Origin of the sequence: Clostridium sp. AF37-5, from assembly GCF_003477605.1 — a bacterium.
GTDB lineage: Bacteria > Bacillota > Clostridia > Lachnospirales > Lachnospiraceae > Eubacterium_F.
The window spans coordinates 1-57,671 of record NZ_QUDR01000006.1 but is presented as its reverse complement, the minus strand read 5'-3'; the positions used below and the strand labels follow the sequence as shown (position 1 = coordinate 57,671).

49 protein-coding genes, 1 tRNA gene and 1 other RNA gene (1 of these 51 running past the window's edge) are annotated in these 57,671 nt (G+C 42.7%); 9 read left to right on the top strand and 42 right to left on the bottom strand.

Features of this window, described 5'->3' with window-relative positions; translation table 11 throughout:
* The 4 genes from DW019_RS05580 to DW019_RS05565 form a co-directional block, all read right to left on the bottom strand.
* On the bottom strand, positions 1–157 hold the 5' end (the start) of the coding sequence (locus DW019_RS05580) for a cytidylate kinase-like family protein (RefSeq protein WP_022377585.1). 455 nt of this gene lie to the left of the window's left edge; 157 of the gene's 612 nt are visible here — the first part of the coding sequence; the start codon lies at positions 155–157; its stop codon lies beyond the left edge, outside the window.
* A 107-nt stretch (positions 158–264) separates the two neighbouring features.
* Positions 265–981 carry an N-acetylmuramoyl-L-alanine amidase gene (locus DW019_RS05575; protein WP_118442770.1) on the bottom strand — a complete coding sequence of 239 codons (717 nt, stop codon included), beginning with the start codon at positions 979–981 and terminating at the stop codon, positions 265–267.
* A gap of 198 nt (positions 982–1,179) precedes the next feature.
* Positions 1,180–1,262 (bottom strand) — tRNA-Leu (locus DW019_RS05570).
* A gap of 80 nt (positions 1,263–1,342) precedes the next feature.
* Positions 1,343–2,935 (bottom strand): Ig-like domain-containing protein, encoded by a 1,593-nt coding sequence (locus tag DW019_RS05565; RefSeq protein ID WP_118442769.1) that lies wholly within the window; start codon positions 2,933–2,935, stop codon positions 1,343–1,345.
* A gap of 163 nt (positions 2,936–3,098) precedes the next feature.
* On the opposite strand from DW019_RS05565, the gene thyX reads away from it, so the two are divergent.
* Entirely contained in the window at positions 3,099–3,740 is a 642-nt protein-coding gene (gene thyX, locus DW019_RS05560; RefSeq protein WP_022377582.1) for an FAD-dependent thymidylate synthase, read from the top strand.
* A 403-nt stretch (positions 3,741–4,143) separates the two neighbouring features.
* Here the strand turns inward: thyX and DW019_RS05555 are convergent, their stop codons facing one another.
* From DW019_RS05555 to DW019_RS05510, 10 genes are all read right to left on the bottom strand, one after another.
* Entirely contained in the window at positions 4,144–4,623 is a 480-nt protein-coding gene (locus tag DW019_RS05555; protein WP_118442768.1) for a hypothetical protein, read from the bottom strand.
* Between the two features lie 54 nt (positions 4,624–4,677).
* Complete coding sequence (gene radA / locus DW019_RS05550) at positions 4,678–6,069, bottom strand: DNA repair protein RadA (protein WP_117478829.1); 1,392 nt, start codon at positions 6,067–6,069, stop codon at positions 4,678–4,680.
* A gap of 97 nt (positions 6,070–6,166) precedes the next feature.
* Complete coding sequence (locus DW019_RS05545) at positions 6,167–6,580, bottom strand: hypothetical protein (RefSeq protein WP_022377579.1); 414 nt, start codon at positions 6,578–6,580, stop codon at positions 6,167–6,169.
* 115 nt (positions 6,581–6,695) lie between these two features.
* Positions 6,696–9,176 carry an ATP-dependent Clp protease ATP-binding subunit gene (locus DW019_RS05540; RefSeq protein ID WP_118442767.1) on the bottom strand — a complete coding sequence of 827 codons (2,481 nt, stop codon included), beginning with the start codon at positions 9,174–9,176 and terminating at the stop codon, positions 6,696–6,698.
* Positions 9,173–9,565 (bottom strand): GntR family transcriptional regulator, encoded by a 393-nt coding sequence (locus DW019_RS05535; RefSeq protein ID WP_022377577.1) that lies wholly within the window; start codon positions 9,563–9,565, stop codon positions 9,173–9,175. The genes DW019_RS05540 and DW019_RS05535 overlap by 4 nt, the downstream gene beginning before the upstream one ends.
* A gap of 46 nt (positions 9,566–9,611) precedes the next feature.
* A complete protein-coding gene (locus DW019_RS05530; RefSeq protein WP_118442766.1) occupies positions 9,612–10,895 on the bottom strand; it encodes a cadherin-like beta sandwich domain-containing protein in 1,284 nt (427 codons plus the stop codon).
* 29 nt (positions 10,896–10,924) lie between these two features.
* Positions 10,925–12,814, bottom strand: coding sequence for an SH3 domain-containing protein (locus DW019_RS05525; RefSeq protein WP_182431052.1), 1,890 nt, complete (start codon positions 12,812–12,814; stop codon positions 10,925–10,927).
* A 14-nt stretch (positions 12,815–12,828) separates the two neighbouring features.
* Complete coding sequence (locus DW019_RS05520; RefSeq protein WP_118442764.1) at positions 12,829–13,572, bottom strand: class I SAM-dependent methyltransferase; 744 nt, start codon at positions 13,570–13,572, stop codon at positions 12,829–12,831.
* A 12-nt stretch (positions 13,573–13,584) separates the two neighbouring features.
* Positions 13,585–17,136 carry a helicase-exonuclease AddAB subunit AddA gene (addA, locus tag DW019_RS05515; RefSeq protein ID WP_182431051.1) on the bottom strand — a complete coding sequence of 1,184 codons (3,552 nt, stop codon included), beginning with the start codon at positions 17,134–17,136 and terminating at the stop codon, positions 13,585–13,587.
* Entirely contained in the window at positions 17,123–20,521 is a 3,399-nt protein-coding gene (locus DW019_RS05510; RefSeq protein WP_182431050.1) for a PD-(D/E)XK nuclease family protein, read from the bottom strand. The genes addA and DW019_RS05510 overlap by 14 nt, the downstream gene beginning before the upstream one ends.
* Positions 20,522–20,622: 101 nt before the next feature.
* On the opposite strand from DW019_RS05510, the gene DW019_RS05505 reads away from it, so the two are divergent.
* Positions 20,623–21,066 (top strand): hypothetical protein, encoded by a 444-nt coding sequence (locus DW019_RS05505; RefSeq protein ID WP_022377571.1) that lies wholly within the window; start codon positions 20,623–20,625, stop codon positions 21,064–21,066.
* On the opposite strand, the gene DW019_RS05500 is transcribed toward DW019_RS05505, so the two are convergent.
* The 4 genes from DW019_RS05500 to DW019_RS05485 form a co-directional block, all read right to left on the bottom strand.
* Complete coding sequence (locus DW019_RS05500) at positions 21,037–22,974, bottom strand: NAD(+) synthase (protein WP_117478830.1); 1,938 nt, start codon at positions 22,972–22,974, stop codon at positions 21,037–21,039. The two genes, DW019_RS05505 and DW019_RS05500, sit on opposite strands and share 30 nt — an antisense overlap.
* A 68-nt stretch (positions 22,975–23,042) precedes the next feature.
* Positions 23,043–23,247: non-coding RNA, 6S RNA (ssrS, locus tag DW019_RS05495), on the bottom strand.
* 44 nt (positions 23,248–23,291) lie between these two features.
* A complete protein-coding gene (locus DW019_RS05490; RefSeq protein WP_118442761.1) occupies positions 23,292–24,749 on the bottom strand; it encodes a HAMP domain-containing sensor histidine kinase in 1,458 nt (485 codons plus the stop codon).
* A 9-nt stretch (positions 24,750–24,758) separates the two neighbouring features.
* Complete coding sequence (locus DW019_RS05485; RefSeq protein WP_118442760.1) at positions 24,759–25,448, bottom strand: response regulator transcription factor; 690 nt, start codon at positions 25,446–25,448, stop codon at positions 24,759–24,761.
* A 157-nt stretch (positions 25,449–25,605) separates the two neighbouring features.
* On the opposite strand from DW019_RS05485, the gene DW019_RS05480 reads away from it, so the two are divergent.
* A complete protein-coding gene (locus DW019_RS05480) occupies positions 25,606–26,286 on the top strand; it encodes an Ig-like domain-containing protein (RefSeq protein WP_182431049.1) in 681 nt (226 codons plus the stop codon).
* Between the two features lie 21 nt (positions 26,287–26,307).
* On the opposite strand, the gene rnfB is transcribed toward DW019_RS05480, so the two are convergent.
* From rnfB to DW019_RS05430, 10 genes are all read right to left on the bottom strand, one after another.
* A complete protein-coding gene (gene rnfB / locus DW019_RS05475; RefSeq protein ID WP_118442758.1) occupies positions 26,308–27,102 on the bottom strand; it encodes an RnfABCDGE type electron transport complex subunit B in 795 nt (264 codons plus the stop codon).
* Between the two features lie 17 nt (positions 27,103–27,119).
* Entirely contained in the window at positions 27,120–27,695 is a 576-nt protein-coding gene (locus DW019_RS05470) for an RnfABCDGE type electron transport complex subunit A (protein WP_022377565.1), read from the bottom strand.
* Entirely contained in the window at positions 27,692–28,339 is a 648-nt protein-coding gene (locus DW019_RS05465) for an electron transport complex subunit E (RefSeq protein ID WP_117478778.1), read from the bottom strand. Before DW019_RS05465 ends, DW019_RS05470 begins: the two co-directional genes overlap by 4 nt.
* Positions 28,332–28,985, bottom strand: coding sequence for an FMN-binding protein (locus DW019_RS05460; RefSeq protein WP_118442757.1), 654 nt, complete (start codon positions 28,983–28,985; stop codon positions 28,332–28,334). Before DW019_RS05460 ends, DW019_RS05465 begins: the two co-directional genes overlap by 8 nt.
* On the bottom strand, positions 28,978–29,967 hold the full coding sequence (locus DW019_RS05455; RefSeq protein ID WP_117478780.1) for an RnfABCDGE type electron transport complex subunit D: 990 nt from the start codon (positions 29,965–29,967) through the stop codon (positions 28,978–28,980). Before DW019_RS05455 ends, DW019_RS05460 begins: the two co-directional genes overlap by 8 nt.
* 51 nt (positions 29,968–30,018) lie before the next feature.
* The gene (rsxC, locus tag DW019_RS05450; RefSeq protein WP_022377561.1) at positions 30,019–31,341 is read right to left on the bottom strand and encodes an electron transport complex subunit RsxC; all 1,323 of its coding nucleotides are present in this window, start codon (positions 31,339–31,341) and stop codon (positions 30,019–30,021) included.
* A gap of 174 nt (positions 31,342–31,515) precedes the next feature.
* Positions 31,516–31,821, bottom strand: a complete 306-nt coding sequence (gene spoIIID / locus DW019_RS05445) for a sporulation transcriptional regulator SpoIIID (protein ID WP_022377560.1) — start codon at positions 31,819–31,821, stop codon at positions 31,516–31,518.
* A gap of 79 nt (positions 31,822–31,900) precedes the next feature.
* Complete coding sequence (locus tag DW019_RS05440) at positions 31,901–34,555, bottom strand: endo-1,4-beta-xylanase (RefSeq protein ID WP_118442756.1); 2,655 nt, start codon at positions 34,553–34,555, stop codon at positions 31,901–31,903.
* A 109-nt stretch (positions 34,556–34,664) separates the two neighbouring features.
* Positions 34,665–36,314, bottom strand: a complete 1,650-nt coding sequence (locus DW019_RS05435; RefSeq protein ID WP_118442755.1) for a Na/Pi cotransporter family protein — start codon at positions 36,312–36,314, stop codon at positions 34,665–34,667.
* Between the two features lie 181 nt (positions 36,315–36,495).
* On the bottom strand, positions 36,496–37,458 hold the full coding sequence (locus DW019_RS05430; RefSeq protein ID WP_118442754.1) for an L-lactate dehydrogenase: 963 nt from the start codon (positions 37,456–37,458) through the stop codon (positions 36,496–36,498).
* A gap of 194 nt (positions 37,459–37,652) precedes the next feature.
* Between DW019_RS05430 and DW019_RS14980 the strand changes: the two genes are divergently transcribed.
* A complete protein-coding gene (locus DW019_RS14980; protein ID WP_022377555.1) occupies positions 37,653–37,805 on the top strand; it encodes a hypothetical protein in 153 nt (50 codons plus the stop codon).
* Between the two features lie 12 nt (positions 37,806–37,817).
* Here the strand turns inward: DW019_RS14980 and DW019_RS05425 are convergent, their stop codons facing one another.
* Both DW019_RS05425 and DW019_RS05420 read right to left on the bottom strand, forming a co-directional pair.
* Entirely contained in the window at positions 37,818–39,365 is a 1,548-nt protein-coding gene (locus DW019_RS05425) for a M56 family metallopeptidase (protein WP_118442753.1), read from the bottom strand.
* A gap of 14 nt (positions 39,366–39,379) precedes the next feature.
* Positions 39,380–39,745 carry a BlaI/MecI/CopY family transcriptional regulator gene (locus DW019_RS05420; RefSeq protein ID WP_117478785.1) on the bottom strand — a complete coding sequence of 122 codons (366 nt, stop codon included), beginning with the start codon at positions 39,743–39,745 and terminating at the stop codon, positions 39,380–39,382.
* Between the two features lie 177 nt (positions 39,746–39,922).
* On the opposite strand from DW019_RS05420, the gene DW019_RS05415 reads away from it, so the two are divergent.
* Entirely contained in the window at positions 39,923–40,411 is a 489-nt protein-coding gene (locus DW019_RS05415) for a DUF2752 domain-containing protein (RefSeq protein ID WP_243024104.1), read from the top strand.
* Here the strand turns inward: DW019_RS05415 and DW019_RS05410 are convergent.
* The 7 genes from DW019_RS05410 to DW019_RS05380 all read right to left on the bottom strand — a co-directional run bounded on the left by DW019_RS05410 (position 40,393) and on the right by DW019_RS05380 (position 45,409).
* Complete coding sequence (locus DW019_RS05410; RefSeq protein ID WP_117478786.1) at positions 40,393–40,689, bottom strand: Txe/YoeB family addiction module toxin; 297 nt, start codon at positions 40,687–40,689, stop codon at positions 40,393–40,395. The genes DW019_RS05415 and DW019_RS05410 overlap by 19 nt on opposite strands.
* A 4-nt stretch (positions 40,690–40,693) precedes the next feature.
* Positions 40,694–40,942 (bottom strand): type II toxin-antitoxin system Phd/YefM family antitoxin, encoded by a 249-nt coding sequence (locus DW019_RS05405; RefSeq protein WP_117478787.1) that lies wholly within the window; start codon positions 40,940–40,942, stop codon positions 40,694–40,696.
* 199 nt (positions 40,943–41,141) lie between these two features.
* A complete protein-coding gene (locus DW019_RS05400) occupies positions 41,142–41,495 on the bottom strand; it encodes a DUF4190 domain-containing protein (protein WP_117478788.1) in 354 nt (117 codons plus the stop codon).
* 28 nt (positions 41,496–41,523) lie between these two features.
* Positions 41,524–41,805, bottom strand: a complete 282-nt coding sequence (locus tag DW019_RS05395) for a DUF4190 domain-containing protein (protein ID WP_117478789.1) — start codon at positions 41,803–41,805, stop codon at positions 41,524–41,526.
* Positions 41,806–41,862: 57 nt separating this feature from the next.
* The gene (locus DW019_RS05390) at positions 41,863–43,398 is read right to left on the bottom strand and encodes a glycosyl hydrolase (protein ID WP_117478790.1); all 1,536 of its coding nucleotides are present in this window, start codon (positions 43,396–43,398) and stop codon (positions 41,863–41,865) included.
* A 167-nt stretch (positions 43,399–43,565) separates the two neighbouring features.
* Positions 43,566–44,228 carry a metallophosphoesterase family protein gene (locus DW019_RS05385; RefSeq protein ID WP_117478791.1) on the bottom strand — a complete coding sequence of 221 codons (663 nt, stop codon included), beginning with the start codon at positions 44,226–44,228 and terminating at the stop codon, positions 43,566–43,568.
* A 155-nt stretch (positions 44,229–44,383) separates the two neighbouring features.
* Positions 44,384–45,409 carry a branched-chain amino acid aminotransferase gene (locus tag DW019_RS05380; RefSeq protein ID WP_117478792.1) on the bottom strand — a complete coding sequence of 342 codons (1,026 nt, stop codon included), beginning with the start codon at positions 45,407–45,409 and terminating at the stop codon, positions 44,384–44,386.
* An 853-nt stretch (positions 45,410–46,262) separates the two neighbouring features.
* Between DW019_RS05380 and DW019_RS05370 the strand changes: the two genes are divergently transcribed.
* The 4 genes from DW019_RS05370 to DW019_RS05350 all read left to right on the top strand — a co-directional run bounded on the left by DW019_RS05370 (position 46,263) and on the right by DW019_RS05350 (position 50,047).
* Complete coding sequence (locus DW019_RS05370; RefSeq protein ID WP_118442751.1) at positions 46,263–46,952, top strand: hypothetical protein; 690 nt, start codon at positions 46,263–46,265, stop codon at positions 46,950–46,952.
* 108 nt (positions 46,953–47,060) lie between these two features.
* Positions 47,061–47,726: a hypothetical protein gene (locus tag DW019_RS05365; RefSeq protein WP_117478795.1), complete on the top strand. Its 666-nt coding sequence runs from the start codon at positions 47,061–47,063 to the stop codon at positions 47,724–47,726.
* A 553-nt stretch (positions 47,727–48,279) separates the two neighbouring features.
* Entirely contained in the window at positions 48,280–48,897 is a 618-nt protein-coding gene (locus DW019_RS05355; RefSeq protein WP_118442749.1) for a GDSL-type esterase/lipase family protein, read from the top strand.
* Positions 48,898–48,910: 13 nt separating this feature from the next.
* A complete protein-coding gene (locus tag DW019_RS05350) occupies positions 48,911–50,047 on the top strand; it encodes a nucleotidyltransferase family protein (protein ID WP_118442748.1) in 1,137 nt (378 codons plus the stop codon).
* On the opposite strand, the gene malQ is transcribed toward DW019_RS05350, so the two are convergent.
* The 5 genes from malQ to DW019_RS05325 form a co-directional block, all read right to left on the bottom strand.
* Positions 50,013–51,530, bottom strand: coding sequence for a 4-alpha-glucanotransferase (gene malQ / locus DW019_RS05345; protein ID WP_117478799.1), 1,518 nt, complete (start codon positions 51,528–51,530; stop codon positions 50,013–50,015). The genes DW019_RS05350 and malQ overlap by 35 nt on opposite strands.
* Positions 51,531–51,560: 30 nt before the next feature.
* Positions 51,561–52,538, bottom strand: a complete 978-nt coding sequence (locus DW019_RS05340) for a peptidylprolyl isomerase (protein ID WP_182431048.1) — start codon at positions 52,536–52,538, stop codon at positions 51,561–51,563.
* 11 nt (positions 52,539–52,549) lie between these two features.
* Complete coding sequence (mfd, locus tag DW019_RS05335; RefSeq protein ID WP_347474404.1) at positions 52,550–56,065, bottom strand: transcription-repair coupling factor; 3,516 nt, start codon at positions 56,063–56,065, stop codon at positions 52,550–52,552.
* Positions 56,066–56,068: 3 nt separating this feature from the next.
* Positions 56,069–56,644 (bottom strand): aminoacyl-tRNA hydrolase, encoded by a 576-nt coding sequence (pth, locus tag DW019_RS05330; RefSeq protein WP_022377541.1) that lies wholly within the window; start codon positions 56,642–56,644, stop codon positions 56,069–56,071.
* 96 nt (positions 56,645–56,740) lie between these two features.
* The gene (locus tag DW019_RS05325) at positions 56,741–57,229 is read right to left on the bottom strand and encodes a zinc-ribbon domain-containing protein (RefSeq protein WP_118442746.1); all 489 of its coding nucleotides are present in this window, start codon (positions 57,227–57,229) and stop codon (positions 56,741–56,743) included.
* Positions 57,230–57,671: the final 442 nt, after the last annotated feature.

Here is a 57,671-nt window from a genome sequence, read left to right as displayed (position 1 = left end):
CGCGCTCAAAAGCCGCCTCTGCAAAACCGGTGTCTTTTGCCGCACGAGAAATGATTTCATTATCATAAAATGGAATTCCATAAGCCTCTGCTAACTTCTTTCCGATTTCTCTTCCCCCACTGCCAAACTGTCTTGTAATCGTAATTATTTTATTCATGATAATCCCCGCCTTTCTGTTAAAAAGAACTCTTTTTTATACTTTCTATTTTACCATTTTAGCAGAGATTCGCAAGCGGTTTTTGTGCTTTAGGGACTTATATTCTGTTAAAAAAAGTTATCAATTCCGTCCGCAATTCCCTTGACAATCTTCTTCTGATAAGAAGCTTTTGCCATCTTTCTATCCTCGCTTGGATTACTCATAAAGCCCATTTCCACAATTGTAACCGGAACTTTACACCAGTTGATGCCTGTCATGCTGTTCGTGTACATAACACCACGGTTCTTTGCTCCTGTCGTTTTACACATTGCTTTTAAAACCTTTTTGGAGAGTTTCTGGCTTGCCTTACGGTTTGCTTTTGTCATGTAACGGTTATTAGACGCCGGTGCTATCGTCAGTGCCCCTTTGACACTCGAACTTCCCGCACTGTTTGCGTGAATTCGGATAAAAGCGCCCGCTTTGTATTTGTTCGCTACTTTAGCACGCTGCACATTTGACATACGGACATTATTTTTTGTACGCACCATGATTACTTTATAGCCACGATTTACCAATTCTTTCTGTAACTTTTTAGCCACCTGAAGATTCAATTTATATTCCGGCAGATGTGTCACACAGCCACTCGCTCCTCCGGTCACCTTTGCCTTTCTCTGACTTGAGCCAGGTCCAATCGGCTCCGTTGCACTCATCGCACGAGTCTGGTGTCCTGCATCAATTACAATCACTTTCTGTTTTTCTTCTGCCTGTGCTGTCTTTGCTGCTCCCGTCGCACAAAGGGATAACAAAAGCACTGCTGACAAACACATAGAAATAATTCGTTTCATCCTGTTCCTCCTATTTTGCTGCTTATCCATTTTCTTAATTTTTTTCGTGATACAAAAGCCTTGTACCACATAAAAAAGTGTATCATATCACGCCTTATCTGTAAAGAAACATCGACAGCGTATTACGCCACTCATTTTCCTTAAAACAAGAAAATGCTGTACAGACGATTTCATCGTCTATACAGCATCTATATGACATGCGGAGTATGGGACTTGAACCCACACGCCCTACGAGCACATGATCCTTAGTCATGCCTGTCTGCCAATTCCAGCAACTCCGCATTTTCGCCGACAACCACTGCCAGCGAATAATATATTACCAAAAAACAAAACCAATGTCAATCATTTTCTGAAATAATTTTTATTTGAAAGCATATTGCATAAAAGTGTAAAAGGCACGATCCCAGCACCTGTCATCATGACCGGTTCCTTTTACTTCCAAAAACATATTATTTAATCCAAGCAAATCACACTGATTAACAAATCTTCTTGCACTGTCATCCATCATATGATCCTGCTGTCCGGTGATAAAGAAGCACAACTTAATCTGACTGTTCAGACGATTGGCATCTTCTTGTGTCGTTACAATCGTCTGCTTGGTTGAAGCAAATGGTCCAGCCGAGAAGAATCCCATATACTGGAACAAATCCGGATGTTTTAACCCCAGTTCAATGGCTTCTCCACAGCCCATAGACAGCCCGCACACGCCGGTATGAGCAGCGCCCTTTTTTACCGGATAATTTTTTTCCATATACGGAAGCAAATCATAAATCACTTCATATTCGAACAAATAACAGTTACTCCACGAATTCTGAACAACCGGATTAGGCTCTGTATTTGGATATGTTTTACTTTTATCATAGTTAATGTTGCCATTCGGAAATACTACAATACACTCTTCCGCCTCTTTCGTATCATACAAATAGTCCATAATATTGTTTGCATGACATCCGGCTCCGGCTGAAGTCTTTCTTCCGCAAGTCCAATAATCCTCATTTTGTCCGCCACCATGCAGACAGAACAACAAATTATATGTCTTCTTTTTAGGATCATAATCCGGTGGAAAATAAATCTTGGCATGCCCTTCGCCGCTTTCACGGTATTGGGAAGGATATGTAAAATCCGATACCTCGCCATGTGCAATATCTTCTTTATAGAAATTATAACCATCCTCCGCAACAAATTCATCCGTTACACAAAGTTTATAAGTTTCTTTTTTTGTATCATCTGCCTTTGATGTCAAAATGAGAGTACACTTTCCAATGTGCAGAGGTTTTATCTTTCCTCTTGCATCAATAATTGCTACATAACTATTCGACGTAGAAACATTATAATCCGTAATGACTCCCTCCGACGGTTTTACTTCTTTCTTCACATCAAGGGTGCTTCCAAGTTCTACCGTATAATCCGCCTTATATGTAATTTCTACCGGCGTAGGCGATGGTGTTTTCGTTGCGCGCGGTGTTCCTTTAGGCGCAGCACTTGGTGTTGCAGTCGGATCAGTTATTACCGGCTTTGCTGTTGCCGTTGGTGCAGGCTGCTGTGTATTTGCTGCCGGTGCAGATGGTTGTATCTGCTTATTGATTGTCTTCTTTTTTGCTACAACCCTCACTTTACAAACTGCCTTTTTCTTTTTTCCTTTGTATTTAACAGTCGCAGTAATCGAAGCCTTTCCGGGCTTTTTCGCTTTAACAAGTCCCGTTTTATTTACTGACACCACCGAGCGCTTTGACGATGAAAAAGAAACTTTCGCCTTTGCCGGTTTCTTTTTCGCTTTCAATCGAAATCTTTGTCCGGTCTTTAGCGATAGTCTTTTTTTATTAAGCGTCACGCTAATTTTTTTTGCTACAGCTTTTGATGATGCCATGCTGCTTTGGAACGGACTGGCTGCTGTACTTACCAAAAGTGCGATAAGTACTGCTTTCGCTGTCATTTCTTTGTTTCTGCTTTTCATTCCAACATTTCCCCTTTACATATAATTTTGCATTAATTTATTTTAATACCTGATAATATTTTATCTATAATTAAGAACCCGGTCAATGTATTATGCTTGCAAAAAACTGACACATACTATATACTTAGCCTTAAGAAATTGATGAACAGAATGGAGAAGAATCATGAATGTAACAAAACCCAGTGTAGAAATTATTGATATGAAAGATTACGATGAAATGATTCGTAAAATAGAGAAAATCGGACGTGTATGCTACAAGAGCGAGGGAAATATTACGGAAGAGTCCGCGGAACGTTTTATCCGCAATATTTTGAAAAGAGGACATGAATCTGTCATCGAACATGAGGCTGTTACAGTCCGTATGATTTGTGACCGCGGTATTACCCATGAAATTGTACGCCACCGCATTGCCAGCTACAGCCAGGAAAGCACACGTTACTGTAACTACTCCGGTGACAAATTCGGCAACGAAATTACTGTTATCGATATCGCCGGTGGATTTTCTTATGATTTAAACAACGAAACTGATTTACAGAAATACGAAGCATGGATGCGTGCCATGGAAAATGCAGAGAAATCTTACTTTGAGCTGATTGAACTGGGTGCCACACCACAGGAAGCCCGTTCGGTACTTCCAAACAGTTTAAAGACAGAAATCGTCGTGACAATGAATCTTCGCTCCTGGCGTAACTTCTTCCGTCTGCGTTGTGACTCTCATGCACATCCGCAGATGCGCGAAGTAGCAAATATTGCCCTCGACTTATTCAAAAAAAGACTCCCTATCTTCTTCGATGATATTGACTAATATTATGAGGAGGGGCCCGCGAAGCGGGAGGAGTCCTGATAATTAATATTATGAGGAGGGGCCCGCGAAGCGGGAGGAGCCCTGATAATTAATATTATGAGGAGGGACCCGCGCAGCGGGAGGAGCCCTGATAATTAATATTATGAGGAGGGACCCGCGCAGCGGGAGGAGTCCACAAGTTTAGAACCGACCAAAAAACAACGCTTTCCCATCAATTGAAGGAAAAGCGTTGTTTTATTTGCGTTTGTTTCCATTACTATTTTATTTTTTGCAACTCTTTTTGACTGATTTCGTGCATAGCGTTGCATTTCAGGAGGTTCTTAGAAGAATTTTCTCTTAAATATGCAACTCTTTTTGACTTTTAAGACAAATAACGTTGTCTCACTGAAAGAATCCACAGATTTTACGATGCCAGCCAAACCGAACCAACAAACACTGCTGCCATAATCACGACACTGCAAACCGTTGCCAAAAACGACATTACAATCTTCTTGGCAGCACCGTCTACTTCTACCGACTGCAAAAGGGCAAAGTTTAATGCCCACGAAAAACCTGTGCAGGCACAGGTAACAGTAACCATCGTGGTAAACTGTGAGAAATCACCATCGAGAAGAACAATTCCAAGGTCCATTACGCAAATAAAAGCAAGGACAAAGAACAACAAATTGATATTTTTATCTGTCCACTTCGAAAACAGCGCATTGACAAGGCACAAACCTCCGGCGGTCATCAAGGTAAACGGAATCTGAGAAAGTCCCTCTACCGGATGAGAAAACCAGTTCATGACAAAACCAACGAGGAAAAACACCAAACCAATGATGCATTTTTTCCCATTGCCAAGCCAGTTGTTTACAAGTGTCCATAATTCTTTAAGTTGTTTCATTTCTTTTATCCTTCCTTTGTCTAATCATATTTTACACAAGCTGCACACACAATTCTATAAACCTGCGCAGTCTAACAGTTCTCTCACGTGCCTAACGCCAATAAGTTTAATTTTTTGGGTATCAAGATTGCCCGCTTTTTCAATAGAGACACGGTTACTCTCCGGCAGCACACACACCGTGTAGCCCGTTTTGATTGCCTCTGTTACACGACGCTCCGCCTGTGATACCGCACGCACCTCACCAACCAGTCCGACCTCACCAAACAAAAGCATGCCGCCTGGTAGACTCCGGTTATGATAACTCGACAAAAGTGCCGCCACAAGTGCAAGGTCTAACGCCGGTTCAACAACTCTCATGCCGCCGGCTACATTTACATAGGCATCGCAGTCTGCCATCCGCACCCCCATTCGCTTTTCCAGTACCGCCATCAAAAGATTCACACGGTTATAATCTGTCCCTACCGCCGTACGCCTTGGCATCGGGAAGCTGGTCTGGCAGACGAGAGCCTGAACCTCCAGAAGAAATGGCCGGCTGCCTTCCATCGTACAGGCAACCACAGAACCGGCTTCATTTGGGAGACGTCCCTGCATCAGATATTCCGAAGGATTTGGCACCTCCACTAAGCCCTGATTCTGCATTTCAAAAACACCGACTTCGTTTGTCGAACCAAAACGGTTTTTGACACCCCGGAGCATCCGGTACATCGCCGTTTTATCACCCTCGAAATAAAGCACCGTATCCACCATATGCTCTAACATTCTCGGACCAGCCACATTTCCTTCTTTCGTCACATGACCGACAATAAAAATCGTAATATTTTGACTTTTTGCCAGCTGCAAAAGTATCGAAGTAATTTCGCGCACCTGGCTTACACTGCCGGGTGCCGCATCCACACTTTCCTCAAAAACGGTTTGAATCGAATCTACAATCAACACCTCCGGCTTCACCTCATCCACCGCCTGTAAAATGGTACCGATACATGTCTCTGAAAACAAATACAAATCATCCGTAAATTTGCCAATCCGCTCGGCACGTAGTTTAATCTGTCTTGCCGATTCCTCACCGGAGACATAAAGCACTTTCGTACCTTCAGCGGACACCAGACGGCACATCTGCAAAAGCAGAGTGGATTTTCCGATTCCCGGATCACCACCTACCAAAATCAAAGAGCCGGGCACAATACCACCGCCTAAAACCCGGTCCAATTCTTTCATACCGGTCGGTCGTCTGCACTCTTTCTGCGTCTCAATCTCATTCATTTTAGCAGGCTTTGCTGCCATCGGCACAGAGCGGCGTCCGCCACTTAAAGAAGTTCTTCCCCGCTTGCCATTAGCAGGTGCTTCCACCATCGTATTCCACTCATGGCATGCCGGGCACTGCCCAACCCACTTTGAGGACTCACAACCACATTCCTTACAAAAAAATACTGTCTTTTCTTTCGCCATAGTCACCTTTCCCACGATATAATGTGCAGAAGCACCGGCAAATTCTTGCCGGTGCCCAAAAATCACTTCATTTCCTTTTCCGAGGTATCCATACTTATCAGCACTTTACAATCTTAACACTGGATTTCGCGCCTTCGTTCAAAGATAAACTCGCATTAAGTTTACCTCCGACATTCGTCGGGATTCTTCCAGCCGACACACCATCAACAACCAATTTATACTCGGTCGATGGCTCCATCTCAAGCGTGAAACTGATATCGCTTGGTGCTTCCACTTCAAACTCAACCACATCCGGATTACCCTTAAACTTTGTTACTGTAGAACCCGGTACCGATTCATACACTAACGTACCATTCTTCTCCAATTTGGTAATTTCCTTAAAAGTCTTGATTTTGTAGGTTGCACCCTCGAATGCAAAATCCGATTTTTTCGTCTTCGTATCCAGCAAATAATTGCCAAAACTTAACGTCCCATCCGCATCTTTGCGAATCAATTCTTCTACTACGCCCATCTTGTGATTCCTCCTTCGTTCACTCGTTGACGCCTTTTCATTGCAGCATCTTTTTTATACTTCAAGTATACAATATTTCGACTTATTTTGCCATTACTTTTTTGTGATTTTTTCTTCACTTTTTCTCATCCGCAAAAGTCTTCTTTTTTACTACAATTTTCTTCTTCGTTCCTTCACAAGAAAGCGAAACATCCACCGTATCTCCGATAGAAATATCTCCCATAAGCACAGCCTCTGCCAAAACGTCCTCAAGTTCGGTCTGCAAAGCACGGCGGATTGGTCTTGCGCCATAATCTTTATCAAAGCCTTTATCGGAAATAAAATCAACCACATCGTCTGCTATGCAAAGTTCCATATCCATCTGGTTTTTCACTCGTTTTGCAAACTGCTTTAACATAATCTTTGTAATATCTTTTATATTTTCCTTATTAAGGGCATGGAAAACAATCATTTCGTCCACACGGTTAATGAACTCCGGCTTGAAAATATGTTTCACTTCTTCCATCACGCCTTCCTTCATTTTCTGGTATTCCTCCTCGCTCGTCTTCGCCTGTCCAAAGCCAAGTGTTTTTGGAGAAATAATCCGGTTTGCGCCGGCATTTGATGTCATAATGATAATCGTATTTTTAAAATCCACCTTTTTGCCGTGGGCGTCCGTAATGTGACCATCCTCTAACACCTGCAAAAGCATATTAAAGACATCCGGATGTGCCTTTTCAATTTCGTCAAACAAAAGAACCGAATACGGCTTTCTGCGAACCTTTTCGCTGAGCTGTCCGCCCTCTTCATAACCAACATATCCCGGAGGTGAACCAATCATTTTCGACACGCTCTGTTTCTCCATGTACTCCGACATGTCAACGCGAATCATATCTTTTTCCGAACCAAACACAGCTTCTGCCAAAGCCTTGCTAAGTTCTGTTTTTCCGACACCTGTAGGTCCTAAGAATAAAAATGAACCAATCGGACGTTTCGGGTCTTTTAAGCCCACGCGCCCCCTGCGAATTGCACGAGCCACAGCCTTAACAGCATCATTTTGTCCAACGACACGCTCATGCAAAATGGCATCCAGTTTTTTGAGTCTCTCTTTTTCCGCTTCCTCCATCTGCTCTACCGGAATGTGTGTCCACTTGGCAACCACCTGAGCAATGTGAGATGGCAGAATTTTATCTTTTTTCTGTCGCTGTTCCTGTTTTAATTCTTCTTCTTTTTCTATTTTCTTTTCTAACTTCTTTTCCGCAGCAAGCAGCTCTCTCACGCGCTCTAAGTCACCGGCAATCAAGGCCTGCTCTTTCTGCTCATACAAATCTTCCCGCTCTTTTTCATATTCCTGTGTGCGGTCAGACTGTGCATAAACAGTCTGCAAATGGAATTTCGCAGATGCCTCATCAATCAAATCAATCGCCTTATCCGGCAGATAACGGTCATTCAGATAGCGCTCCGACAACTGAACTGCTGCCTCAATGGCTGCATCTGTAATTTCCACTTTGTGAAATTCCTCATAGCGGCTTCTAAGCCCCTTTAACATGCTAATCGTCTGAACAGCGGATGGTTCTTCAATGACAACCGGCTGGAAACGGCGTTCTAAGGCAGCATCTTTTTCAATATGCTTACGGTACTCTTCTCTCGTTGTCGCACCTATCACCTGAATCTCACCACGCGCCATCGCCGGTTTCAGAATATTTGATGCGTCAATTGCTCCTTCTGCGCCGCCGGCACCAATAACGGTATGCAGTTCGTCGATAAAAAGTAAAATATTTCCTGCCGCTTTCGTCTCGCGAAGAGCACGTTTAATCCGCTCCTCAAATTCGCCACGGTATTTCGAACCGGCAACCATGCCGGACAAATCCAATGTAAGAATTCTTTTTTGTTCCAATGTATCCGGCACCGCACCATCCACAATACGGGATGCCAGTCCTTCCACAATTGCTGTCTTACCAACACCCGGCTCGCCAATCAAACACGGATTATTTTTCATGCGCCGGCTGAGAATTCCAATCACACTCTCAATCTCATCGTCACGATTTAATACCGGATCCAGTTTTCCGTCCTTTGCATACTGCGTCAAATCTCTGGCATACTGGTCTAATGTCGGAGTACCCGAATTTTTCTTGTTGCGGGAACGGCTGGCAATCAGTTCATTTTTTGCCTGTACCATATCACCGCCGGTCGTGAGAATAATGTCTGTATAAAGCTTCTGAATGGGCGCACCTGACGCCAGCAAAATCTTATATGCCACACATGACGTGTCTTTTAAAATTGCTAACAGCATATGCTCGGTTCCGGTCTCTTTTAACTGCATTTTCCCGGCTTCCTCTGCCGCCGCCAGTAAAAGTGCCTCCAGTTTCGGCGAAGTCTCACCCCGCAAAGGCTCTATTTCGACAACATCCGACATACCGCAGTATTCACGAACTTCTATATCTATCCGCTCTTTGTCCATGCCATTTTCTTTTAACACTCTTGCTGCCACACCGGGTGCCGCACTAAGCCCAAACAAAAGATGTTCGCTTCCGACAATCCTCTGTCCCATACGAATGGCAAATTTAGCAGCTTTATTCAACGCTTTTTCTGCTTCCGTAGTAAACTGTCTACTCATAATGATTCTCCATTTCGATATCCTTCATATTGGTTATAAATTTCGTCCACTAACTTGTGTACATCTTCACGCGATACATTTTTACAAATCGCCTGTGCTAAAATCAAATCCATTGTCTGCGCCAGTTCCATGCGTGCTTTAATTTCATCCACATCAACCGCCACAATTGCACCGTGACGCCTATCAAGCTGCAGATATCCTTCTTGTCTGAGCATCGCATATGCCTTATTTACCGTGTGCATATTAATCCCAACCGTCTCTGCCATATCACGGACGGAGGGAAGATTTTCCCCTTCTCTTAACTCTGCCTTAACAATCGCATAAACAATCTGATTTCTAAGCTGGAGATACAATGCTTCATCACTGTTAAAATCAATGGATATATACATTTTTTATTTCCTCCTTTGTTCTATCCGCAGTATAACAGATAGCCTCTTAAAAATCAAGTTCCTTCCCTTTTTTATCCCGGCGCTTCATCGCCATCTTAAGCATGGCAATCAAAAGGCTCAATACCGTAACAATCAAAACAATAATCACTGCCATAAGGACTGTCGTGGAAATCGGAAATGAACCACTGTCATCTGCCGTTTCGCCCTTATTCACACGTTCTACCATCGTTCCGGTATATTTCTGAATCGTCTGCTCCGTACGGTCATACTGGTAAAGTGCCGCATCCCCGCCTTTTGGCTTCAGATACAAAAGCAGATAATTGTTATCCAAATCATGTTCCATCGTAAAAGCCGGCAAAGTAACACCGGAAAGCACAACGGACGATTGAATATATCCTTCCGGCACCCGCTCTAAATCATCGGGATTTGCAACCTCAAATTCATAAGAATTTTTGATAATCTTTTTATCCCCTTTCTGCTCGACCACAAATCCAACGGACTGCGTTGTATCTGCCTCATCTTCCCGGCTCTCGGTCTCTTCCTTTGTTTCTTTCGTAACCATCACTTTATATTCTCTCACACTGCCATCTTCCGCCGTCACAACAAACGATACATCATTATTTCCCTCAGAAAGATTCTCGCCGCCACGCACCGAAACCCTCGCTTTCTCATCCTGAAGCGCATACGAATAATACAAAGAATCCGAATTCGCATCTACCATCGCCTCATAAGCCGTAACTTCCGGCGAAAACTCCGGCGTCATCGAAACAGCGTCAAGTTTCAGCGTTTTCAGACGATTTTCTTTGGATTTTACCGGCGGTGCCGTCACTACCGGAACATTTGTTGCCTTCGGTGTAGTTTGTACCTCAGTATTTCCCGTCTTTTTCTTCTTTTTCACAACCGAAACCGCCACCTGGTTACTCCACATGGAAAATTTTTCGCCGCTTGCATTTGTCACCGATATATCTCCGTCTGCCCGGATTATCGTGGTTCCTTTTTTCTTTGCCTTGAATTGCAGGGAAAAGGTCTTTTTCGGCACTTCGACCGTATTTCCCGTGGAGGCAATTTCCAGCATGCCATTTCCGCCGCTTACCTTTTTGCCACCGGAAAGAAAAGTTAAAATCGAATCATCATAGGAAAGACGGAATGAAACATCCGCAAAGGACTCGGTAGATGCCACCTGACATACTACCGTCACCTGACTTCCCTTGCTTACCGTCTCTGACAGTGCCGATAACTGCAGCGAACCGCTCGCCGCCTTTGCCGTAACCGGCAGGCAAAATGCCATCATAAGTATCAAAATAATTCCTGCTGTCATTCTTTTTTTCATCGTATCGTCCCTTCCCTTTCTTGTCCTTTTTATTTTGGCATTGGGCTGTTTGCCGCCGGCATATTTTCATAAACCGGAATTGAAAATACCAATGGAGATTTGTCCATCATACCGGCATATGCCTTTTTCGTCTTAATCGATTCTTCATACGCCGCTTCCACATTTGTCATGTACTGATGGGAATAGCGTTTATAACTTGTCACGTTAAATTTTTCAAGATAACACGTATTTTGTCCCTTGGCAATATAGCCGGAACTTATGTACTGTGCGCCGCCGACAATCGAACGGTATGGGTCGGTCCAAGGTCTTAAATAAGTACCCGCCTTTTTATCACTCGCCCACTTCAGTCCGTTTAACACCGGTGTACTGCTGCTGGTCGCACCAATATTATAAAAATTATAAATCCCCGGATAAGAGGACACCGTACCGGTAACTGCCGTACTCGTTGTTGTCGCACTTGTCACGACTTCCTGTTTGACACGGCTGGCCAGATGATAAGGACTTGCCTTGCTAATCTTCGCTGCCTCCATGAATGCAGTCACATAATACATCGTTTTCGCCGCACCGGTGTTGACATCCGTATAGGAAAACTTCTTGTTGTAAAATGGTGTGTTGGACAAAATTGTATTGACACCGGATTTTGTCTGGTACTGCGACTGATATTCCAGTAACTCAAACATGTAAATACTTCGATCATTTAAATAGTTTCTGGGATCCATAAAATATGCCACCGCAGCTTTCGATGCAGCAACCCATGTGCTTCCGTCAAATACCTTCCACTTGCCGGTAGATGCATCGTATGCATCTTTTTCGGTTGACTTCCATGCCTTTGCTCTCGCATTGGAAATCAGGTTCACACCCGTTTTCGATTCCTCCGTTACAGCCGTATTCCAGTCAAGGCCGGTTTTATAGGCTTTAAACTGCCAATACGGATATGCCGAATGAAGTGCACGTAAACTCTGTTTATACGATTCCGGAAATCCCTCGTTTTTCATTGCCTGCTCAAACTGCGCATCGCTCATGGCAACTACCGCAACTTTTTTCGTCACCGGTTTCTTTGCAAGTTTTACATATTTCGCATTGGAATATCCGGTATAGGTCTTTCCCTTGTAGTTAAAACGCAGTTTATACCATCTGGTACTCTTTACTGCCACATCACTTACAATCGTAACTGCCGCTTTCTTGGCAATGGATACTTTTTTCCCGCCTACCTTTTTATATGCTGAACCGGTTCCTTTCTTTTTACGGATATTTGCCGCCTTTTTCACATTGAAAATCTGTGCATATATACCTTTTCCCGCTGTCAGTTTCACATATTTATTCTGCAGATATGCCTTTCTTGTTTTCTTTTTATATGTAAAAGAAACATGGAACCATTTTTTCCCTTTCAACGTCTTTTCACCAATTACTTTTATTTTCTTGCCCTTTGCAAGCGACATTTTTTTCTTGCCAACCTTATAAACACTCTTTCCATTTGCTTTGTAAAGCTTGGATTTTTTCAGCACCTTTGCACCCACTGAAACCGGCTGGTAGGATGTCTCATAGCGATAGGTAATCGTTGGTTCTGATGTAGATGCCGGTGTTACTGTCGGTGCAGGTACCGCAGTCGACGCCTGTTCAATCGCAATATAATTGGAACTGACAAAGCCTGTCAAAGTCGTGTTATCCTTTACAAAACTAACCTGATACCAGCCTGACAATTTCTCCAAAATAGTCACTTTATCTTCTTTCGCCAACAAAACATTGGCATTGTTATACTGTAAAATATCATAGGAAGTACCTGCCCCCGTGCGTACATTCAATGACGATGCCGTCACAATTCCCGTCTGGTTTGCCGCCAGTGAATTACCGCTGTGAAAAAACACCAGTCCACATAAAATTGTCATTCCTAAAATGGTGTAAAAGACTTTCCGGTTCATCGAATCTCTCCTTCTCATGCTTGTACAATTACATAAATGCGCTCACTGGTTTCATTTGGCATCTGTTTCATATCTTCATCCAGAAAAGAAACCAACGCAAGCCCATTTTTCTCAATCAGTCGTTTTAATGTGTCCATATCATAGGCACGCTGGTAATGCGCTTCCTCCGTGCGCTCATACAGTTCGGAATCTGCCTGTTTTCTAAAAATTGTGAGCATATATTCGTTAATATTCTGATCTTCATAAAAATAATTTTCCCAGATATAACTGACTTCCTCATCCTGCTCAACCCATGTCTGGTTGCCGATGATGTTTCGGTAACAGTACGCCGTCTTCAAATCGAAAATGAAATAACCGCCCGGTTTAACATACGTTTTCACCCGGCTAAAAAGTTTATTCATTTCCTCCTCATGAAGCAGATAATTCACGGAATCGCACACACTGAGCATCGCATCTACCGGGCCGTCCAATTCCATTTCTTCCATGTCCTGATGCAGATACAAAATATCGGAACCGCTCTCTTCCTGCTTCTGCTTCGCAATCGCAAGCATATCCACCGATTTATCCAGACCAATCATGTCATATCCGGCAGCCGCAAATTTCTCCGTCATTACGCCGGTACCGCATCCCAGTTCACAGATTCTTCCGTTCAAAACGCCCTTCTCATGCAAATACTGCAAAAGATTTTCAAACCATGTCTCATAGGGAATATGATTCATCATATGGTCATATACATTAGCAAATCCTTCATACATCATCTCAATATCCTCCTAACATTCAATTGTCTCACTCAGTGAGAAAGAATACAACAGGCATTTTACCACCTTTTTTCCTGTCATTTTTTCCAGTGCATCCCGGTATAACTCCATCTGTCTCCGATAACGCGATATAAGCACTTTTTCATCCCCGGGCTTAAGCGAATCGGTTTTGTAATCCATGAGCACAATTCCGTCATCGGTCTCATAATATCCATCAATGATTCCCTGAACCAAAACTGTCTCATCTTCCCCGCGTTCATCAAACAAATCACGTGCCGGATACCCCATAACAAACGGCTGCTCTCTGTAAAGACGCCCTTCCTTCTGTGCTTGTCGCATTTTTCTTCCTAACGTCGAGTCAAAAAAAGCTGACAGCCGTCTATAATTTAACACCTCGGTATCACTTTCGCAAAGTCTGCCGGTCTCAACTAACCGTTTTACTTCTTTACGAATCTGCGCCTCATCTTCCGTATTTACAAATTCAATTACCGCCATCACCTGATGCCAGATTGTTCCGTATAAAGCACCTCGGTTTGCCGATTTTTCTTTTGTCTCTGTCTGCATAAATGCAGGAACCGGCTTTTCTTCCTCCTTCTCCTCATGTGTTAGAATGGTAAAATCTTCCATGTCCAGTTCTTCCATCGACTGAATTTTCAAATCGGATACCGACACTTTTACCGGCAGTGGTTCCGGCTCCGGCTCATCCGCCGCATCCATCCATTCATACATCTCCTGTAAAGGTTTATCATAGCAGATGGTTGTGTCAAAATTATAAAGAGCCTGCTCCTTTACCGTCTCTTGTACCATACCATGTTCCACCTGTAAAATCAAATCATCCGTCTCGACTTCTACCAGATGAAATAAATCCGTCCGGATATGTACCGCCGGCAAGACCATATTGAAAAAGGTCTTTATTTTCTGCCTGTTTTCCCCGGTTACCGCCGCTGAATCCGTATTCTTTGCACATCCCAATAAAATCAATTTTTCCTTTGCACGCGTCATCGCAACATAAAGTTTACGCATCGCTTCGCCAAGTTCATCCTGGGCGTTTACGTATTTGAGATAATGGGTATAAATCGTTTTCTTCTTTGTCCTTTTTTCATTATCCACAACCGGCATTACCATCGCAATATCCGGATGAATCGTAAGGATGCTTTTATCCGGAACATGAATTGCGTGCCCCATGCCGCCGATTATGCAGATTGGAAATTCAAGTCCCTTACTTTTATGAATTGTCATAATCCGCACAACATTTTCTTCTTCTCCTGAGAGATTTACTTCGCCCATCTCCTCGGTCTGCTGTGAAATTTTTTCCAGATAACGAACAAACGAATACAATCCGTGATAGGTCGTCCCATCAAATTCCCAGGCAATCGCCATCAAACTGTCCATATTCGCATTTCGCTGCACACCATTTGGCATTAGGCGGACCGCCTCGTAAATTCCTGTATGGTCATAAATATCCTGCACAATTTCCCCGACGGCCGCATAAGACGCCTTCTTCCTAAAATATGAAAGTGTCTCGAGAAAGTGCTGCAATTTCTCATACAAAGCATCACTCTTGTCATAGGTTAAAATGGCATCATACAAATCTGCCGTGCGATTTTCCATGCGGATAACAGCAAGTTCATCTTCAGTCAGGGAAAACATTGGTCCAAGTAACACTGCTGCCAAAGGAATATCCTGATGCGGATTGTCAATCACCTGAAGCATGGAAACCATAAGACCGATTTCTCTCGTATCAAAAAATCCTCTCTTTTTCTCCATCACTGCCGGAATTTCATAATCCTTCAGTGCATCGAAATACGCCTGTCCCTGTGAATTTGTCTGGACGATGATGACAACATCCCCATACTCAGCCTTTCGGTACCCTTCTTTATCCTTCACATAAAGCGGCGTTTCCCCCGATACCATTTCCTGAATTTTCAGTGCTGCAAGTGTGCCCTCCGCCTCCATATTCTGCTTTCCTAAAATCGCATAGACGTCCACATTTTTCGCAATTTTTTTTTCTGTATTTTCAAAATCACTTCCCAAATGCAGTTTGGCTTCATCGTCGTATTCCACACCGCCGATATCGGTATGCATCATACGGGAAAATACTTCATTCGTACTCTCTAACACAATTTCTCTGCTTCGGAAGTTCTTCTGCAAATCAATTCTGCGGTATAACGTTCCCTCTTTTTTATTGTAGGATAAAAGTTTTTCGGCAAACAATTCAGGACGTGCGCCACGGAACCGGTAAATACTCTGTTTGGCATCTCCTACCATAAAAATATTCGGCATTTCACCGGCAAGCCCATCTCTCGAAACTGCATGAAGAATCGTATCCTGCACATAGTTACTATCCTGGTACTCATCAATCATAATTTCAACAAATTCATTCGCCAGTTCCTTCGCTGCATCCGTTCGGACATATGCGCCGCTCTCCTCATCCTTTTGTAAAAGAATCGAAATCGTCAACTGCTCTAAGTCATTAAAGTCGAGAATCCCCCGCTCCCTTTTTTCTGCCACAAACAGTTCATGCAGCCTTCTGGTCAGGCGGAATAACGCCTTCATCTTCCGGCTCGTATCCTTTAAATCATTAAGATGTTCCTCTGCCTCTTTATCAAAATACTGTTCTTTCCATTCCACCATGCGTTTTTCAGCATCCTTGCAGCTTAAACGAACGGCTTCTTTATTTGCCTTTTCCTCTTCCGTCAGGCCTCTTGGTGCACGGATTGTAAGTTTTGGAAGTCTGCCAAAATAAGCACGATACTTTTCATATCCTGAGTTCTCCGGCAAATCCGACAAAAATGCCAGCATCTCATCCAGATAAGGCTCATAAAAAAGCGGCTGGTTTGGTCCATGGCAAATATCTTTCAGTGCCTTGTATTCCTTAAGTATTCCCTGAAGAAATGTTTTCGTGGAAGCCAGTAAATTTTTTATAAATCTTGAATTTTCCCATTCGTCCACCGTCTTGACATCATAAAATGCCTCCATCTCATCCAGAAATCGGAGCGGAAACGGCTGCCCCATCATTTGATTATAAATTCTTCCAACCAGATTTCCCAGTTCATCATCACGGCGGTTAAACTCACTCATCCCCGCCAGTTCCAGAAAATCTTCTTCACCCTTTCCATACTCCTCCTCTAACAATTCATCCAAAACATCCTGCATAAGAAGTCTTGTCTCTGCCTCGGTTCCCATGCGGAAAGCCGGGTCAAGACCAATCCGGTGAAAATACCGCTTTACGATTTCACTGCAAAAACTATGTACGGTAGAAATGTGTGCAAGCGAAAGACGCCCCTCCTGCCGCAGCAAATGTTCATTTGACGGGTCTTCTGCCAGTGCTTCTTCAATACGTTCGCGCAGGCGGTCTTTCATCTGGGCTGCCGCGAGTTTCGTAAATGTCACGACAACAAACTGATCCACATTTACCGGGTCTTTTTTGTCCGTAATCCGCTTAAAAATGCGCTCCACTAACACGGCTGTCTTACCGGAACCGGCGGCCGCCGAAACCAAAATATTGCAGCCTCTCATATCAATAATCTGTTGCTGGTCTTTTGTCCAATTAATCGTCCCCATACAATGCCTCCCATACTTCGTCATCACTCATTTTTTTCATTTCACGCACACCATCTTTTTTCGACTCATGCCCGCACACACTTCCATACGGGCAATAGGTGCATCCATCGTTATCTTCATACACATATGGTATAGCTTCGATTTTACCGTCTAGAATAGCTTTTCCACATTCTTTCATTTTTTCCTTTGTGTGAGCAATCAATGTTTCAAAGTCCTTTGTGGAAAGTGTTCCGGAATTTTTTTTCAAAAGTCCTTTTTTGTCAACAGCCACCGGAACCACACCGGATTTTTGTCCGGGTATGAGCTCACCGCCATTTACTACCGACTTGTCAAGATGCCCGATAATTTCCGGCTCCTCATTCACATACCCTTTGCACTTCATGCTGTCGAGAACACGTTTTTCGTATTCTTCTTCGCTCTCCGGCTTCCAATCCAAATTTTTCTCTTTAATGGCATAGTAAAGCATCGCCGCAGGAACCGCCTCTTTGCCCTTATGCTCCTTTTCAACCATTTCTTTTGCCGCCTCCAGATAGGTCAAAAGCTGCATCTGCAATCCATAGTATACCTTTGCTAACAACAAATCCTGTGAGTCACTACTCTTATAGTCAATAATCTTAATCAATTCCTCTCCCGGAAGAGAACATAAATCCACGCGGTCAATCACACCATTGAGACAGATTTTTGCATCTTCATCAAACGGAATACACATCGATTCCCACTCTTTGTCATTGCCCCGGAATCCTTTTTCCGTGTAGGTCTGCACAAAGTCGCCCTCCTGCATCTGGTGCCACATCGCCCAGACTGAATGAACCACCTCATTTTTCAACCGCTTTAACATAAAGGACACTCGGTTCGATTGAAAATATTTTCTGCCCTGGTAGCGCTCTGCCACGGCATCGACACACTCAGCCGCCAGTAAAACCGCCTCTTCTTCGCTTAAATCCTGCCAGTTTTTGTTCCTTTGTTCCAGTTCATGTGACAAATGTTCCATCGCCTGATGGAATAAATTTCCATGATCAAGACTGCTGATTTCGTACTGCTGCCGTTCGTTCAGTAAAAGTCCATAGTGCGCAAAGAACGCAAACGGACACTGCACATACTGCTCAAATCTTGTCACGCTTCCATACAAAACATCGCCAAACAATCGCTTTGCCGCTTCTTTTTTGAGTGAATTATTTCCTGCACGTTTTTCCCGAATCCGCAGCAAATCTTTTAAAATACCAGGCGTTTTCTTTTCATAATGGGATGCAATTTCCCACCAAATAACATCCTTTGCATAAGTGCCGTCCGCCAGATGCGAAATCAAATAACTCTTTCCCTTATCACTTCCCATGATTTTTTCATAAGAAGTATCCATTTCCTCTTTTTCCACAACAAGCTTTGGAAACACCTGTTTAACGCGGTTAATCAGATAGGAAGGTCTTTTGCTCTCTCCCTTTGACGTCATAACCGAATAGGTAAGAATCACTTGCTCAGACGCTTTCGTAAGTGCTAAATACAAATAAAACTGCTCGTTATACGATTCTTTTTCCGCATCCGGTGCTAATGTTACGCCCTCTTTTTCCATGCGCTCCCTCTCACGCTCAGTCAAAAGTCCCGGTGCCCCTTTCGCCTTCGGAATACAGTTATCATTGACACCAAGGAAGAAAAGAACCTTAATATTTTTCAAACGGCTTCTTGTCACATCGCCAATCATAACCTGCTTAGCCGTTGGCGGAATAAACCCGACAATTCCTTCTGAAATTCCGGCCTCTAACATTTGTGTATACTCTTTAAATGTGACAATTTCATCTCCGAGAAGTTCCACAAACTCATCCCACAGATGAATCATCAAACGGTAAATGCTCTTATATTCTCTCGCTAAAATAAGCTTTCCATCATTTTCAAAATTCTCGCTCATGGCAAGAAGGCGCTCATAAATTCCGTTCTTCTCAACGAATCTATAGAAAATTTCCGTAAATTCACGAACACTCTTTTTACCGCCTTTTAATGCCTGCAGCGGCTCCGCAATAGAATTCACAAAAATTCTCCGGTATTCATTGACTTCCAGTAAATCCAGTCCGGAAACAGCATACTCCCATTCACTCTGATAGGCTGCCATCCCCCGGCATCCTCTGGCTATCACATAGTTTTCCAGGCAGTCTGTCTGCTCTCTTGTAAGCGGTGACAGGGCACAGCGTAAAAAACGGAACGTGCTCTCATAATCAAGTCTCTGCTGCGCCATATGAATAAAGGCTAAGAGGTATTCAGCCATCGCATTTGCCCCGATGCTTTTCGTGCTATCCAAAAAGTATCGGATTCCAAGTTTTTCAAACTCCTGCACTAAAAGCGGCTCATAAGCCGCTTCATCTGCCGTCACAACCGCAATGTCTTCCGGCTCATACCCCTCTTCTTTCATCAGCCAGTAAATGCGTCTCGCCACATAGGAAACCTCATCACGCTCCCTGTGGCACATCGTAATGTGAATGGACTCCGGCACTTTTTCCCACGGTTTAAGTCCATGGGTAAATAACCGCTCTTCCATAAAGGCAAGTTCCTCATTTTTCGCTACCCGGTAAGGAATTTTTTCCCTGCCAGCCCCTGTAATAACCGGCTCCTCTACAAGGACACCTCGTTCTCCTGCCATCTGCGTCAGACGGCGTATCGTATCAGCACTCATGGAAAACACACGGTCTCTGTATCCGGTGCGGTCTGTTGTTACCGTTATGTACATATCCTCACATACCCCTAACATTTCGCGCAAAAGTTCATACTGTGTCGGTGTAAAGCCGGTAAAACCATCTAAACAGACCACACAGTGTTTCATCATCTCAAGTGAGGAAACTACCCGTGTAAGCTGTGGCACCAGTTCCTCTGCCATCATATACGTATCGCCCATCCGTTCTGTAAACGCCTGATACACCAGACGGATATCATGCAGTTTCAAGCCAAGCAGTGAGTCCTCTCCGACTTTCTCCATAAGTTCTTCCAAAGCTTCTTCCGACACATCATACTGCGCCAATTCACATAAAAGGGATTTACATTCATCCAAAAATCCCGCTGCATTTAACCCACGTTTAAAATACAGCATTTCTTTTTTCTTTTTGGAAAATACCTGATACAAAATCATGATTTTTCCCATATCTTCCAAAACCGTTCGACGCAGCGCCGGAACCTCTTCAAAGGCACGGTATGCCAAACGGTGGAAACTGAGCACATCAATATTTAAAATCCCCTTATTTCCATTGAGGGAAACTAATGTTTTCTGGGTTTCTAATGTAAATTGATCCGGTACTAAGACAAGATAATTGATACTCGGATTTTCTGACGCATCTTTTTGAATTTTTTTGAACAGCCAGGTGCTTTTTCCACTGCCGCTCCCGCCTAAAATAAAGTGCAATGACAAACAAACTCCTCCTCTCAAAAATAGAATGCATAGCGGCAGCATGCCGCTCATATATTAACAGTAAGCACACGCAAGCACAAAATCCATAAGGAGGTTTTTCCATGGCAAAAACTAAAATTGTAGTCATTCAAATGAAAGAATTAATTTATACGGCAATTTTTGCCGGCCTTGGTATACTTCTCATCGTTTTGCTTATTATTATGTTTCTTCCGGACAAATCAAACAAAGAAAAGACCGGTTCCACAAAGCAGATTTATACGCCCGGTGTTTATACTTCACAGATTAAACTTGGAGATACCACATTAAACCTCGAAGTTGCCGTGGATGCCGACCAGGTAAAAAGTGTTGCTTTGGTCAACTTGGAAGAATCCGTGACAACCATGTACCCACTTGTGAAGCCGTCACTGGAATCCATCGAAAAAGAGTTGATTGCCGGCACTAAATTGGAGGATGTTCCTCTCTCGGACAAAAGTAAATACACCGAATCACTCTTAATTGAAGGCATCCGCACCGCCTTAAACAAGGCGGTCACAAATCCGGTCTAACTCCGTCTGCCACAGTGCCCTGCTGGCATCGCTTGGCATACGCAGATCACCGCGCGGCGATACCGATACCGTACCAACTTTTGGACCATCCGGCAGACACGACCGTTTGAACTGCTGTGCAAAGAAACGGCGAAAGAAGGTATTTAGCCATTTGGCAATCGTTTTTTTGTCATATGCTCCTTCAAACGTCACGCAGGCCAGACGGAAGATTTTTTCCGGTCCGTAACCTAACCTTAATGTATAATACAAGAAAAAGTCGTGAAGTTCATAAGGTCCCACAAGATCCTCTGTTTTCTGTGCGATTTCGCCCTCTTTTGGAGGAAGCAGTTCCGGACTGACCGGCGTATCCAACACATCGTAGAGAACTTTTTTCAAAATGTCATTTTCACAGGTGTCGGCAAAAAACTGTACCAGATAGCGGACAAGCGTCTTTGGCACGGAACAGTTCACGCCATACATCGACATATGATCTCCATTATATGTCGCCCAGCCAAGTGCAAGTTCTGACATATCGCCGGTTCCAATTACCATACCGCAGACCTGATTGGCAATATCCATCAAAATCTGCGTGCGCTCTCTTGCCTGTCCGTTTTCATATGTTACATCCTGCACCGCCGGATCATGTGAAATATCCTTAAAGTGCTGCATAACCGCATCCTGAATCCGAATTTCACGTAATGACGTGCCTAACTGCTTTGCTAACTGAACCGCATTGTCATAAGTTCGGTTTGTTGTTCCAAAACATGGCATTGTGACACAGACAATTCCTTCTCTTTCTAAATTTAACGTATCAAAAGCACGGACTGTCACAAGCAGCGCAAGGGTCGAATCCAAACCGCCGGACAACCCAATTACGGCATGTTTGCAGCCGGTGTGGCGTAGACGTTTGGCAAGCCCATACGACTGAATTGCCAAAATTTCTTCGCATCGTTCTTCTCTGTGAATACGAGTCGAAGGAACAAATGGTGTCTTTTCAAAACTTCTTGTAAGTTTTGTTTCTTCCGGCACATTTGAATCAAACCAGATTGTCGTAAAATTGTCTTTTTTCTGCCCTTTCGTAAAGGTCGTCATACGCCGTCTTTCATTGTGAAGACGGCCCAAATCAATTTCCGTAATTAAATCCTTTTCCCCGGCAAATGGTTTGCTCTCTTTCAAAACAACACCATTTTCCACAATCAGATTATGACCGGCAAACACCATATCCATCGTGGATTCTCCCTCACCGGCATCCGCATATAAATACGCCGAAAGTGTACGTGCTGACTGGTTTTTCACAAGTTCTCTGCGGTATCCCGCCTTGCCGGTCAACTCATCGCTCGCCGACAAATTCAAAATAATATGCGCTCCCGCCATAGCAAGTTCACCGGATGGCGGTATTGGTGTCCACAAATCCTCACATAATTCAATCCCAAAGGAAAAACGATGGTATTTTTTGTGCGTGAATATCAGATTGGCACCAAACGGAACGCTCTCACCCTCTTTCCAGAGATGCTCTCCGTTTTCTGCCGGTGCTTCTACAAACTGACGCGCTTCATAAAATTCACTATAGTTTGGCAGATAGCTTTTTGGCACAAACCCAAGAATTTTACCGCCATAAATAACCGCTGCCACATTATAAAGTTTTCCGTTATGGTCAAGCGGAAGTCCGACTACACTGACGATTTCGTATGATTTCGTCTCCTCGCAGTATGCAGCCAAAGCATCTTTTGCGCCCTCCACTAAGGTGTCATGCAAAAATAAGTCACCGCACGTGTATCCGGTCAGTGAAAATTCCGGAAAACAAACGAGAGAGACTTTTTCGCCTGCCATTTTTTTCACTTTTTCAACCATTTGATTTTTATTATATTCGCAGTCTGCCACACGCAAATCCGGTGTCGTAACCGCTACTTTTAAAAATCCGTTTTTCATCGTTTTTTCCTCATTTCTTTTTCCACATATAGAAAAGGGCAGCGACCAATCGCTGCCCAACTCTTTCGTAAATACCCGAAATGCCGGCTTCTGATTTTTGACTCCTAGCTATCGGCTAGGTGGGCAACCGCATGCAGCCTTCTGTCTTCCGTTGCTATGTCACCATAGTACCTTGCGGCAGTGACGGCCCGACATCCAACTACAGATATAAGAATCCCGTTTAAAGTATTGTAGGTTCAAAAATTCAGAAGGTATCGAACACTCCAGGAGATGTTCGTTTCTTGATACTATTAGTATACTGAAAACAGCGAAATATATCAAGAAATATTTTCAGAAGTTTCTGGAAATTCTATCGTAAAAATAGTTCCATTTTTTTCATCGCTTCGAACAAAAATATGCCCGCCGTGACGGCTCACAATATTCTTTGCCACAACAAGTCCAAGTCCGGAGCCTTCTTTTTCACCGTGGCTGCTTGCCCGGTAAAATTTTTCAAAAACATTTTCCCATTCACTCTCAGGGATAACAATCCCAAAATCGCGCACCGTTGTCACAATCAGTCCTTCTTCTTTTGCAACATGCATGGTAATCTCTGTTCCCTCGTCCGAATATTTTACGGCGTTTTGCAAAAGAACGGTAAACAACTGGCGGACTCTGTCGTAATCTCCCTTCATTAGGGAACATTCGTCGTCATAGGTAACACTGCCCGTCAATTTTTTCTCCTGCATAAGAATACGCATTCCGCGCATCGCATCCTGTGCCACGGCAATCACATTTAACACTTCGACATTTAATTCATAATCCGGATTTTGCATCCGCGACAAAATCAAAAGATCAGACACCAGATGTTCCATACCGTTACACTCGCTCTGAATCCTCTGCAAATATTCTTTCTGCTTGGTTTCATCCGCTACATAACCAGCCACCAACGTGTCAGCATACCCTTTCATGACGGCAATCGGTGTACGGAGTTCATGTGATACATTCGAGAAGAAATCCCGGCGGCTCTGCTCTAAGTCCTCGCGAAATTCTTCCGCTTCCACCAACTTATCCGAAAGAGTATCCATACTCTCTGCCAGCGCCCCCAGTTCATCTTTTCGACGGATTCCGGTTTTATGAGCATAATTTCCGGCAGCCAGCACAAGTGCTGCCTCTTTAATCCGGATAATCGGACGGACAAGCTGCCTAGAGAAGAAAAAGGATAATAAGAGTGCCAAAAATGCTCCTACCATAACGCAAATCAGCATGTATTTTTCGTACTGAATCACGGTATTTTCCTGCATTTCCATCGGTCCCGATACGACAACTGCTCCCGACACGTCACCACTCTTATCACGGACCGGCACTGCCACATGAAGCATAACCGTCTGGTAAATTTCATCGTAATCGCTGTAACTTTTCTTTTTCCCCCGAAATGCCGTTTTGATAATATTCTCTGTTTCCTTCGGAATATCCAATCCATCCATCTGCACATTGGTATATGCGTCAGATAATTTATGTTTACTTGATTCGTCTGCCACAATCCAGATGTCAACATTCTGCATCTTTCCAAAATCTTCCATTGCGCGCAGATAATCCATAAATTCATCCGTTTCATGGTCTTTTACTGCCTGACTTGTCCGAGTGACAACGCCATCTGCCAAATCCCCTAACTGCTGTTTGTACGCCCCGACAATATTCGTGCGGTTAAACCGTGTAAACATAAGTCCAATCAGAATTGTAAACACCAAAAGTACTACGCCAAAGGCAACGAACACACGCCAAAATATTTTCTTCATAGCGGCTCCTTATACAGTCAGTTCAAACTTATATCCTAAGCCCCAAATCGTCTTAATCTCCCAATTTGGATGTGGTACTTTATCTAATTTCGCACGCAGTCTCTTGATATGGGAATCCACGGTACGGCTGTCACCAAAATAATCCTGCCCCCACAAACTGTCCAACAGGTTATCTCTGGTAAATACCTTGCTTGGATTTCCGGCAAGAATCCACATGGTCTCCACTTCTTTTTTCGTCATCGGAAGTTTTTCCGCTCCTACATAAACGGTGTAAGTCTCAATATTTACCGTCAAATCACTGATGTTTAAGATTTTCTTTTCCTCTGTAGCCCCCGAACGTCCCATACGTCGTAACACCGCACGAACACGTGCCATAACCTCATCTCCATTAAAAGGTTTGACAATGTAATCATCGGCTCCGATATCCAGTCCCATCACACGGTCGTAATCGTCTCCTTTTGCTGTAACAAGGATAATCGGCACATCCGACTGTTCTCGAATTTTTTCACAAACTTTGTAACCATCCATGCCCGGCATCATAACGTCAAGCAGTACGACTGCCGGATTGGCTTTCTTAAACAGGTCAAGCGCCTCAAATCCGTCCTTTGCCACAACCGGCTCAAAACCTTCTTTTGCTACATAAGTACCTAAAACCTCTCGAATATCTTCATTATCATCTACAATTAAAATTCTCTGCATGGTCTTTCTCCTTTCCCATCTCTTCCTATTGTTTTTTTCCATCATAACAGTTTCAAAAACCAATTTCAAGACCCCTTCACAAAGTGACAAGTTTGTGCCACAGGCACATAATATAGTTACAGTACAAAGTAAATATGCAATGGAAAGGAGCCTTTTCATGAAGAAAAAGTTTACCTCTCTTTTGGTATTTGTACTTCTAATCAGTATGGTTTTACCGGCCGGCACTTCTTTCGCCGCAGGAAAAAGGCCAAAGCTGAACATGAAAAAATTAAATATGACTGTTGGAAGCACCTTTTCGCTTCGCGTTTATAACGCAAAAAAGAAGCATAAGATTACTTTCACTTCCTCAAAACCTTCGATTGCAACAGTAAAGACCGAAACGCAAAATGCCAGATATGCCAGTGTATCTGCCCTTGCCATTGGTTCTTCGGTCATTACCGTTACTGTCAAAAAAGGAAAAAAAGTAGTCCGCAACCTCAAATGCCGGGTTCGTGTTTCACCAAATGCAGTAAGTATCAAATTTATGAAAAATGAGGTTTCTGTTCCTCTCTCCCAGAGAACAAGACTTGAAACCATTATTAAACCAAATACTTCTGCCGAAAGACCGGTGTTTGAAAGTTCCGATGAAAGTATTGCCATTGTAAATTCCCGCGGTGTAGTAATGGGAGTTTCTCCCGGTACAGTAACAATCACTGCCACCTTACTTTCACGTAATTTAACGGCATCATGCGTCGTAACCGTACTTCCGGACAGCACAACTTCAAGTACAAAGCCAAAAAAGTACTACGAAAAAAAGAAGCTGCAGAGCATCACCTATCAATCGGCTGACGCTCTGTAGCTTCTTTTCTATCTTTTCTTTTTATTTCTGTGGACGAATAATTTTCTTTGGACATTTTTCCGCACATTTTCCACAGCCCTGACACTTTGTGCCATCAATTACGGCAATATTGTCTTCCAATGTTACGGCGCCAAATTCACACTGTCTTACGCAAAGTCCACAACCGATACAGCCGGACTGGCAGACTTCCATAACTGCTTTACCTTTATCCTTCGAACTACACTGTACCGCATAAGCAGAAGAATATGGAATCAAATCTATCACATGATTTGGACAAGTTGCTACACACTGACCGCAGGCAACACATTTGTCACGGTCTACTTTAGCAACTCCATTCTGAATGGATAATGCACCAAACTGACAGACTTCCACACAGGAGCCGAGACCAAGACAGCCATATGAACATGCCTTTTCACCACGTCCCGGTACCATCGCTGCACGGCGGCAGTCCATCTCACCAACATAGTGATATTTATTTGCTGCCACATCACAAGTTCCGGCACATTTTACAAATGCCACCTGTTTTTCTGAACTTCCGGCATCCACGCCAAGAATTTCTGCAATCTTAGAAGCTACCGGTGCTCCACCGACCGGACAACCGTTTACCGGTGCATCCCCGGCTACAATCGCCTCTGCCAGACCATCACAACCCGGATAACCACAGCCGCCACAGTTGTTTCCCGGCAGACACTCACGTACTTTTTCAACTCTTTCATCGGTCTCTACGGCAAATACCTTACCTGCTACCCCAAGAAGAATACCAATCAGGATACCAAGCACCGCAAGGAGAACTACTGAGAAAATAAATACTGTCATTTCAAGTTCCTCCTTTCCTAAAAGCTAACGCCGCCGAAACCGCAGAAAGCAATCGCCATCAAACCTGCCGTTACCAGCACAATCGGTGTTCCTTTCAATACGCTCGGAATGTTACAATTTTCAAGTTTCTCACGAATACCGGCCATCAGTACAATCGCAAGGAGGAAACCAAGTGATGCACCAATACCATTTACGGTACTAGCCAGTACTCCATAGTTGTTCTGTACGCTGAGCAGTGCCACACCAAGTACCGCACAGTTTGTCGTAATCAGCGGAAGGTATACACCAAGTGACTGATACAGAGCCGGCATCATTTTTTTCAATACCATCTCAACGAACTGAACCAAAGCTGCAATTACCAAAATAAATACGATAGTATTTAAATATACCAAATCATTTGGCAAAAGCAGGAAGTTATACAATAAACTGGTAATAAAGGAGGCAATCGTAATTACGAATACAACTGCACCGCCCATACCGGCAGCGGTTTCCACTTTCTTGGATACACCAAGGAACGGACAAATGCCAAGGAACTGACTCAATACGAAGTTATTCACAAGTGCCGCCGTAAAAAGAATGGTAAAAATACTCATGCGTTTTCAACCTCCTTTTCTTCCTCGTCCTCTTCTTCTTTGTTTGTTGCGCTCGGCATTTTCAGTTTATTCTGAAGGGCAGTAAGTCCTGCCAGAACAAAGAATGCGCCGGGAGCCATAACAAAAATTGAGATATTTACTGCGCTTGGAAGGATTGTGAATCCAAAAATGGAACCACTTCCAAGGATTTCTCTGAAAATACCAATCAGCGTTAATCCCATCGTAAATCCAAGACCCATACCAATTCCGTCAAATGCTGATGCAATAACCGGATTTTTGGAAGCATAGGCTTCGGCACGTCCTAAGATGATACAGTTTACTACAATCAACGGAATGTAAACACCAAGTGCCGAGTACAAAAATGGAATGTACGCCTGCAAAAGCAGCTGAACAATCGTTACAAACGATGCTACAATTACGATAAATGCCGGAATACGAACTTTATCCGGTATAATCTTACGCAATGCTGAAATCAGCATATTGGATAAAATCAATACAACCGTTGTCGATAATCCCATGCCCAGACCATTCATGGCCGAGGATGTAACCGCCAAAGTCGGACACATACCAAGCATCATGACAAACGTAGGGTTTTCTTTAACGATACCGTTAATAAGGCGCTCGCCACAAACATTTTTACTCATACTGACCAGCCTCCTTTCCGGATGCATCATAGAACAAGATTCCCTTTACCGCTCTCGTAATCGCACGGGAAGTAACCGTAGCGCCCGATAATGCCTGTACCTGGGTATCTGTTGTCTCATTTTTATTATACATTTCTTCCGATGTGCTCTCCGGTGCTTTGATTCCTTTGAAACGTGCCTTAAACTCATCGTTTTCACAGTTTGCACCAAGACCTGCGGTCTCGCTCTCACTGGTAATCTGAATACCGGTAATCGCACTCTGTGCATCTACACCAAGAGCAAAACTGATTTTACCACCATAACCTTTGAGCGCGTTAGCAAGATATACTTTTCCGCCATTTGCTGTCGGATGTACTTCAGTAATCTCTACATATTCGGAAAGCAAATCGCCTTCTTTTACTTCTGCATTTGAAAGGTCATGCTTACCTAAATAAGCAGCCGCACCGGATACCGCTTCTGCATCGTTATCCTTTACGGAATCTCCCTGTGCCACAACAACAGCGCAGGCTTCGTTATTTGTCTTTTTCTGAGCATTGTCAATCGGGTCCTTTGTCAACATATAAACACCTGCTAACACGGCACCAAGAATCAGGGTGATCGCACATAAGATAATGGCGTCCTTCATCATACTGCTTTTCTTATCCATTTGCTTTGCCCTCCTTTCCAAATGCCTTTGGAACGGTATAGCGTTCAATCAATGGTACAAACAAGTTGCCGATAATGATGGCAAAGGATACACCTTCTGCGGACTCACCGAAGAATCGGAACAAGCCAGTCAAAAGACCAAGTAAAATTGCATAAATCACTTTACCCTTTGAAGTAATCGGACTCGTCACGTAATCAGTTGCCATAAAGAATGCACCAAGCATCAAGCCGCCACCGCAGAGTTCATACAAAAGCGGATAAGCAGCCGCACCGGCAATTACCATATACAAAATGTCAAATACGGCAAATGTTGCGATGTAAATAACCGGGATTTTCCAGTCGATAACACGACGGAGCAAAAGGTAAATGGCACCAAGCAAAAGTGCTGCTGTCGATGTCTCACCAATGGTTCCTGTCGTTGTTCCCAAAAACATCTTCAAAAGACTTGGGTAACCGCCTTCTTTAACATCCATAAGTGGTGTGGCAGAACTTGCTGCGTCAACGGAAATACCGTATAACCAGTTACTTCCTTCTTTTACCGTAAAACTTGTCATGACGCTACTGAATGACAACATCAAAAAGCAGCGGCCGCCAAGTGCCGGGTTCATGAAGTTCTGACCCAGTCCTCCGAATAACTGTTTCACAACGATAATGGCAAATACACTGCCAAGAACACACATCCACAGATACTTTGGATTTCCCATCGTAGCCGGCAGATTCAATGCTAACAATAAGCCGGTCAAAAGGGCACTAAAGTCATTTGTTGTTACCTTCTGTTTCATCAATCTCTGCCAGATGTATTCTGCCAACATACAGGATACACAGCAGGTTAAAATTACTAATACTGCACTTAACCGGAAATTATAAATACCAATGATGGTAGCCGGCAATAAGGCAATTACGACATCTCTCATGATGGACTGCGTAGAAGAATGGTCACGTACATGAGGAGATGAAGAAACGTTCCATAATTTCTCTTCCATTGTTTCCTCCATTCTGCTGCTTTTGCAGCATATTTTCATGGCTAAACATGCTTATTTTTTTCTGTTCTGGTCCATAACCGCACGTCTTGCCTGTTTGAAAATCTGTGTCAGGCGTCTCTTCGCCGGACAAACAAATGTACAAGTACCACATTCATAACATTCCATACCATTAAGCTTCTGGAAGTAATCCAAATCATTGCGCTCAGCAGCCTGTGCCATCATCTGTGGCACCAAGTGGCTCGGACATACCGTCGCACAACGGCCGCATCGAATACAATTCGTCGGCTCAAATTTTTCAACTTCATCCTCGCTCATTGCCAAAATGGAAGAACTTGTTTTCGTAATCGGCGTGTTCAAATCATACATTGCCATACCCATCATCGGGCCGCCGGAAATCAGTTTCTTCGCATTTTCTTTGAGTCCGCCTGCTTCTTCTAACAGCTCGGCATGGCTCATACCAAATTTGACTTTATAGTTCTGTGGTTCTGCCATCGCATCACCGGTCAGTGTTACCACGCGGCTCATCGACGGTGTTGTCTTACATACGGCATCATAAATAGCAAGTACCGTCTGTACATTATCCACGATACAGCCTGCATCAGCCGGCAGCATTTTGGAGTTAATCTTACGTCCGGTCGTTACATAAATCACCTGACGCTCTGCTCCCTGTGGATATTTTGTTTTTAATACCTTTACCTCAATATCCGGATCGGAATCCGTGAGATACTGAAGTTTTGCAATTGCCTCCGGTTTGTTATCCTCGATGGCAATGACACCTTTTGCATTGTCAAACAAAGATAATACAACGTGAAGTCCCTGAATCAAATCCTCCGGACGCTCTAACATCAAGCGGTAATCCGAAGTCAGATACGGCTCACACTCTGCTCCGTTTACAATGACATAATCAATTTCTTCTTCATTTTTCGGCGTAACTTTAACGTTTGTCGGGAATCCGGCTCCTCCCATACCGACAATGCCGGCATCTTTGATAATCTGACGGATTTCCTCCTTTGTCAACTGGGTGTAATCCCTGTCTGCGCCAAGTCCTTCAACCGGCTGATATTCCCCATCATTTGCAATTACAACGCAGGTTGCTTTTGCTCCCGATGACAAAAGTCTTGGCTCTACGGCTTTGACCTCACCGGATACAGAACTTACAATGTTGGCGGAAATAAAACCACTTGCTTCGCCAATAATCTGTCCCATCTTCACTGTATCACCAACAGCTACGACAGGTGTTGCCGGGGCTCCAATATGCTGGCTCATAGGAAATACAAGTTCCTCCTTCGCATCCATTTCACGAATTGGAGAATCCATGCTGAGTTCCTTGCCCTCATAAGGATGTGCTCCCCCTTTAAAGGTTGACTGTCCCAATGAAACTTCCTCCTTTACCGAGTTTTTGATACATATTTATCATTATAGCACATTCGACAAAAATGACAAGTTATCGTCTCAATTTTCAAAGTTTGTACACATTTTTCCCTTTTTTTACCGTTTGAATATGTAAAAACAGCGCCACCCCGGATAGACCGGACCAACGCCGTTTTATTAACTCATTCGATTTCCCGGAAACATCTGTCTTTCTGCATGAAGATGGCTGTATTTTTCCTTTGTCGCCATTCCCCCGCGGATATGCCGTTCGGATTTATTTACATCAAGTATTTTCCTTGCTTTTGCAGCAAGGGAAGGATTAATCCTAAGTAACCGCTCCGTTACATCTTTATGTACCGTACTCTTGCTCACGCCAAACTGGCCTGCCGCCTGCCGTACGGTTGCCTTATTCTTTACAATATATTCAGCAATCGCCACCGCACGCTCTTCAATCGGTGTTTTTTGAATATGATATCCTTTCAAAAAAATCCCCCTGATTTGGTGTTTGTATAATCTATGCACCAAAGAGGGGGATTATTCGTCTATTTAGAGCAAGGCGTTCCTATACATAAATCTGCCATTCAGAATCTCCCTGATTATAGGAAGAAATGGCCTCAATCACCTGAAAATAATGCTCTTTTGCTTTCCAGTAATCACTAAACAAAAGAGGAACTCCCTCACTTCGCCAGGAATACTTATCACTCATTCCCCACCAGACAATGCCGGTAATTTTCGCACCACTGTCCTTTTCCGTCATCAAAAGCATCATAAGATTATACCATTTAGCAATTTGATTAATCTGTGAGGTTTCACTCTGCACCTTGTCCGTCAAGTCCATCTCAGTCAACTGAATTTCAATACCTGCCGCTTTAAAGACATCAATCGCATTGGTACCAATATCCTCAATTGCCGGATATCCCATGTCCAAATGTGTCTGCATGCCAACACCGTCACAGATGATTTCGCCGGTTTTATTTACCTCATCTTTCGTATTAAAATACTGAATCATCTTGACCATTTTGTCACTCACCTGATAGGTATTATACTCATTGCAAAGCAGACTCACATCATCCGTAAGTCCAAAATCTTCAAGAATCGAATGTCCAATTGCAAATGCTTCCTTGATATACACAGGGGTGAGAATGCCGCTATGCTTATTTTTATTATACGTATATTCCGGATAATAAACTTCATCCCAGTAACTCTTTGTGCCGCCATCGTTATTGTGCAAATACTCATTGGCAATATCCCAGTTATCAATTACCTCTCGTCCCACATAAACACCATCCGCGTTTTGATATGTGTAAATATGAGTCATAACATTACGCACTAAATACTCCAAGCGTCCATCCATAACATCTTTCGAAACGTATGCACCCGACTTACTGAAATTTTCCTTAAAGAACCACTGCGGTGTCTGCTTATGCCACACAAACACATGGTAGCGCATTTTAAGTCCGTTTTTATAAGCGGTGTTTAAACAGTTATCAATGGAATCCATATTAATAATCGGATAGGTTGTATCCTTATACTTGTAGGTAAATTTAGCGGTGTCTACATATCCATCCGGATTTGTGTTCGACAACGTAGCCTTTGCACCACCAAGCAAGTAATCCGGTTTCATCTCATTTCCCATAGTAATGGAATTGTGCTGGGATGCAACAAAACTCATATTTCCGGAATTATTCATTTCATAACTGCCAATCGCATTTCCCACTTTGCCAAACATATCACCATAAGCTCGTTTCAAAGAACTTCCGTCCACAATGTTTGTAATTTCACCATTTCCCAGAGTTACAGACAAAATCTCAATATAACCAACTGATGCCTGCGCATTCTGTACCACAAGATATAAATCACCGCCTGCGTATCCTGCAAGTGAAAGTTCCGCTGTACGATTTACATAAGCATCCGAAAATCCGGCCCAGTCACCATCTTTATTGGCCAGCTTAAATCCAACCAAATTTCCGGAAGTATCCGAAATCTCGACACCATTTTTATCATATACCTCTGCCGTAACCGTAACGGTAGAATACTTTGTCATATCAATTCCCGACAAATAGGATGTCAAATTATAAATACTGCCGGACCACAGACCATTGTACGCATTTTCATTTTTCCAGATACCACCGGACAAATCTAATTTTTTATCCGCTGTTGTGCTCGCAACCGCTGTCCCTGTCACGGAAATATTTAGATAAATAGATGCTTCTCTATATGTTTCCTTATCACTTGGTGTAAATACTACCATATAGTCTTTTTTGCCCGGACTTGTAAGCATAAGTTCCGGATTGGCAAATGAGAATTTTCCTGCCACCGTCACACCGTCTGCATCGGTTACTTTTCCACCGGAAAGTGTAACCGCACTCAATTTTTTCCCGGTCACGGCTCCCGTATATTTTGGCTTTGTCTTAACAACTACCGCCTTCTTTACCGTATAAACCGGAAGTGAAATTCCTTTAATCTCCTCAAAAGAACTGTCTTTTGGAACAAACTTTGCTGTCGCATGGCTTTTCCCCATTTGCTTTAATACGGCATCCGGCTGTTCCCACTCGTAGGAGCCAGAGATTTTTTCTCCATTGCTGTCCGCAATCTCTCCACTAGAAATCGCAACCTCTGAAAGCTTCTGTCCCACTTCAGCCTGAGCCGCAAATGGCTTTCGCATCAATGTGCTGGTGCCATCCGGTACGGGAGTTTCCGTCGGTTTTGCCGTCGGAGACGCTGTCGCCTTGTCGGTCGGCGATGGCGTTTCTTCTGTGCCATTTGTCGGTTTTGTTGTCGCGCCCGCCGTCGAATTTGCTGTCGGTGCCACCGTTACATTCTGTGTTTTCTTCTCTGGCTGAGCTTTCTTTACCACAATCGTGAGAACAGCCTTTTTCTTTTTATTCGTCTTTGACCGCACGGTAATTTTGGCCGTACCCGCCTGACAGGCAGTAAGTTTTCCCTTTGACGAAACTTTTACTACCTTTTTCTTTGACGATTTGTATGTCACCTTTTTATACTTCGCCTTATTGGGCTTAACTTTAACGGATACTTTCAGTTTGAAAGAATCTCCTTTTTTCAATGTCAGCTTCTTTTTTACATTTTTAATTGTTACTGATTTTACTTTTGCTTTTGCCTTTGCATCGGCTGACGCAGGCTCATTCAGTGAAAGTCCGGAAACCATCAGCCCCATCGCCGCAAAAAACGCCACAACTCTTTTTGTTATCTGCTTCATAACAAAAACCTCCTTGTTTCATAACATCCATCATTATGGATATTATACGAAACAAGGAGGCAATAACGCAATGTATTATCCTAGCAAAAGACTACATTTTTAGACATCTTTATAAATCTTCATCTTCATCATAAATTTCATATTTTTTCGCTGCCTGCGCGATATTTAATGAGTGATCCGCCACACGCTCCAAGTCCACTAAAATCTCATTAAAGTACAAGCCCTGAACCGCTTCACATTTCATTTTGCTCAAGCGCTTACTGTTGGATGCACGCATCTTGTCAACCATCTTATCAATATCCGCTTCCAAATCATAAATAACGCGGTACAATTCTTCGCTTGGATTTGAGAAATGCTCACATGCCAAATCATAAATCTTATAAACTGCTTGTGACAATTCCTTCAAGTTCTTCAACGCCTTATCAGAGAACTTACGCTTGTCCTCTTTCATCTGCAGTGCATATCCGAGAACATTTTCCGCATGGTCGCCGATACGCTCCAAATCCGTCACAATATGATACAGATTGCCGGCATGGGTCGCTTCTTTCTCAGAAACTCCAAGCTGGTTTGTACGAATCAGTGCTGCCACGATTTCTTTATTCAAAAAGTCCACTGCTTCCTCATTTCTCTCGAACTGCTCCTTGGAAATCGTCATACTTCCAAAATAGGCTTTTGTCGAAGCTTCCATATTTTCACGAACCAAAGAATGCATTCTTCCGACTTCCTGGTCAATCTGCCCAATCAAAACCGTACCGGACTGATAACCGGATTCATCAATATAATGAAGTGCTGCTTCTTCTTTGTCATCCTCACCGCGAATGACAAATTCAGAAATTTTAACCAGATATTTCGCACATGGCAAAAGAATTGCTACTGTCACAAGGTTGAAAATCGTATTGGCATTGGCAATCTGTCTGGTCGGATTTCCCGGAGCTGTATTTAAAATCCAATCGAAGATAACCGGGAAAATCTGCGTAAGTATCATAAACAGCACCATGCCGATACTCTCAAACAAAATAACGATAAAGGCCACACGTTTGGCATCTTTGCGTCCACCAAGGGAAGCAAGTGCCGGTGCAACACTCGCACCAATATTCATACCGAGCATAATGTAAAATGCCTGTGGAAAGGCACCCGGGAATGCCATAACACCACTGAGTGCCAACATCTGCAAAACACCGACGGATGCTGATGCACTCTGAATAATAACGGTGAAAATAACACCAATCACAACGCACAAAATCGGATTGGAAAACTTCTGCAATAAACTCTGGAACCAAATCTCGCCTGCTAACGGCTTCATTGCTGCACTCATCGTACCAAGTCCAATGAACAATACACCAAGGCTGGCAATAATCTGTCCTACATTTTTTACCTTAGGTTTTTTCGAAAACATAGTAATTGCCACACCAACGAACGCAATCACCGGTGCAATTTCGGAAATATTAAAGGCAATCAACTGTCCGGTAATCGTTGTTCCAATCTTTGCTCCCATCAGGATTCCAACGGAACGCTCCAACTGCATCATACCGGCATTTACAAAACCAACTACCATGACACACATGGCATTGGAACTCTGAATCAATGCGGTCAGTCCCGCACCTACCATCATCGCTATAATGCGGTTTTTGGTCAGTTTCTCAAGAATCTTTTTCAAGTAAGAGCCTGCTACCAACTTCAAACCATCGCTCATCAGGTTCATACCAAAGATGAACATTGCAAGGCCACCCGCCAAATTAATCACATTCCATATAGACATTTCATTATCCTCTCTCTACAATTTGTAAAGTCATGTAAAATTTATGTGTATCCATGTAAAGCCCCTAACAACTAATATATCATTGTTAGAGGCTTAACTCAATAACTTTATTGTTTTTTTATACTTGCACGGGCAGGGCACTCAAGGAGCAAAATCTCCTGTACCTGCAAACAAAGGGAATTCATCGCCGAATTTCTTTCCTTGTCTCCCGCAGCATTTCCGCAGATTCATGAAGTCTTGAAACTTCTTTTTCATCCAGCGAAATCGGAATCGTTGTCTCAATTCCTCTTGCTCCCACAATTGCCGGCATACTCAGCACAACATCCTCCAGAGCATACTCGCCATGCATACGGAGTGAAATTGGGAAAATCGATTTTTCATCCCGCACAATTGCCTGACAAATCCGCTTTACCACCATCGCAATTCCATAATATGTGGCATCTTTTTTGGCAATAATCTCATAGGCGCTGTTTTTTACCTGTTCCTCAATGCTCTCGGTATTTCCTTCGTGATTAAAGTGCCCCCGCATTTCACAAAAGGAATTTAACGGAACGCCCGACACATTGGCACTGCTCCACGCCGCAATTTCACTATCACCATGCTCACCGATTACAAAGGCATGCACGCTTCGGCTGTCAACTCCTAAATGCTGCCCCAGATGATACCGAAGTCTCGCAGAATCTAACACGGTTCCTGAACCAAACACACGGTGTTCCGGGAATCCGCTCACTTCCATCGCAACCTGCGTCATAATGTCAACCGGGTTTGAGACAATGAGTAAAATCCCCTTGTACTCCTGTTCTTTTATCTGTGTCACAACATCTGTCATTATTTTTGCGTTTTTTTGAACCAAATCAAGCCTTGTTTCATTTGGCTTCTGATTGGCACCCGCCGTAATTACAATAATTGACGCATCACCTACATCTTCATATCCGCCCGCATATATTTTCATTGGACCGGCAAACGAGGCACCATGGCTGATATCCATTGCCTCGCCTTCCGCACGGTCTTTATCCACATCAATCAATACCATTTCCGAAAAAAGTCCGCTTTGCATAAGCGCAAACGCTGACGCCGAGCCAACAAAACCGCAGCCGACAATTACTACTTTTCTGACATTGACACATTCACACTTCTCTGACATAACACCCTCCATTTTTTACATAATAAATCCATAAGCATCTGCCACTGATTTTCTATCCTGTGTTATGCCCATAAATTGTTTTTTTATTCGTCGGTATTAATGTTGAAAATTTGACCTTATAAAAAGCAAAATTTTAGATTATGAGTATAATAATGCCCTCCATAGGAAATAGTATTTCTCATGGAGGGATTCTTATGAAAAAAGATAAAATGAAATCAAAAAATACGGATTATTCCTGTGACGACTATGACGATTTCTTTGAGGACGACATAGCCGAGACTGAATCGGACTACGACGACATTTCTGATTTTGAGCCGCCAAGAGATGTGCCCAAAAGGGAGGAATGATTCTTATTATATTTAGGACAGTGCAATATATGTTGATGCGACTTCAGCCTTTTCCAAGGAATAATATAAAATGTTCTTTTTCTTCCTATCAAATGCCTTTGAATATCCACCGGGAATGGTAGCGATATACGGTGTTTTATTTTTCCCCAGCAAATACTGTTTTATGCTGCCATTTTCCCCTATGCCAAAAAATGCATAATTCATCCAGTTTCCAAGTTCAGTAACCGGTGTCTGCCCCTGTCCCAGTGAAAAGTCGTTGTTCTCTCCATCCTTATCATAATCACTTATCTGCAATGAAAATTCCGGTGTGAATGCTATTTTATTTTCCACCCCAAACCGTTCTTTCGTTAATTTCATCGTATCCAGAATATCATTTCCTTTTTTCGTTTGTATATAAAACTCGCCGTCATCATAATACATTGATTTCGGATTGTTTTCGATTTTTTTCTGAGAAGCATACATTACCTCTACCGTTACACCCTTTATTTCTGCCTTTGCTAATGACTTTGTGTATTTTTCCTTTTCACTAACACTTTCCGTTTGGGCTGCATCTTTTGTATCCTGCTGTCCCACAGCATCGGTCAGACACGAACAGCCTGCCAGCAGAAAAACAACCACTGCTACTGCGCCCATCCATTTTTTATTTTTTCGATATGTCATAATATTCTTTACCCTCCTTCTTACACGCGACTCGCCAAAGCAAAGTGCCCCTGCCGCTAAAATCCTTTTATTCATGGCAAATCCCAAAAGTGCTCTTCCATAAACGGCACGAATATCTTTGCCACTTTTACTCATCACATACTCGTCACAGCTCATTTCCATATCTCGAATCATGGCAAAATACGAAAGCCAGACAAGCGGATGAAACCAATAGATGCACACAAGGAAAAAGGCAAATAATTGAATCCAATTGTCTTTTCTTGCAATATGATGTTTTTCATGACATAAAATGAAATCTTTTTCTTCCTCCGGCAATCGGAAAGGAAGATAAATTTTCGGTCGAAATACCCCCACAACAAAAGGGGAAGAAATATTTTCACACTCCCATATGTTATCTTCTAACCGCACCGCCTTTTTCGTTCGTCTTTGCATTTGTATGAACGAGAAAAGATTCCACACCAGAAAAACTGCCATTCCCGCAAGCCATACATATAAGAAAATCTGCCAAATATTTTCCCAGTCAGAATTGTTTCCGGCATTCGTTACAAAAAAGTCACCTGTGGCATCCGACTTTATCCGCTCCGTTTGTTTTTCATTTCCCGATGTCTGCTTTTCTTTTATGATCGTCCTGCCTGCTGGTACTTCCGACAATTGCTCTTTCTCCGTAACAACTGTTGACTGCCCCGGCATCGGAATCGACTCAAACAAACGGAACATACTCATCGGCGAAGTAATGGATACCGGCACCACTAGACGTACCGCCACTAAAAGCCATAAAAAATACAAATATTTTTTATGAAAGCGGTATAGTAAAATCCGCAAAGCAAAAACAATCACAATGACAGGAACTACCTGACTTCCCATGAAAAAAATTTTCTCAAAAATATCCCTTATCATCATTTCCTCCCTTTCTGCTATTTTTCATCACTATAACGGTCAATAATATCTTTAATTTTTTGTGCCTCCTCCGCAGAAATTTTCTTTCCACCCAGAAAAGCAGTAAGAAAATTTGGAAGAGAACCTCCAAATGTCCGCTCGACAAAATAATCGGATTCATCTCTCTGCACCCGCTCTTTAGAAATCAATACCGTCACAAATGCATTTTCATTTTTAATGTAACCTTTTTCTGACATTTTTTTAATCGTTGTATATGTCGTAGACTTTTTCCAACCAAGTATTTCATTGCATAATTTCACAAGTTTGCCAGAGGGAATGGGTGCATAGTCCCATACAATTGACATAAAACGGTAATCACTGTCGCATAATTTTAATTGTTCCATTACAGCCTCCTTTTGGTCTACAACTATAAACCTTGTGTTTAGTCTATAACAATAGACCTGTTTTGTCAACACTCTTTTTTAACAATAGAATTTGTTGCAACTCTCTTTTTCACGTGCTAAAATAATGTGTTATCAGGGCAGCAAAAGCCCCACACAATACAAAAGGAGGAAGCAGACATGGCAAAAAGAAAATTATCATCAACCCAAATATACTATCGCATTAGTCTGGCACTTCTTCCTATTATGCTCGGTCTTTCCCTTTTGTATCAGGCAGGGATTTTTATTCCTACTAAGATTTTTCCACCTTGTATGTTCCATGCTTTGACCGGTTTTTCCTGTCCCGGCTGTGGCAGTACACGTGCGGTTTCCGCTCTGCTTCGTGGTGACTTACTCACCAGTTTAAAACTTCAACCGGCAATCTTTTACTGTGCCCTTATCTATACCGCCTTTGTCCTTTCTCATACACTGGCATTACTCATAAATGGCATAAAAAAGAAACACCCCTCTCTTTTCAAAAAGGGATGTTTTCTTCATCATTTTTCTCATTTTCGCGGTATGCACCTAAGCGCGAATATCCTTTATGTACTTGTTTGGATTTTCCTTGGTTTTGGTGTACTGCGATTTGGTTATGAATTGTGGGTTAAGGCTTATCTGATTTTATCATAATGCGTCCACATTCTGATAATCTTGATGGTTCCCTCATACTCAACCTCATCAATCAAAACTGGATTTTTACACACTTCATACACTAGTCTATGCTGAATATTAATCCGTCTCGAATAAGCTCCCTGTAAATTTCCCATAAGAGCCTCAAATGGTGGCGGATTCTGAAACGGGTTTTCTCTTATAACATCAATAAGAATTTTCGCCTTTTCATCAAGGTGTACACTTTTTAAATTTTTAATATCTTTTACTGCCTGTTTTGTGTATACAATTTTGTACATGCGTTTACCATTCTACATCTTCCTCTGGCACACAATCCTCTATCGATGTTTCCAACCCTGTTCTTATGGATTCAACCATCCCCGGAATTGAGTTAAGATATACTGTTTCCTGTATTGCATTCCAATCACTCTCAGAAACAAGAACCGCATTTCCTTTTTTACTCACAATTAAAGTTGGTTCACTATAAAGGTTCACATTTTCTACCAGATTGTAGAGTTCCTTTCTTGCATTTGTAATATTAATTGCTGACATAATAATTCTCCTTGTTATTATCCATTTGTTCTACGTTATCATATTTAACGATTTGTACTTTTATTATTCATTATATTTTTTATGTCATTTATATTATAGCGTACGCTTTCGCGTACGTCAAGTATGGATTTAACTTATAACAAAGAAACACCCCTCTTTTCTCAAAAAGGGATGTTTCAATTACTACATATTATCAATTCTACAAAAACATCTTATATGTAGAGTAAGAGTACGCGGATGCTGCTGTACAAAATGCAACCACACAAACTGCAAGTACAATCGCACCAAGCACACAGCCAATAATCGATGTAATAAATCCTGCTGTTGCCATGCCCTTTTTCTGAGGCGAAAACATCGTCTTATTACGTGAATACAATACCAATGATACAATGGCGCACGCAAGACTGATTACTCCCCAAGCGACGCAGCAAAAACAAATCGAAACAATACCAAGCACCAAAACCGCAATAGCGATACCATCTTTATTCGGATTTGGCATCGGACTAGGATTCGGCTGATACTGGTAGCCATTATTATTCATCTGTTCGTCCATTTTTTCCTCCTTATAAACTGTGATGTACTTAAAGAACTATCATAATAATTCTTGCAATCAGTCCAATTCCCCACAAGCAAATGCCGATAATACTAGTTACAAAACCAGCTGTTACCATGCCCTGCTTCTCCGGTGAAATATCATTTATGCTTGATGCGCGCAGTGCCAATGCCACGATACCACAAGGAGCACAACAGCAAATTGATACTATACCAAGAACCAAAATAGCAACTGCATAATTGTCCTTATTCTGATTTGGCATCGGATTCGGCTGACTCTGGTAGCCATTATTATTCATCTGTTCATCCATTTTTTCTCCTCCTTATCGTTTATTTATTTCAAGTGTAACCGAATTTCCGTTTCCTTGTCAAGGAGTATCTTTCTTAACCTTCTGCGAAATCACACGTTCATAATCATACCCTGTGTCCTGCTGCCTCTCGACCGGTTTCAATTCAAATGCTGCAACCGCATTTTTCTCCAAACAGAATGAAATTTCCAAGCAGTCATTCTCCGCTTTTACCGTCTGGGTTGTAATCCATGGCTTCGCCACTTCACGCAGCAAACTCACCTCATCTTTCGATGGATTTGCCGGCTCCCCAAGGTCGTGCCAGACTTTCAGTGGATTGCCATGCTCTTCATCTACAATTTTTACAAGATTGCAGTATTCTTGTCGTTCATAATTTTCCGGCAGATGAATGGTATAAGTGACTTCCTTCTTCTCGCCTTTTCCATCATTGTCCGGATTCCAGATAACACCATAATAACTGCCATCTTTCTGCTTTGTAATAAGCGAATCCTCAGAGCGGTGAATGCAGGTACCGGTTAATCTTTTATAAAAAGCAAATGTCCAAAACGTCGGCTTTGGAATACAGCCATTTGCTACCAGTCCAAATCCACCATGAAACGGAGTAAACGGAACCCCCAGTTCCTCAAACACATCGCCAAATGTCCAATACGAATACGACGTGTGGCAATCCCCAAGTCTCGACAGCATATGCGCCACATACGCAGCGTTATAACAGGTATCGTGTACCGGTGCATTCGGAATATACGACGTGTTATATTCTGTGATATGAATATCTTTGCCGGCAAACTCCTCATAACTGTCCACAATTTCACGCGATTTTTCCAATCCAGAAAATGCATCGTCCGGATCATGTAAATCAATATAGCCATAATGTCCTACCCGATCCGGCACATAACTTGTATAATGATGCCGCGACACAAAGTCAAGCGGCAGTTTTTTCTCCTTTACATAATCAAGAAAATCCTGCAGCCACGATACATCATCAACACCGCAAATCGCCGGTCCGCCAACCAGAAGTCTTTCATCCACTTCTTTCACTGCCTTTGCCGTAACTTCATATAAATGAAAATATTCCTGTCTGTCAGCATCTTTCCAAAACCCCGGCAGATTCGGCTCATTCCAGACTTCAATCGGCCACAGCAAAACCTCATTTTCCCCATAACGCTGCATAAGATGACGAAGCGTGTTCTGCACAAGGCGCGCCCACTTATTATAATCCGCCGGGGGCGTAATATTACCCTTCCAGTAAAATACCGTCTCTTCGCCGCTTGCCATTTGTTCCGGCATAAAACCAAGCTCAATAAATGGACGGATTTTCAAATCCTGATAAGCATCCATCACCATATCCAAATAAGTAAAATTGTATTCTTCTTTCACGGAACCATCCGGCGTAATAAATTCCTGATAAATTGCCATGTCCTTACAGAAAAGTCCATGACCACGGATATAGTCAAATCCAATCTTTTTCTGGACCAGTGCTAACTGGTCTAAATATTCTTTGTGAAGTGCCAAATCCATGCGTCCTGTTCCGATACAGGAAAATGCGCGGTTGTGAAACATGACCGGTTCATTTTCATAAACTTCATATTTTTCCATAGTATCCTCCCTCAAACAATCATAAATAATGAAACAAGCTGGCAGCATTTATTTGTAAATAACAAACGAACACCGTCAGCCTATTCCCACATTCAAAAAAGTGCCTGCTAAACCTTTTTCATCGTCATTGTATCATATGCCCCACACCTAGAAAATGGATTATCCAATCATTCTATTGCATTTTTACAATAATTTAGTCCATCCTTTTCCCATATTGCCTGCCTTCTCTTTTCATCTAAAACAAGCCATTCTTCCAGAGACAACGGCGTATAATCAGAAAACATGCAGAATGTATTAATCATCCGGCATGGAATCGGCATCGGTTCATTCTGCCCCGGATTCTGGTGCTTCGTGTTTCGTGTCATACGGATGAACTCATTTACCAGAACTTCATCGTGTGTATCATGTACATGTCCGTACATCATCACCGTTTTCGGATTTCCCTCCTTATTACGGCGGTACTGCCCATTGTAGCAAAAGATTGGATAGTGCGATAAAATAATCTTTCTTTTATTATCGTTCAGCTCCGCATACGGCTTAATCCACTCAAAACGGGTTGCATCAAACCGGCGGTCCTCGAGATAATTGTCGTGATTTCCTTTCACAAGAAACAGCCTGCCATTTAACTGCTGCAAAATATCATTCGTCTTTTTCCCACGTTCCATAGAAACATCCCCAAGAATAACGACCTCGTCATTTTCCCGGACTTTTTTGTTCCAACGCTCAATCATATATTCATGCATTTTATCACAGTTTTCAAACCCGCGGCAATCCATTTTCGTAAGCAGACTTTCATGGTAAAAATGTAAATCCGAAATATAGTAGCGCATCAGCACCTTCCTTCCTAAAAAAGTGTAATTTGTAAGTTTTCAAAACCGTTCTCATCAATCCGCAAATAACGAAAAAGTTTACCCAGATATCCGGATAAACTTTCTCACATAAAAAGGGATTTATTGAAAAGCAAGCACTTGTAAGCAATTTAAAATTACAAGATTTCATGAATCCAGCCTTTTGGAGCTTCGATACGGCCCATCTGGATTCCTGTCAATGTATCATAAAGTTTCTTTGTAATCGGTCCCATCTCATCCATACCACTTGGGAAACAGATTTCTTTACCATGGTCAACGATTTTACCAACCGGCGAAATAACAGCAGCTGTTCCGCAAAGACCACACTCAGCGAAGTCTTTTACTTCATCGAATTTAACTTCTCTCTCCTCTGCCTCTAATCCCAAATACTCTTTCGCTACATACATCAAAGAACGTCTGGTGATGGATGGAAGAATACTATCCGACTTCGGTGTTACCACCTTGTTATCTTTGGTAACAAAGATGAAGTTTGCACCACCGGTCTCTTCTACCTTTGTACGGGTAGCAGCGTCCAAATACATATTCTCATCATAGCCCTGATTATGAGCATCTACGATTGCATGAAGACTCATCGCATAGTTCAAACCGGCTTTTACATGACCGGTACCATGAGGTGCTGCACGGTCAAAATCACTAACACGAATCGTAATCGGTTTTGCACCGCCCTTAAAGTAAGGACCTACCGGTGTACAGAACATACGGAACTGATATTCCTCTGCCGGTTTTACACCAATTACCGAACTGCTCGCAAACATGTACGGACGAATATATAAGGTAGCACCAGAACCATAAGGCGGTACATAAGCCGCATTGGCTGCTACTACTTTCTCAACTGCTTCTACAAATCTATCTTCCGGAAATGGTGGCATTTCCAAACGCTTTGCCGTATTTGCCATACGGGAAGCATTCAAATCCGGGCGGAACGTAACAATCTTGCCATGCTCCGTAGTATATGCTTTCAAACCTTCAAAACAAGTCTGTGCATACTGCAATACACCGGCACATTCATTCATAACGACATTGGCGTCCTTTGTCATCACGCCATCATCCCAAGCGCCATTCTTAAAATTTGACACATAACGCTCATCGGTCTGATAATAACCAAAGCCAATATTGGACCAATCGATATCTTTCTTTTCCATCTAGAATTCCTTCTTTCTTCTGTCATTTCACTGACTTTTGTCCTTGTTCTATCTTACTCCATCCACCTGGCACTGTCAAGACAGCAATGCTAAATTTTCACGAAAGCTACAAGCCATGCAAAAAACAAACTCACGCTGCTTCGTCGGGAGCTCGCTCACGTAAGAAGCAGTGGGAGATTGTCTTTTTATAGGGCGACAGCCCGTGACCGAGCGGGCTTTGCCTGCGAGGTTGCATGGCGCAACTTGCGAGGCGACAGCCCGTGACCGAGCAGGCTCTGCCTGCGAGGTTGCATGGCTTGTGTAGTATAACGCGACAGATTAGAAGATTCCTTGGCGCACCAGCGAGCCCGGCAACTTGCTTCATGCAACGCAAATTGTCTCCAAAGTCCAAAAACGTTGCATGCACACAAAAAACTTCCATTCCCAATGCAACGCAATCTCTCAAATCAGCAAAAAAGAGTTGTTTTTGTGTCGTGATTCACCTAAAAACATCGCAAAACAAGAAAAAATTGCAACCCTTTCCCCCAAAAAACATAAAAAAGGTTGCATGGCGTAACAACGCAACATTTTTTTACAAAACTTGACATTTTCCCATTGCAATATAATCTCTAATGATGTAATATTAAGTTATGTTAATCTTGTACGTGTTTTTTTCACTATGTTTATTTTTCAAAACAGTCATAAAAAAGGGGGGTGTTTCGAATAAATTTTGTATAGATGCAAATAAACGCAATGGTTCGCGAACCGTATTTAACCATTGATACAAAAAAAGGAAAGCATGATAATTCATTGCCTCATTATCATGTAAGGGTTTATTACGAAAAATAGTAAAAGTATTTTATTAAGGGCGTTAATGTGTTTTGCTCTATCGTATTTTTTATGCGCACAGTTCATTACACAGCCCACCGTATGCAGCGCTAAAATCTACAAAGTTAAGGAGCATGAAAAACCGGCTGGTTTAAAGGGTGAATTTATTGCTTACTATGACTTCCAGAAGAAGGAAACTACATATTACGATAAGAATGAGATTCCTACGAAAAAGTTCCAAAAAAAAATGAATTATAAACCGCAAAAGCCAGACGAAAAGCTGATACAACGTTATAAGGTAAAAAGCGTTAATACACCGACCAAACTACTAAATACTAATTTCACGAGTGATGTCAATACTACAGGTACAAGTTTATATTCCTATTTACCAGATAATAGAATTAAAGTAAGTTCATCACAAATTAATTCTTTCCCATATTATTCAATCTGTAAATTAACAATGACATTTCCAGATTCACCCGGATATGTCACTTTAGGAACAGGCTATGAACTATGGAATAAACTATGCGCAACAGCAGGTCACTGTTTGCTAAACTCAAACGGAAAATACTTTAACTCTATTAAAGCCGAGTTTGGATACAATAATGGTACTTGTATAAATCAACAAGCACAATTAACTCTATCGATGACTGTGTTATTGACTCCAACAACTACTGCATGCCGGGACAGAGTGGCTCACCATTATATCTCCCAGGTGGATATGCCATTGGCATAACTTCTGGAAATGCAAACGACCGTTCTATGTTTTCTGTCCAACTTGATAATGGTATTACGACTTGGCTTAACCAAAATGGCTATTTTGACTGAAAGGAGAATTGAAAATATGAAGCGTATTATTTTGTCTTGTTTAAGTTTACTCATGTTATTTTCCATGCTTACCCCTTGGAAAACAAGTGCAAAATCAAAGAGCAAGTTGAACAAAACCAGTATTACCATGTACACAGGAACAAAAGTAAAATTAAAACTAAAAGGGACTAAGAAAAAATGTAAATGGTCCGTAAATAAACCACAAATAATCTCAGTTTCCCAAAAGGGAATCGTAAAAGCAAAGAAAAAAGGAAAGGCTAAAGTAATTGCAAAAATCAAGAAGAAAAAATATATTTGCAAAGTAACAGTAAAAGTCAAAAAAAAGCAAACAGATAAATCAAATTCCGGCAACAAGTCAACACCGGACACTTCAGCAAATACAAACACCAACACAAATGACAGTGCGGTCAAAAGTCTGACTAATCTGTATATTAAAAATGTACTGCAAAACAATACCGACACATGGATTTTGGTAAACACAAAAGATTCATCCGGTGTAACCTACTCCATTTCGTATCAGTCAATTGGTGCAAATGTTGCCATCACGTTAAACGGAAAAACTGTCGATAAAACAGCATTGCAGAAAGGGGATTCCTTAGAGATTGGGTACACAGGAGATTTGCCGGATGCCAGAAAATCATGGATACCTCATCTTGCATATCTGAAAGCAACAAGAGCATAACAAGTTTTGCCGGCTGGATTTCAGACAGCAAACAATTCTTGCAAATTAAATATTTATATTTTAGCAAAGCCCGTGACCGAGCAGGCTTTGCCTGCGAGGTTGCATGGCGCAGCTTGTGAGGCGACAGATTGGGAGATTCCTTGGCGCACCAGCGAGCTGGCAACTTGCTTCATGCAACGCAAATTGTCTCCAAAGTCCAAAAACGTTGCATGCACACAAAAAACTTCCATTCCCAATGCAACGCTATCTCTCAGCCAACCAAAAAGAGTTGCTTTTGTGTCGCAATACGCCTAAAAACGTCGCAAAACAAGAAAAATATGCAACCCTTTACCTCATATCAAGACAAAAGCGTTGTTTTAGACACCCCAGCCAAAATCCCCCGGCTAAACCACCCCATCTTCCCTCACACAGCAGAGATTTTATATCTTTTTGGTATCCCGCGTGTTTATCAGCGGGATCGGCGCAGGAATACCAAAAAGATATAAAATCTCCGCTTGAAACCCGCCCCCCTTTCATTGTAAAATAAACTCAACCGCACAAAAAGGAGACTGTTATGAAACACATTTTATGCTATGGCGATTCAAACACACACGGATACATTCCCGGTGGCGGACGCTATGATGACGATACACGCTATACCGGTATTCTTGCCAAATTACTCGGCAGTGACTACCGGATTATCGAGGAAGGACTAAACAGCAGAACCTCTTCCTTTGATGACCCCTTTGAACCATACAAAAACGGAATGGACTGTCTGATCCCCTGCTTAGACTCGCATAAGCCATTGGATTTAACAATTCTTATGTTAGGAAGCAATGACATGAAAGTTTATTTCTCGCCTTCCGTCGAAAAAATTGCAGGAAGTCTCGCCAAAGTATGCCAAACAATCCTAATGGTAAGCGAGGCTCCGGTTCTGTTAGTAAGCCCGATTTATTTGGGCGATAACATGGCAGATTCCGACTTTGCAGCAAGCTTTCCGCCATCTTCCATTGCAATTTCGCATGAACTTGGCGGTGCACTTGAAGAAGTTGCAAGACAACTGGACATTCCATTTTTAGATGCCGCAAAAGTCACCCTGCCATCAAAAGAAGACAGTCTTCACTTAACAAAAGAAGGACATCTGGCACTTGCCGAAGCACTTGCCAAAAAAGTAAAAGAAATCTTAGAATAAGCGAGGCAATCATATGAATGTAGTAGGAATTATAGCAGAATACAATCCCTTTCATAAGGGACATGCCTATCAGATTCAAAAAGCAAAGGAACAATGTGGTGCAGAATTCGCCGTTGTCGTAATGAACGGTGATTTTGTCCAGCGTGGTGAACCTGCCATTTTTGACAAATACACCCGCACAAAAGAAGCACTTTTGGGCGGTGCCGACCTCATTTTTGAACTGCCGGTTCGGTTCGGTCTATCAAGCGCCGGTGATTTTGCCATGGGCGGCATTCTTGCGCTGAACGCTCTTCCATTTGTCACGCATTTATGTTTTGGCACGGAAACCGGTGACCTCACCCCTCTTTTGCAGGCCGCCTCCTTTCTTTGCGATGAACCCGATTCCTACCGCACGCGCGTGAAACATTTCATAAAACAAGGTATTCTCTATCCAAAAGCCCGCTCACTTGCCTTAGCTGCTGAATCCGGACTGCCGACAGAAACCTGGGACTCGCCAAACAACATTCTTGGCTTAGAATACTGCGTCGCCCTGCAAAAGCTTCATTCTAAAATTAAACCTTTTACCATACGGCGCGAAGGACAGGGATACCATGACAATGACACACCGGCACTCTCCGATTTTCCTTCTGCTACTTTTCTGCGCAAACAAATTCGCAAAGCCGGGGAAAAGGAAAACCTTTCGCTAAGCGATTTTTCATCCCTGATTGGCTACTCTCTTTTAACCGCAAAAGATTTGTGCCGGATAAAAGATATTACGCCGGATTTGTCTGACCGCATCCGAAATGAATTGCCAAAATACCGGGAGATAAATGAATTCGTAAAGACAATTAAAAATCCGTCCCTCACAACCGGACGAATCAAGCGCAGCTTCTTTCAGTGCCTGTTTGACATCGAAAAAGAAGAACCGGTTATGCCGTATCTGCGTGTTTTAGGCATGAAAAAAGAAGCATCTTCCCTGCTTTCACAAAAAGAAAATGCTTCTTGTCAGATTCTCACAAAACTTGCCTTTGATGTGCCAAAAATGGACGACACTGCAAAAAAACTCTTCGCAAAGGACTTACTCGCTTCCGATTTATACCGGCAAGTCTTTTGTCATAAATACAATCAGACACTGCCTAATGAATATCAGCACTCGCCGATTGTCCTTTGAGTCTGCCATATAATTTCGTCATTTTTCTGATTTTTTCACAAAGTTTATCATCAAACACGCCACCGGCCATTCGCCATTTCCAGTTGCCGCCAAGTGTCGATGGTGTATTTATTCTTGCCGAATTTGGCAGACACAGATAATCCTGTGCAGGAATAATGCAAAGGTCCGAAACACTTCCCATTGCCAGTGCAATCAAATCCCATGTCAATTTTTTCTTCGAGGTAAACCGGCTGCGGTTCATATAGCGAAGTGCCACATCCTTATCCTCTTTTTTCAACTCATCAAAAAAACTATACGTTGTCGCATTATCATGCGTTCCGGTATAAACGACCGAATTTCTGTCATAATGATACGGCAGATAATCGCTGTCTTCTCTGGAATCAAAGGCAAACTGTAATACTTTCATCCCGGGGAAACCGGAATCCGCCAAAAGTTTGCGGACTGAATCAGTCAAAAATCCCAAATCCTCAGCAAGAATCGGAAGTTTTCCCATTTGATTCTCCAAAGTCTCAAACAACTCAATACCCGGACCTTTTTCCCACTCACCGAATTCTGCGGTTGCGTCTCCATACGGAATCGCATAATATTCATCAAAACCGCGAAAATGATCAATGCGGAGCATATCATACAACTCGTAACACGTTTTAATTCTTGAAATCCACCACGAATACCCCTGATTCTTGTGAACATCCCAGCGGTACAATGGATTTCCCCAGAGCTGCCCGGTTGCAGAAAATGCATCCGGCGGACATCCCGCAACTGCCGTCGGCAGTCCATTTTCATCAAATTGGAACAATTCCGGATGTGCCCATGTATCCGCACTGTCTAAGGCAACATAAATCGGAATATCCCCAATAATTGAAATCCCTTTATCATTGGCATATTTTTTCAACGCCGCCCATTGAGTATAAAATTCATACTGAACAAATTGGTAAAAATTAACATCTTCCAGTAAACGGTTTCGATAAGACACCATTGCCTCCGGCGAACGAAGCCTAATAGCGTCCTCCCACTCCAAATAACTTTTTCCGGACTTATTATCTTTAATTGCCATAAACAAGGCATAATCAGCAAGCCACTCAGAATTTTTCTGCACAAACGCCTGATAAGAAACATCCGCTTCAATACTACTATTTGCATATGCCTTCCGTAACAGACCAAGCCGCTTCTGAAACAACACATCATAGTGTACTTCTTTACCACTCGTTCCTTCGGCGGCGCGAATGCAGTCATTCTCGGTTAAGTATCCTTTTTTCACAAGGTCATCCGGTGAAATAAAATACGGATTTCCGGCGAAAGTGGAAAATGCCTGATATGGCGAATCTCCATAGCCGGTCGGTCCCATCGGCAGAATCTGCCAGTAACTTTGACCCGCCTTCACCAACTGGTCTACAAAATCATAAGCACACCGGTCAAAACAGCCAATCCCATACTTGGAAGGGAGGCTGGCAACCGGAAGCAAAACACCACTGCTTCTTTTCATAACCTATGCTCCTTCTGTCTGTGGCAGCACTTAATTTGCTGCTAATAACGCTTTACTTACTTTCACATCAAATTTATCTGACCACGTTTTGTATATCTTTTGAAAACTTTCCGTCTGTTTTTCAGACACAAGCTGATTCCGGTACTGCTGCTGCAACGCCGCTGAATTGGTCTGAATACAATGCGCAATATAAAAACCGTCTTTTTCCTCAATAAGTGCGGATGTCTGATTCTTTTTCAGACTGACGACAGCTTTTGCAAGATTAGTACGGCTGTCCTGATTTCCAATTACATACTCAATCGCATCTGCCTGTGTTTTGTTTTTTGCCACCGTGTAAAAACTATTCTGTGAGCTTGTCACTTCACTCAAAATCCGCGACATCGTATTTTTCACAGTTTCCTTATTTTTCGCGTTCGCTGCCTGATAAATCAATTCCACCTTTGCCGCCGAAAGTGTATTGGCTGCATAATCAATTTTGAGTTTCCCCATCTGCACATTGTACATTTTCTGCGCCAGTTTGTTTTCCTCGAAAATTTTAGAAAGTACCTTTAATTCAATTCCCTGCGTCTGCTTGTCCTTCGCCGGAATCGAATCAAACACCGTCTTTGCCCGGTAATCTGCCTCTTCCTTTTCATCCGTTGCAAGCTGCACCTTCTCGATAGCAGCCTCTTTGCCAATTACCTTTACCTGAATAATCTGGCGAAGCACCGACTCAATTGCTTCCTGTCCGACAGACTTATCCTTTACCGCTTTATTGTACTTCCAAATATCGGTTCCTAAAATACTCTCATACTGATTCTTCATAAAATAATAGTAGGTCTTGTATTCCTTATAAGAAACTGTCGTCTTTCCTACTGCAATAACGGAAGAATCCTCTTTTAAGTTACTATTTGATACCGATGCCGCACGCTCGGAAGAGCTTGTTTCCTCCACCGCCTCGCTTCCGCATCCAACAACACCAATACACATGCTGACACATACTAGTATTGCCAAAATAAATCGTTTCATATCGTTCCTCCTCATTCTTTATTTGATATGCTAAGTGCACGAATTTCATCTACTATTTTCTCCGCCTCCGAAAGCACATTGCCCGTATATTGATAAACAAAATATGGTTTTGCCCCCGGCACAAAACGAAGTTTTCTCCCCATCGATGCGATGAGTTTAGGAATTCCTTCCACATCAATTTTGGCCTGTGGATACATCGCAAACTGAAGCTGCTCTTTTTTACTTGCCACCTCCATAATAAACGCTTCATGCGCCTTCGCTTTCAAAATGGCAATATTCAAAAGATTCATTACACTCTTTGGCGGCTCACCAAAACGGTCAACCAACTCATCAATCATGTCCGTTTTTTCGTCTTCCGTCTCAAGTTCCGCAATTCTTTTATAAATGTCCAGTTTTTGGAATTCATTTTTAATATAACTGACCGGAATAAATGCGTCAACCTTTATTTCGACACTCGTTTCATATTCTTCCTCCGGCACTTCTTCTCCTTTGCACTTTTTCACCGCTTCATTGAGCATTTTACAATACAAATCATACCCGACTGCTTCCATGTGTCCATGCTGGCTTGCACCCAAAAGATTACCTGCCCCTCGTATTTCCAAATCCCTCATGGAAATGCGGAATCCCGAACCAAGTTCCGTAAACTCCTTAATCGCCGCCAGACGTTTTTCTGCCACTTCTTTTAGCAATTTGTCCCGTTTATAAAGGAGAAATGCATAAGCCGTACGGTTACTTCTTCCCACACGTCCGCGTAACTGGTAAAGCTGGGACAGTCCAAGCCTGTCTGCATCCTCAATAATAATCGTATTTACATTCGGAATATCAAGCCCGGTTTCCACAATCGTAGTCGCTACCAAAACATCAATCTCACCCTCAACAAACCGAAACATCGTCCGCTCCAGTTCACGTTCATTCATCTGTCCATGGGCAAAGGCAACCACCGCTTCCGGCACAAGTTTCGCAATTTCATTTGCCACAATATCCATATTGCCAACACGATTGTATACATAGTACACCTGACCGCCTCTTCCGATTTCTCGTAAAATGGCTTCTCTTACAATCGGCTCACTTTTTTCCATAACAAATGTCTGAATCGGCATACGGTCTACCGGCGGCTCCTCCAAAACACTCATATCGCGGATTCCAACCAAACTCATATGAAGGGTCCTCGGAATTGGTGTCGCCGTCAGCGTCAGCACATCAATATCATTTTTCATCTGCTTTAATTTTTCTTTGTGCGTCACACCAAACCGCTGTTCCTCGTCAATCATCAAAAGTCCCAGATTCTTATAAGAAACACTTTTGCTTAGAAGCCTGTGAGTTCCAATGACAATATCAACACTGCCCTTTTTCAAACCCTCAATCGTTTTTTTCTGCTCCGACGGTGTTCGCAGACGGCATAATAATTCCACGTTAATTCCGTAATCTCTCATGCGCTGTGAAAAAGTATTGTAATGCTGTGCCGCGAGAATCGTTGTCGGCACTAAAAAGGCAACCTGGCAGCCATCCATCACCGCCTTAAACGCGGCACGAATCGCAATCTCTGTCTTGCCATAGCCAACATCGCCGCAAATCAAACGGTCCATAATGCGGCTGCTTTCCATATCTGCCTTTGTCGCCTCAATTGCCTTTAACTGGTCTTCCGTTTCCTCATACGGGAAAAGTTCTTCAAATTCTTTCTGCCAGACCGTATCTTTTTCAAAACAATGACCTTTTTTTGCCTGCCTCTTGGCATACAATTCGACAAGTTCCCCGGCAATCTCCTTAACCGCACCTTTCACCCTCGTTTTCGTCTTTTTCCATTCCGGCGAATTCAATCGGTTCAGCTTTGGAACTTTGGCATCACTTCCCGCATATTTTTGCAGCACTTCAAGCGACGTCGCAGGCACATACAAATTACTTCCTGCCGCATACGCCACCTTGAGATAATCTTTTGTCACATGGTCTTTTTCAATTTTTTCAATTCCCTGATAAATGCCAAGGCCATGATTTTCATGAACTACATAATCACCGATTTTTAAGTCGTTAAAACTGTGAATCGCAGCACCATTATACTGCTTTACTTTTCGTTTTTTCTTTTTCTTTGCGCCGAAAATATCACCTTCTGTGACAACGACAAAACGAAGCGTGGGATACTCAAATCCTCTTCGCAGATTTCCTCTTGCCACCATGATTTCTCCCGGCATGATTTCACGCTCAAAATTTCCTTCATAAGATGCCGTCAAATCAAAATCCTGCAAGTCCTCACACAGTCTGCGCCCTCTTGTCTCCGACCCGGACAGCAAAAGCACACGGTATCCGTTTTTCTTAAACCGCTGTAAATCCTTTGCCAGCATCGAAAAATTATTGTTATAGGAAGGTGCCGCCTGCACAGAAATGAAAAACTTGTGCTTCACGGTCAAATCGGAAATCGGCGTATCAAGAGTCGTCAGCAAAACAAGCGGATTGTCCTGCAGCCGTTTCATCACTTCCGGTAAAGAATACAAAATGTCCATCTGTCGGGGCAGAATATATCCCTTTTCCAATCTCGTACTCATGCTCTCTCGAAACTCATATTCCACCGTCTCCGCACGCTCTATTAAACGCGCCGGCTCATCAAGAAAAACAAGCGTTTTTCGATGCGCAAAATAATCAAAAAAGGAAACGACCTGCTTTTCAAAATACAAAATATAGCTTTCAAGATTTACCATGCCGTGATAAGCATGAAATGTTTCCTCAAAACTCTCAATGTTCTGGCGAAGTCTTGCTGCTTCTTCATTTTTCCCCTGCTCTTTTAACTCTTTTACGGTCTTTTCCATATCAAGCCGTATTTCCCTAAGGCCTCTCACCGCGGTATCTTCGGTCATAAACACTTCTGCCGCCGGGTAAATTTCGATTTCCGAAAGGTCTTCCACGGAACGCTGGCTCTCCACATCAATCCGGCGAATCGTATCAACTTCATCATCCCACAAATCAATTCGGCACGGGCACTCCTCAGTCAACGGATAAATATCTATAATCCCGCCCCTTACCGAAAATTCGCCTTCACTTTCCACCTGGGAAACATTTGCATATCCCATTGCGGAAAGTTTATGCTGCATCTCTTCTAAATCAAGCAAATCACCCGGTTCAATCCGAATCCGCTGGCTTTCATATTTTTCATAAGGTACACAGGCATCCATACCCGCATCAATCGTCGTGATAATAGTCACAGGTTTGTCTCCGGCAAGCGCCTGAATTGCCTTTAGCCGCTCTGCTACAATAGCACTTCCGTGGACGTCTGCGCTATAGAAAATCAAATCCTTCGCCGGATAATACATCACATTTTTATCATACAAACGATAATCCTCTAAAAGCTCTCTGGCACGGATTTCGTTGTACGTGACAATTAGGCGGACGTCAGCCAAATCTTCCATGCCGTAAATCATATGACACTTCTGTGCTTCCATACCGCCCACTACGGTAACCGGAGTCTCCCCCTTATCAACCGCAAGCCTTAATTGGGTATATTCCTCCATTTCACGGAGGGGTGCTAATAATGTCTCCACCGTTTACTCTCCTACTTTCTTTCCATTTACCGCATTCATTGCCGTCTTTACATCTTCCTGCAAAATGGCCAGAAGTCCCTCTTCTGCCAATGCAAACACATCGCGGATTTTTGCATCATCTTCTTTGCTAAAACGACCCAACACATGTTTTACCAAATCTCCATTTTCCGGTTTTGCCCCCACGCCAATTTTAATTCTCGGAAATTCCTGCGTTCCCAGATGTGCAATAATACTTTTGATTCCATTGTGCCCGCCCGCACTTCCTTTTGGGCGAATCCTCACCTGTCCAACCGGCATGCTGATATCATCGTAAATAATCACGATTTCATCCGTTGTCAGCTTGTAATAATCCATGAGCGCACGCACACTCTCTCCACTCAGATTCATATACGTCTGCGGCTGCACAAGCATAACCTTCTGCCCCTCAATCACACCTTTTCCAACAATCGCTTTTCCTTCTTTACTGCGAAGTGCAATTCCATATTTATCACTCAGATAAGTCACCATATCAAAACCAATATTATGTCTCGTCGCTGCATATTCCGTTCCCGGATTTCCAAGTCCAACAATTAAAAACATTTTCCTCATCCTTTCCGTTACCAACATGTAACGCCCGGCGGCATCTTAAGATACCCCCGGGTCAATTTTATTTTCTTAGATTCTGGTTGTATTTTCTTACATGTAATAGTGATAATATCCCGAATGTCCAAAAATATTATACACGCTTCCTGCTATCGCAAATCCAACAATTAAAAGGATTATCACAAGAACTACCGTAATTAAAAGCCAGCAAAAATAGGACCTTGCGTAGTTTCTCAAATTAATACGGTTTGTACCACCCACGGCAAATACAATTGCAAAAATAAATCCAATAATCGGAATGCTGAACAGTAATGTATATAAGAAATAACTCCATGCGCCAAGCGGTGTGTAATCAAACCGCGGGTCGTAATTCCGTATCGGAATGTTATTTGGCTGCGGTGGCGTCTGATATGCCTGTCCAAACTGATTGTTCGGTTGCGGCGTCGGGTCCGATTGCGACTGTGATGCTGTCGTTTCCTCCACATTCACATTCTCAGTTTCAATTTTCTTTACAGGCGTGCCACATTCCGGACAAAATAAAGCCCCCTCACTTAATGGTTTCCCACAATTTCCACAAAACATGGTTTATCCTCCTTATTTCCTTCATCTTACTTGTGGTTTTTATTGTAACATATCCGGCTTGTTTTGCAAACACGGAAAAGAACATTGTTTGTGTCAAGTGTTCGTTGGCACTTTTTTTGTTTTCCGTAATTCCGTAGAAAAACTTTGCGTCTCGTGGGCACTCCCGTTTATTGAGTGCGTAGCGGCATGGGCACTGAAACTACCAGTGGTCTCCGCTCCGCTTCGGTCGTTGCATAACAGAAGTCCACCGGACTTCTTGCAACACATACCGACGTACTCAAACCCACGAGTCACAAAGTTTTTCTACAAAATTACTGGAAACCAAAGGAACTGCCAATAAACTATTGACACATATTTACACATGTTATATAATACCAACCATGATGATACTTCTCCTGTCTGCCAGTGGAGGGAGACGATAGGATGGAGAACACGCAAAAGA

Coding starts and splice junctions, on each gene's coding strand:
- DW019_RS05575 (WP_118442770.1), bottom strand. CDS start 981: ATGAAACGAATTATTTCTATGTGTTTGTCAGCAGTGCTTTTGTTATCC.
- DW019_RS05565 (WP_118442769.1), bottom strand. CDS start 2,935: ATGAAAAGCAGAAACAAAGAAATGACAGCGAAAGCAGTACTTATCGCA.
- thyX (WP_022377582.1), top strand. CDS start 3,099: ATGAATGTAACAAAACCCAGTGTAGAAATTATTGATATGAAAGATTAC.
- DW019_RS05555 (WP_118442768.1), bottom strand. CDS start 4,623: ATGAAACAACTTAAAGAATTATGGACACTTGTAAACAACTGGCTTGGC.
- radA (WP_117478829.1), bottom strand. CDS start 6,069: ATGGCGAAAGAAAAGACAGTATTTTTTTGTAAGGAATGTGGTTGTGAG.
- DW019_RS05545 (WP_022377579.1), bottom strand. CDS start 6,580: ATGGGCGTAGTAGAAGAATTGATTCGCAAAGATGCGGATGGGACGTTA.
- DW019_RS05540 (WP_118442767.1), bottom strand. CDS start 9,176: ATGAGTAGACAGTTTACTACGGAAGCAGAAAAAGCGTTGAATAAAGCT.
- DW019_RS05535 (WP_022377577.1), bottom strand. CDS start 9,565: ATGTATATATCCATTGATTTTAACAGTGATGAAGCATTGTATCTCCAG.
- DW019_RS05530 (WP_118442766.1), bottom strand. CDS start 10,895: ATGAAAAAAAGAATGACAGCAGGAATTATTTTGATACTTATGATGGCA.
- DW019_RS05525 (WP_182431052.1), bottom strand. CDS start 12,814: ATGAACCGGAAAGTCTTTTACACCATTTTAGGAATGACAATTTTATGT.
- DW019_RS05520 (WP_118442764.1), bottom strand. CDS start 13,572: ATGATGTATGAAGGATTTGCTAATGTATATGACCATATGATGAATCAT.
- addA (WP_182431051.1), bottom strand. CDS start 17,136: ATGGGGACGATTAATTGGACAAAAGACCAGCAACAGATTATTGATATG.
- DW019_RS05505 (WP_022377571.1), top strand. CDS start 20,623: ATGGCAAAAACTAAAATTGTAGTCATTCAAATGAAAGAATTAATTTAT.
- DW019_RS05500 (WP_117478830.1), bottom strand. CDS start 22,974: ATGAAAAACGGATTTTTAAAAGTAGCGGTTACGACACCGGATTTGCGT.
- DW019_RS05490 (WP_118442761.1), bottom strand. CDS start 24,749: ATGAAGAAAATATTTTGGCGTGTGTTCGTTGCCTTTGGCGTAGTACTT.
- DW019_RS05485 (WP_118442760.1), bottom strand. CDS start 25,448: ATGCAGAGAATTTTAATTGTAGATGATAATGAAGATATTCGAGAGGTT.
- DW019_RS05480 (WP_182431049.1), top strand. CDS start 25,606: ATGAAGAAAAAGTTTACCTCTCTTTTGGTATTTGTACTTCTAATCAGT.
- rnfB (WP_118442758.1), bottom strand. CDS start 27,102: ATGACAGTATTTATTTTCTCAGTAGTTCTCCTTGCGGTGCTTGGTATC.
- DW019_RS05470 (WP_022377565.1), bottom strand. CDS start 27,695: ATGAGTATTTTTACCATTCTTTTTACGGCGGCACTTGTGAATAACTTC.
- DW019_RS05465 (WP_117478778.1), bottom strand. CDS start 28,339: ATGAGTAAAAATGTTTGTGGCGAGCGCCTTATTAACGGTATCGTTAAA.
- DW019_RS05460 (WP_118442757.1), bottom strand. CDS start 28,985: ATGGATAAGAAAAGCAGTATGATGAAGGACGCCATTATCTTATGTGCG.
- DW019_RS05455 (WP_117478780.1), bottom strand. CDS start 29,967: ATGGAAGAGAAATTATGGAACGTTTCTTCATCTCCTCATGTACGTGAC.
- DW019_RS05440 (WP_118442756.1), bottom strand. CDS start 34,555: ATGAAGCAGATAACAAAAAGAGTTGTGGCGTTTTTTGCGGCGATGGGG.
- DW019_RS05435 (WP_118442755.1), bottom strand. CDS start 36,314: ATGTCTATATGGAATGTGATTAATTTGGCGGGTGGCCTTGCAATGTTC.
- DW019_RS05430 (WP_118442754.1), bottom strand. CDS start 37,458: ATGTCAGAGAAGTGTGAATGTGTCAATGTCAGAAAAGTAGTAATTGTC.
- DW019_RS14980 (WP_022377555.1), top strand. CDS start 37,653: ATGAAAAAAGATAAAATGAAATCAAAAAATACGGATTATTCCTGTGAC.
- DW019_RS05425 (WP_118442753.1), bottom strand. CDS start 39,365: ATGATGATAAGGGATATTTTTGAGAAAATTTTTTTCATGGGAAGTCAG.
- DW019_RS05420 (WP_117478785.1), bottom strand. CDS start 39,745: ATGGAACAATTAAAATTATGCGACAGTGATTACCGTTTTATGTCAATT.
- DW019_RS05415 (WP_243024104.1), top strand. CDS start 39,923: ATGGCAAAAAGAAAATTATCATCAACCCAAATATACTATCGCATTAGT.
- DW019_RS05410 (WP_117478786.1), bottom strand. CDS start 40,689: ATGTACAAAATTGTATACACAAAACAGGCAGTAAAAGATATTAAAAAT.
- DW019_RS05405 (WP_117478787.1), bottom strand. CDS start 40,942: ATGTCAGCAATTAATATTACAAATGCAAGAAAGGAACTCTACAATCTG.
- DW019_RS05400 (WP_117478788.1), bottom strand. CDS start 41,495: ATGGACGAACAGATGAATAATAATGGCTACCAGTATCAGCCGAATCCT.
- DW019_RS05395 (WP_117478789.1), bottom strand. CDS start 41,805: ATGGATGAACAGATGAATAATAATGGCTACCAGAGTCAGCCGAATCCG.
- DW019_RS05390 (WP_117478790.1), bottom strand. CDS start 43,398: ATGGAAAAATATGAAGTTTATGAAAATGAACCGGTCATGTTTCACAAC.
- DW019_RS05385 (WP_117478791.1), bottom strand. CDS start 44,228: ATGCGCTACTATATTTCGGATTTACATTTTTACCATGAAAGTCTGCTT.
- DW019_RS05380 (WP_117478792.1), bottom strand. CDS start 45,409: ATGGAAAAGAAAGATATCGATTGGTCCAATATTGGCTTTGGTTATTAT.
- DW019_RS05370 (WP_118442751.1), top strand. CDS start 46,263: ATGTGTTTTGCTCTATCGTATTTTTTATGCGCACAGTTCATTACACAG.
- DW019_RS05365 (WP_117478795.1), top strand. CDS start 47,061: ATGAAGCGTATTATTTTGTCTTGTTTAAGTTTACTCATGTTATTTTCC.
- DW019_RS05355 (WP_118442749.1), top strand. CDS start 48,280: ATGAAACACATTTTATGCTATGGCGATTCAAACACACACGGATACATT.
- DW019_RS05350 (WP_118442748.1), top strand. CDS start 48,911: ATGAATGTAGTAGGAATTATAGCAGAATACAATCCCTTTCATAAGGGA.
- malQ (WP_117478799.1), bottom strand. CDS start 51,530: ATGAAAAGAAGCAGTGGTGTTTTGCTTCCGGTTGCCAGCCTCCCTTCC.
- DW019_RS05340 (WP_182431048.1), bottom strand. CDS start 52,538: ATGAAACGATTTATTTTGGCAATACTAGTATGTGTCAGCATGTGTATT.
- pth (WP_022377541.1), bottom strand. CDS start 56,644: ATGTTTTTAATTGTTGGACTTGGAAATCCGGGAACGGAATATGCAGCG.
- DW019_RS05325 (WP_118442746.1), bottom strand. CDS start 57,229: ATGTTTTGTGGAAATTGTGGGAAACCATTAAGTGAGGGGGCTTTATTT.